Source organism: Legionella sp., from assembly GCF_965140895.1.
Classification (GTDB): Bacteria; Pseudomonadota; Gammaproteobacteria; order Legionellales; family Legionellaceae; genus Legionella.
The window spans coordinates 1-56,885 of the sequence record NZ_CBCSKT010000057.1; the positions used below are offsets into that span (position 1 = coordinate 1).

Below are 56,885 nucleotides of genomic sequence, written 5' to 3' on the forward strand. Positions count from 1 at the left end.
ACAACAGCAATTGCAATGTGCTATAAGTGTATTAAATTCTATTGCTTGAGAATAGGTGGGAATTTTTACGGGCTTACGATTCATTAATGAAATTAGATATTGCAGAGGACGACTATAAAGCGCAGAAAGCTTTTATGGAACAATTGTGCGACTTTAAAAACCAACATAGTTGCCATATTCATATTGTGATTCACCCTCGCAAAGGTGCCAACGAATCACTACCTCCTGGAAAGCTTGATAATAAGGGCACCGGTGCTATCAGTGACTTAGCGGACAATTGCTTTACTATTTGGCGTAATAAGGAAAAAGAGGGCTTGAAACAAATGCAACTGAAGGGGACAGCACTTACACAAATAGATCTTAAAAAAATTGGATCAATCTGATTGCTTATGGTGCTGTGATAAACAACACAATGGTGATTGGGAGGGTAGATTTGGATTTTGGTTTCATGCAGCCTCATTGCAGTATCTGTGTAGCGCTGAGCAAAAACCTTCACGCGTTGTAGACTACTCCAAGAATACTGCCGCTTAGTCTTTTACTGCAAATTCAGATACAGCACTTAATGGTAGAAAAAACAGAGAAGAAAATGGGAAACTGATTTAGATTCCAATTAGTTACTTTGAATTTTGTATTTATCTTTATTTCTTTTACGATTACTGATCCTTATAGCCTCTCTGCCCGCCTCAGTCTTTGGTCCTGTTGAGAGGCCTCCATGGAGCTTACACCTACCATTGACAGCTTGATTTTTAACTTTACTCCAAACGGGAGGGGCCTGGCATAGAGTGCTTTTTCTAGTTTTAGCTCCACAAATACCTCTACATTTACGAGGTAATCTAGGGGCTTTTGCCCAAAGAGAAATCTGAATATTAAAATTCTTGTCAAAGTAAATAGCTACCATACTACTCTCCGTTGTTTACCACAGCATATTATAATTCCAGACCCCATAATGTGCGCGTGTATCGTCCCGAAAAGAATATGAATGTTGCTCATCCATTAATATTCAAGATCTTATCAAATAAACGCATCAATTTTTAAATATAAAATTCTTAATCAATCAAATGTTGGCTATAATTTATACATTAAATGGATTTTTATGAGATTTTCATGGGGCATAGGCTTAAAATTTTATACAGATATGCTAATAATCAAACTTGGTTTTTACATAGCAAGTATCCTATTTCCTACAAGCTGGTACTTGTATATTGTTTTTATCAAGCAATTAAAAGTAGTGAAATAGAGCTTCAGGGTTTTAAAGACATACTAAGTAATACTTACAAGTACATAAAAAGCTTACCAAAAAATAGTTTTAACTGTGATTATTACAGTATTTATAGGTTTTTTGATCATGATGCTATCGCGGGAGTATTCTGTGTAGATCATACTCACACATGTTATCCCCTTGTATTCTACCATAATGACTACAAGCCTAATGAATCAAGAAAACTAAGAGTCATTGCATTGCAAAAGTGTGTGTTCGATATTTTAAAAAAATCTGACAGTATTTTCCAACTTATAAAAAGCTCTAATGAATGGAATGAATCTCTCCAAAACTCAATTCTTCAAATTATTCCTGAATCATAAGATCATGAATATTGGTTATGAATGAGGAGCATTGCAAGAAAAAGGACCTCTTTTTTTCTTTTCTCGAAGATAAGTATCTTTCAATGGTAATATATCATCAGCAAGGTTGGCAGATATTATTTCAGTGGATTTAATTCCTGATGTACTAATCTCTAAAATCTCTGACTTGCCTGATTTTGAATGTTTAAAACAAGTGTATAGGTCGATATCTAAAGCTTTTAATGATTCATAAGTTGACTCTGTAATGCCAGAGACCAACCATTTTTCATATTCTTGAGTATCATCGACTAATTCACAAATGTATTTTGCTTGATTAATTTCAGATATAAAAAGAACAGGCCTATCATAGTAAGCGAAAATTTCAGTTATGTTCTTGAATATATCTAAATGGTTTTCCATTATATAATCCTGAATGAAGTGTGAATGATAATATTTTTATATCGCCACAAATTAATGTGACCATTATCCCCAATAATTAAGGTTCCAAAATTTTTTCTGATAATTCCCTCTGCGTATTTACACTTTCGAAAAGCAGAGACTTTAGCGCGTAAGTCTTCAAGGCTTTTTTGAGAGTTAAAAAAAGAAACACCCCACAAGTTACAATTTGTATAATCAGTATTCCTAATAGTCTTATTATTAGGGTAAAACTGTTGTTCAGTAAGCTTACTCCCCCTAACAAACCTATATACCTGTGGCATGTCTTTTTCATAAGCTCCATATGGAGGACATTGATTGGGATAGGAGTTGAATCACTCGAAATCGCTCATATAAAATCCATTTTGTTCTTATAATGACATTATAGAAATAACTCGCCAGTTATTTCAGTTTACAGTGGTAAAATTTTTACACACTAAGCCGTAGGTACAATGTGGCTCTTGGGCACAAACTTGGTTAACCAATAACCTCCTTAGCTTCTAAATCACAAATTCTCCAATTAGATGCGTCTATTCTTGTGGGTACTTTTTCATGAGGGACTTCGTCATCTAATTTTAAGTAGGAGTCCGTGCTAACAAAATTTTTTGGGAATACCACTAAGCATAGGCTGCCAGTGAGTTTTGAAGGATACAAAATTCCTTCTATTCCTGCTTGGTGAACAATATGACCGAAGATTTGAGAATTTGCAGGAATATCGTAATTGCTGGGAAATTGCCTCCATTCGTGCGTAAGTAACGTCCCGTTGCCTCGCTGGTTCCGAATAATAAGTCCAGTGATATTTTAATAACTCATTGGTAACTTCTTTTGCTTGGCGTATATCTTTAACGGAGCCTGATTCTAGTAGATAAATTACCCCTTTGGCTTTAGAAGGGCGACTACTTCCTGTAAGTTTGGGCATACAAATTATCTCTGATTTTCTTCTATAGCCGTTTGAATAAAATTAAGCAATTTTTTGAATCGGCCAACGCGAATCATATCTCTTGGAGCCATATCGCCTAAAAGAGGATTCGGAATAGAAAACCAAAGAATTGTTTTATCTTTGTCTTTGAAAAAACCATAAACTAGGTTTAGTGCTGTAGCCCACTCTGTCAGCCGCTCTTTAAGTTCCAGTGGCATTTTTTGAGGTTCATAGCGAATGGATGAAACGGGAACATTAGTTGCCGTTGAAACATCTGTTTTTTTATAGTTTAAAAGGTCAACCACTCTTTGCCCATCAACAATCCCTTCATTAAAAACATGAAGGTAGTCTTTGTCAGGAATAGTCCTAAATAATGATGGCTGTGACATGTTCATAGCAGTACTCGTAGATGAATGCATTTGTACCTACTTAGGTATATACACGGTTTAACCATGAATATACCATGTTTTTACCTTGTTATGTAAAGTATAGCTTATATTTTTCCTAAAAATAAATTAGTGATATATTTCATCATTAGATAAAAAGTGCCAATCCAGGCCCCTTAGAGATGCGTAACAAAAGGTATATTATGTTAATTATTTTCGGAGGACTTCCGGGAACAGGGAAAACAACCATTGCTAAACAATTAGCAAAAACGGTTGGAGCTGTATACTTACGAGTCGATACAATTGAGCAGACATTAAAGCGCTCTAATGCTGTATCTAAGGATTGGTGCGGGCCGGAAGGATATTTTATTTGTTACGAACTGGCTAAGGAAAATTTGGCATTGGGACTTACGGTTGTAGCGGATACAGTGAATCCTATAGAAATAACGAGAAATGATTGGCGAGAGGTGGCACAGGCTGTTGGTGTAAAGTCATATGAGATAGAGGTAGTTTGTTTAGATAAAGCGGAGCATCGACGCAGAATTGAAGCAAGAACGACAGATATTGAAGATCACCAGCTTCCAACATGGCAAGACGTATTATATCGAGACTACCAGCCTTGGAATAATGTGGATTTGCAACTTGATACATCTGATCTTTCAGTTGAAGAGAGTGTTCAAAAGGTAATAGAATTGGTGCAATTCAAAAGATAACTACATGAACTAAGATAATCTACTTAAGAAAACCCACCAAGGCTATGCTCATTGAGTATCCTCAAACCGGTGGGTTACTTTTTTATGTCTTCAGTGAAGTCTCAATCGTCCTCATTATTTAAATCATCCATGAGCGATTGAACTGTTTTAAACGATTTTAGCTGGCCACGCCGAGCTTCTTTCATTGCATCAATAGTTTTTTGGTTTGGGATAAGTGGTTCGAAAGGTAGGGCATGCTCTTTGGCTATGCGTGTTAATAGCATGCGAAAAGCATCAGATACGGTTAATCCCATTGATGCAAGCACGGCTGAAGCCTCCTCTTTGATGTGCTCATCAATTCTTGCTCTTACCACTGCATTAGTAGTCATCATATTCTCCTATCTCTTGAGCTACATTGTAGCTCAAAATTCATATTCGTGCGTATCTATTCGCATTCTTTCGTTTGTGGTAGGATGTGCGATGTTGGGTAAGATTTTGGGTAAGCTTCGAGTCCATATTATTTTAGCTAAATATAATCAACAAGTTATATTCCGGTTCGATTCCGGCCCTGGGCACCAAATCTTCTTTCTTAAGTGTTTCGTCCAAGATGTACTCTCAAAAAAATACCTTAAAAAATTTATCACATATTTTCCGTTTATAAACTTCGTACACAATCAAACCGCGCCCCTACGCTGCGCTAATATGAGCTTGATTCAAACATCATTTTCTAAATTACTCTTGCTTTTATAGAGTTAAATGATTAACTTCCCTCTTTTTGAAACGCAGTGAGAGTAAGCATGGCTAAGAAGAATAAAATTGAAACTCAAGAAGAAGAGATGGATTTCATGTCGCTTTTTGACGAAGAGGGTTATAGCGATGATATGATGGTTGATGTAATGAGAGATACAATTAGCGCATGCAATACTCAAATGCAAATTGCAGTTGAACTTACAAAGCTTATTGTTGATGGTACTATCACTGAAAATAGAGAGGAGCAGGTTTTTTCTGTGTTTAAAAAAGCAGTTGGCGTGGTTGGTGACAGTTTCCCATTAAAAAATATTATGTCGTAGTTTGAGCAATAACGAGATATTCTTTTAAGCAGGATCCGTACGATGAGTTCCCGGTTGCAACCAACCGGGCTACGAAGGAGTACGATTAGCGCATCGCTATAGTGGTGGAGTTAGTGGCGTCTTCTTCATACCCTTTATGATTTTTAGGATCCTCGATAAAATTACGAATTTCTTGCTTCAGTGCAGCATCAGCTTCTATCGAAACAATTATTTGTCTATTCAGCGGGTTGGTGTCGTTGTTTTCTAGCCATTCTTGGATTGCATCTTTATCAAAATGATGAGCAACTTCTTTGTTTTCAACAATGGTTATAACTCGCACTGGTTCTACCATAATGCTTAAAGTAATAGGGCATAAGTAGTCTTCAGGAATTTCCTTTAATGTTTCGGCAGAAGCATAGTCTCGGGCAAGTTTTTCTGCGATTTTGTTTACCAAGGCATGCGCTTTGTGTCTTTCAGCTTGTTCTTGCTGTGCAAAAGCGATTGCACCTTCAGTTTCCTGATAATAGTGGCCAGTTGCCAGAGTTTGTTCTAAAGCGACCTCGGGACGCACATGACAGTTTATGCCTAGCTTATTTAAAATCGCCTCTGCTAGAGTAGGGAGTGCGGGTAGATTTATGTTTGAATTAACTCAGTTGGATACGGATGTCTTTAATCAGCATTTTCTCAGATTTCGCATAAAGTATTACTTTACTGAAACGAACGAGTTTCTTGCTCGTCACAAGTTGTTCGTTGTTTTTCTCGTCTGTCTATTAGCGCCTGGAGTGGAGCATATTCAAGCACTAGGTATTCCATTCTATGCACTTATTGATCCAGCAAATACTGAAGTGGTTTAAGCACATGCGCATACTAAGATCGCAGATATGTCGTTTGGTACAAAAAAGAAATTTCTGTTAAGTTCGGCCCATGGTCCAACATGGAGTTTGAGTGTGGTTCCATGCCTTCTTAGCGCGAAACACTCGGAGTTTGTACATCTTTTAATAACAATACCGGAGAAAACTCCTTTAACGTCCCACGATACAAGTCAAACGTCTTATCTGTTTTCTTTTGCTCAATAAACACAAACTCATCAGAATTAATCCAAAAAGGACTCCAGGCAAGCATGCCTTTAGGACTGATACGTGTAGCTTTTCCTGAATTAATATCAAAAGTCCAGAGCGCTGAAGGCGGTCCAGCCCAACTCGTTACAGGAGACTCTTCATCCATATCGACATCCATAATCAGCATGTTGTCATTGGGCGAAACATTAAGCCGAGAAGCACTACTCATATTTCCATTTGGGATAAGTGTATCAATCCGCCATTTTTTGATTAGCTTACCGTCTAAATCCAACCAATAAATGGAATACAAATCATGGCTAAAAAAAGAAGTTCCATTATTAGCCCAAGTAGGCATGTATTCATTTTCGGTATTTTTAACCGTATGATACCCACTGCCATCGGCATTGATTAGTCCTAAATGCCATTCATTGTTAATGAAGGTGCTGAACAGCAGCTTTTTACTGTCAGGAGACCACACTGGATTAAAGTTGTTTTGGGAAGGGATATTTTTTAACAGGATTATTTTCCCTGACTCCAATGCTAAAACCACAAGATAACGATTGGTTGAGTGATTGTTATCCACTACATTGTAGGCAATGTACTTTCCATCAGGGGATATTGCAGGCACATAACCTTTTGCAACTTTTTTCGCATTGCGGCCATCAATGTTTGCCGTCCAAATAGAGCCCATACGTTCAAAGGCAAGGATTGGTTTTGCTTGAGCAAAGCCGCAACAGATTAATGTTAGGAGGAAAAAATAAGCTTTCATAAGAGACTTCCAATTTATTCAGTAGCGAACAAAATTAAGGCAACAATGGCAAAGCCCATGCCTAATACCTGCTTTAAGGTTAAACTTTGTTTTAAGAACACCATACTCAGTATCAGCGTGATCATTGGGTACATCGATGTGACTAAAACTACCGGCATGGTTGGCCCATTGCGTAAGGCTAAAATGAAAAAGATGCAGGCAATGCCACTAGCTAAGCCATTAAGCAGTCCATAGAGTCCACCTTTAGCATGTAAATCAGGTTTAAATCCAAGGAGCATCAAGGCAATAACTCCTGAAATGAGTACTCCAATACTGGAATAGAAGGTAATTGAAAGGGGGCAAATAAAATTGGATGCTCTCGTTCCCCAATATCCCCAAGCTCCATACAGAAATAGGGCAATTATCGATGGAAAATACCATGAGCTAAGATTCATTCACTTTACCTTACTGGATTGAGTGCTTTTAGTTTGTACAGAATACCTCTTCGTTTGTTAAATTAATACTATTAAACAGAAAAATATCCGTTAACGTGCTCTAACCTGGGTATGTCATCCAGAGCTTAGCGAGGGAGCTTCTGGATGTAAGACGCACCTAGAGATATCCACAAATTCTGTGGATAAGTGTGTGAGTTAGCTGATAATGAAATAATTAATTTGCGATAGGATATTAACTATATCGCTGGGCAGTGTTTTTCTCTACAATAGGTCTTTAACCAAAATTCAAGCAATTATGTTTAAACCACTAGCCCTGTTTATAGGGTTGCGCTACACGCGTTCCCGAAAGAAAAATCATTTTGTCTCATTTATTTCTTTAAGCTCAATGCTGGGTATTGGCATCGGGGTAATGGTATTGGTTACGGTTTTGTCTGTAATGAATGGCTTTGATGAACAAATACACAATCGTTTTTTTGGTATGGCTCCGGAGATTACCGTGTCAGGCCCTAATGAACGTTTAAGTAATTGGCCGGCTATTGAGGAAAAAATTCGAGCCATTCCTGAAATTAAAGCTATTGCCCCCTATGTTGGTGGCCAGGGTTTATTAGTTCATGATGGTCAGGTTTTACCCGTTGTATTAACTGGCGTGCTTCCTTCTGTAGAAGAAAAGATCACCCATTTAAAAGATAAGTTGTTGGGTGGTAGCGTTGAAAATTTAAACCATTTTGGCATCATCTTAGGTAAGAATATAGCCGATACCATGGGCGCAATGATTGGGGATAAAGTGACTGTGATGATTCCTCAAGCTACGGTGAACCCAACGGGCATGATTCCTCGCTTTAAACGCTTTACGGTTGTTGGTGTTTTTTCCGCAGGCTCGGGCTTTAATTTCGATACCCGTTTAGCCTTCATTAATATGGGTGATGCGCAAAAGCTTTTCCAAATGGGCGATGATGTTACCGGTCTTAAGATGAAGATTGATAACGTGTATCAGGCTCCTGAGCTGTCTATACGTTTATCCCATTTACTAGGGGATGAGTATCAAGCAGGTAATTGGACCGAACAGTATGGGGCATTTTTCGAAGCAGTGAAGATGGAAAAAACCATGATGTTTCTGATCCTCATGCTGATTATTGCGGTGGCTGCATTTAATTTAGTGTCTTCCTTGGTGATGGTAGTGAATGACAAGCAAGCGGAAATTGCTATTTTAAGAACCATCGGGGCAACACCTTCAACAATACTCTGGACATTCATCGTGCAAGGGATGATGGTCGGTGTTGTGGGAACGGTCTTAGGTTTAATTGGTGGTTTGCTCTTGGCTGAGAATGCCACAACAATTGTGAATCATTTACAATCCTGGTTCAATGTGAAGGTCTTGTCATCCAGTATTTATTTTGTGGATTACCTGCCGTCTAAAATTATGTTTAGTGACATTTGGAAAGTATGTGTTATGGCGTTATTAATGAGCTTCTTGGCAACTATTTATCCTGCCTGGCGCGCTTCAAAAACCGTAATCGCTGAGGCTTTGCATTATGAATGATATTATTTTAAGCAGTAAACAACTTTATAAATCTTATAATGACGGTTCCTCAAAAGTAGAGGTACTGCGAGGAATTGATATCTCTATTGCTCGTGGTGAGCGGGTGGCGATTATTGGCCCTTCGGGTTCAGGAAAAAGCACGCTTTTGCATTTATTAGGCGGCTTGGATAAGCCAAGTAGTGGTGAGGTAGTGGTTAACGATGTGGATTGGCAGAAACTTAGTGAAAAAAAACGCTGCCAATTACGCAACAAAGGTTTAGGGTTTATTTATCAATTCCATCATTTACTACCTGAATTTACCGCACTTGAAAATGTATGTATGCCATTATTATTGGCGAATAGCTCGATTAGTGAAGCCCAAGAAAAAGCAAGTGCGATCCTTGATGCTGTAGGTCTTGGCGCCAGAAAAGAACATAAGCCGTCTCAACTTTCTGGTGGAGAACGGCAACGGGTGGCCATTGCGCGTGCCTTGGTTCATCAACCTTATTGTGTATTAGCGGATGAGCCTACCGGAAATTTGGATCAGACAACAGCGAACAGGGTTTTTGATTTGATGTTGGATTTAAATAAAAAAATGAATACCGCCCTGGTTATTGTCACGCATGATCAACAATTAGCACAACGCATGGATAGGGTGCTGGTTTTGGGTGAGGGGACTGTATCTAGTTAATATATTTTAATCGATAGGGAGTAATCAATATGGGTCTTAACGATGGAAAAGCACAAAGTGAGAAGCTGCACAATATTAAATTGAATGGAGAAAAACGGAAACGTTCTGCATCAGAGAGAGTTGACCGTGCGCAGTATGATTTGATCGATTTTGGTATTGTAATACCTGCTCCTGCCACATCATCAAAGCATGGTTTTTTATCGTATAAAAGCGTACTTCCAGCCCCAGTTAACTCATCGGATCCAGAATTTAATGACATGCGTCCTTCTTAAAACTGTAGCCCGTATTACGAATTCGTCTAATACGGGCTACTTGTTTAGAACTTAGTAGTCCGCATGCCCTGGTGTGCGCGGGAATGGAATTACATCACGAACGTTTGCTAAGCCCGTGACATAACTAACTAAGCGCTCAAAACCTAAGCCAAAGCCGGCATGAGGAACGCTGCCATAGCGGCGTAGATCTCGGTACCACTGATAGCTTTCTTTATTGAGGTTGCACTCTTCAAGACGTCGGTCAAAAATATCCAGACGGTCTTCACGCTGGCTTCCACCAATAATTTCCCCAATTCCAGGAGCTAAAACGTCCATTGCAGCAACTGTTTTGCCATCATCGTTAAGGCGCATGTAGAAGCTTTTTATTTCTTGTGGGTAGTTGGTCAAAATTACCGGTTTTTTGCAATGAACTTCAGCTAAATAGCGTTCATGCTCTGATTGTAAATCCAGACCCCAGCTGACTGGGAATTCAAATTTCTGGTCTGATTTTTCCAGAACTTTAATCGCATCGGTATAAGTCATTACTTCGAAATCAGAGTTAACGATGTGTTCAAGACGTTCTATGCATCCGGGAGCCACGAATTGATTGAAAAACTCCATATCATCAAGACGCTCATCCAATACCGCTTTGCATAAATAACGCAGCATATTTTGACTTAGGTCACAAATATCATGAAGCGTTGCGAAAGCTACTTCAGGTTCAATCATCCAAAACTCAGCTAAGTGACGGCTAGTATTAGAATTTTCAGCACGGAAGGTTGGGCCAAAGGTATATACTTTCGACATTGCTAAGCAATAGGCTTCTAAGTTCAATTGTCCTGATACGGTTAAGAAGGATTCTTTACCAAAGAAATCTTTGCTGAAATCAATTTGGCCTTGAGCATTTTTCGGCGGATTGACTAAGTCTAAAGTCGACACACGGAACATTTCCCCTGCCCCTTCACAATCGCTTGAGGTAATAATGGGCGTATGTATCCAAAAATAACCTTGCTCATGGAAAAATCGATGTACTGCTTGGGACAAGCAATGACGAATACGCGTCACAGCACTAATGGTATTGGTGCGAGGACGTAAGTGAGCTACTTCACGCAAAAACTCCAGAGTATGGCGTTTGGCTTGAATAGGATATGTATCTGGGTTTTCGACCCAGCCAACAACAGTAATATGCTCAGCTTGAATTTCAAAGGATTGGCCTTTACCTTGAGATGCAACTAATTTTCCGCGAGCGATGATGGAGCACCCCGCATTTAGTTTAGTAATTTCATCTTGATAATTTGACAGCGCATCAGTGGCTACAATTTGAATCGGTGCAAAACAGGAGCCATCATGTAAGCTAATGAAGGATAAACCTGCTTTAGAATCACGACGGGTTTTAACCCAACCTCTTACAGTAACTTGCTCATCTACGTTGATTGCACCATCTAAACATTCTTTGATGGTAAAAACTTCTGCCATTTTTTATTCCTGTAGTTGAATATAATATGCGATGATACACTAAATAAAATCGGTGAGGGAGCATTATGAAGCAAAGAGTTTTATTTGCCTTATTATTTTGTTGTTCGACTTTGGTGCAGGCTGAAGATACTGTCTTGAAACTATACAGACCTTATGGTGAAGCCACCGGTCAAGTAATGCCTATCGTAAAACAAACTTTAGCAGGGCACTGTCTGTCTCAATCACGTATTATTGTGCGTGAGGATGCCTGGCGTTGTGACGCAGGGGGAAGAACTTTTGATCCTTGTTTTGTTAAAGCAGGAACTAATCGCAAAGAGGCTTTATGCCCACAATCACCCTGGGTGGGAGATAGCGTACAAATTAATGTGTCGGTCCCTTTAAACAATGCGCAAAATGAGACACTTGATATGTCACGTACTTATCCTTGGGGAGTTGAATTATCTAACGGTGAACGCTGTTTAGCGGTTTATTCAAGCGAGGTTTATGACGAAATGCCCATTCGTTATCGCTGTACTAATGCAAATCTATTATTAGGATATTTGCAGCGTTGTAAAACGACTTGGAGTATGTTGGAAAAAACACCTCAGGGCGTGGTCACGTCGGAGTTAAAGAGGGCTTGGTTTTAAATGAGATATTGGATGTAGCCTCCAAGTTAGGTCTAAAAATAAAATATATATCAAGGCTGCTAAGCTCCGCATCGGAAGTGGCAGGAACTATGTTTTCTGGGCTTAGCAGCCAGCCTACTCTTCTTTCGGAGCTGCATCCTGAAACGCTTTTAATGTTAAGCAATGAGCCTCAATTTCACGGATTAATGGATAATTATCCAACGCAAAATTAAAACGCTTCGCATTAAAGACTTGGGGAATAAGACAAAGATCCGCCATTGATGCGCTATCACCCACACAAAATGACTGCGTACGCTCGATGGTTTGTAGCTTTGTTTCAAGCGCATCAAACCCTTTTTTTAGCCAATGGTGATACCATTCTGCAATTTGGGATTCATTGGCATTAAATTCTGTTTTCAACTGATTTAACACCCGTAAATTATTTAATGGATGCATGTCACACACAATCATTAATGCCAGTGAGCGCACGGTTGCTTTGGCAAAGGGAGCTTGGGGTAGTAATGCTGGAGTAGGGTGGATTTCATCCAAATATTCAATGATGGCTAAGGATTGATTAATTGTCTCTCCCCCTACTTTCAAACAAGGCACCAGTTCCTGCGGATTAACCTTGCGGTATTCCGGGCGATGTTGTTCTCCACCATTATTAACTAAATGAACGTCAATTTTTTCATAATTGATTCCTTTAAGATTCATCGCAATACGGACACGATAACTGGCAGTAGAACGAAAATAATCGTAAAGTTTCATCATGATTTTGGCTTACCCCTGCTTCACAGTTTGTTCAATGGCACCAAAAAGACTCTTGCCTTGTTTATCCAGCATTTCGATGCGAATCGTATCCCCAAAATGCATAAACGGAGTTTGGGCTTTACCACCTTCGATGATTTCCAACATTCTTTTTTCCGCAATACACGAAGAACCTTTACTGCGATCCAGATTCGATACGGTTCCTGAACCAACAATCGTTCCGGCAGCTAATGCTCTGGTTTTTGCCGCATGCTCGACTAATTCAGTAAATGAAAAGGTCATGTCGATACCGGCATCAGGCTGGCCAAATAGCGTGTCATTTAAGTGGCTGATGAGAGGAAGATGTACTCGTTGACCATCCCATGAATGCGCGAGTTCGTCAGGAGTAATAGCTACTGGTGAAAAGCTGCTTGAAGGTTTTGATTGGAAAAAACCAAAGCCCTTAGCAAGCTCCCCAGGGATTAAATTACGTAAAGAAACATCGTTAACTAACATCAGTAATTTAATATGTTTGCCTGCATCTTCAGCATCAATGCCCATTGGCACATCATCGGTAATCACGGCTACTTCGGCTTCAAAATCGATCCCATAGGCTTCATCAGCTGTAATGATTGGATCTCTAGGTCCAAGGAACGTATCCGAGCCACCTTGATACATCAGGGGGTTAGTCCAGAAATCCTCAGGCATTTCTGCACCGCGAGCTTTACGGACTAATTCAACATGATTCACGTAAGCGCTGCCATCAGCCCACTGATAGGCACGGGGCAGGGGAGAAGTACAATGTTGGGGCTTGAATGCGAAGGCATTGTCCAAGCGCTGTTCGTTTAATTCCTGGTATATTTTTTGCAATTCAGACTCAACTTGCTGCCAATGATCCAGGGCATATTGCATATTAGCGGCAATGTGCGGGACACGTACGGCATGGGTCAATTCCTGATTGACCACACATAACTCTCCATCTCGTGAAGAGGCTGATTTTAACGTCGCTAGTTTCATAAAAATTCCTACTGGACTTCTTTTAAAGTACCACGTTTGATTTGGTCACGTTCAATTGCTTCAAATAACGCTTGGAAGTTACCTTCACCAAACCCTTGATTGCCTTTACGTTGAATAATTTCAAAAAATACCGGGCCAAAAATATTTTCAGTAAAGATTTGCAGTAATAAACCATGTTTAGGATCGGTCTCACCATCAAGCAGAATTTTTTCCTGGTGTAGTTGTTTTACGGGTTCTTGATGCCATGGGATACGATCTTGCAGCATTTCATAGTAGGTGTCTGGAACATCAAGGAAGTGAACCCCTTGTTCTCTTAGACTATGTACCGTGTGATAAATATCATCCGTGGTTAAGGCCATATGTTGTATGCCTTCGCCATGATACTCATGGAGAAATTCTTCAATTTGCGATACATCATCTTTGGATTCATTTAGAGGAATTTTGATTTTCCCACAGGGGCTACCTAAGGCGCGGCTAAGCAAACCGGTCATTTTACCTTTGATATTAAAATAACGGATTTCTTGGAAATTAAAAATTCGCTCATAGAAATCAGCCCATTTATCCATGTTACCGCGGAAGACGTTATGAGTCAGGTGATCAATAAGTAAAAGACCATTGCCTATTGGTGCCGCTGATTTATTCGTCCAATGTTGGGCAAAAGGTTGATGCTGGTCATCAACAAAATAAATGACACTACCGCCAATTGCTTGAATTGCTGGTAAGCCATGATGGGCATGTTCACAATCTTCAAAAGCAGCTGCTCCATGCTTAATTGCATATGTAAAAGCAGCTTTAGCATCATGTACTTTAAAGCCCATCGCACAGGCTCCAGGGCCATGAGTAGCTGCATGAACGGCTGCTTGGCTGTGTGTTGTAGCATTAACTATGAATTGAATCTGCCCTTGTTGGAATAAGGCAATATCTTGGTCTTTATGGGTTGCGGTACTTTGAAAGCCCATATCGAGAAATTGTTGATGTAGGCGTTTTTTGTCTGGGCCTGAGAACTCTAAAAAAGCAAAGCCATCTAATCCACATGGGTTCTCATTTGTTTGCATTCGTTATACTCCTTTATAAATTTCCTTATTTGGCCTGGGCTTCAGTTAGCAAACTTAAGCCTATACTAAGTGCACTAAAAACAATCCATCGGCTATGGGTAGCATACTGGTAAACACCCGCTGGTCATTCTTAATCAGATCATTAAGTTTTTTGATTTCTCGGGTCTGGCCGTTGGTGTCTTGCTCATCGAGCACTTTACCATCCCAAAGCACATTATCAATAGCAATGATGCCTTTAGGCTGAATCAGTTTTAATGCCAATTCGTAGTATTGAACGTAATTGGTTTTATCTGCATCAATAAAGATAAAATCAAATTTTTGTTTCCAACCCTCGTCAATGAGTGCATGCAGTGAATCTAGAGCTGGCCCAAGGCGTAGTTCAATCTTTTGTCCTTGCTGGGCTTCTTCCCAAAAAAGATGGGCTTTTTTAGTCCACTGAGCACTAATGTCACAGGTGATTAAACGACCATTCTCAGGCAGGGCTAGAGACATAGCCAGGGCGCTATAGCCCGTGAATGTTCCTAGTTCTAATACATTTTTGGCACCTATAGTGCGTAAAAGAAACTGCATGAATTGTGCTTGCTCTGGCGCAACTTGCATGTTTGCAAGCTCCATTAAGGAAGTGTCCTTGCGCAAGCGTTCCAAGGTAGGATGCTCGCGCAATGATTTATCCAAAATGTAGTCATAAAGCTCTGGAGTCAGGCTTAATTGTTTCATTATGCTAATTTCTCTTGAGCCATTGCATCGGCAATTTCATTTGTGGGTACATTTTCTTTTGCCGAACGAGCAAAAATTTCAGTTAAATGTTCACGAATGTTATCGATTTGCTCATTGATTTGACTCTCAGGAGTATGCAGATATTTAGATGCCGCGAAAATTAATCCACCCGCATTAATTACGTAATCTACTGCTAAGAGAACGCCTTTTTCATGCAAGACTTTACCATGATACGTATGAGCAAGTTGGTTGTTTGCTGCACCAGCAACAATAGTTGTTTGCAACTGAGGAATAGTAATGTCGTTGAGTATTGCACCTAAAGCGCAGGGAGCAAATACATCACAAGAGACTTTGTGGATTTCTTCAGTAGTTACAGGCTTAGCTCCGAATTCTTTAATTGCTTTTTCTACTGCGGCAGGAGAAATATCCGCAACAGTTAGAGTAGCTCCTAATTCATGTAAATGCTGAGCCAGTAGATAACCGACATGACCTAAACCTTGAATGGCAACATGAACACCCTTAAGATTATCTTTACCTAATTTATACGCAACAGCTGCTTGGATACCACGTAAAATTCCGCGTGCAGTCGAAGGCGATGGGTCACCATCATATTTAGATAAACTTGCAATATGGTTGGTGTGTTCGCCAATAATGTCCATATCGCTTAAGAGAGTACCACTATCAAGAGCAGTGATGTAACGGCCATTTAACTCATTAACAAACTGGCCAAACTTATGCATGTAGCCAGCACGGTCAAAAGTGCCTCGTGGTTTGATAATTACTGATTTACCACCACCTAAAGGTAAATTCACGGAAGCAGCTTTATAGCTCATGCCACGAGCAAGACGCATTGCATCTTTAAGGGCTGCGGCAGTGCTAGGATATTCAATAAAACGGCAGCCACCTAAAGCGGGGCCTAATTTAGTGTTGTGTATGGCGATGATCGCTTTCATGCCTGTTTCAGGATCTACTTTAAAATGTAAATCACCAAACCCATGTGTTAGGGCGTATTCTAAGAAATCATCATCAGCGCGTGCTGAATTATCAGTGCTTATATTTTCAACAGACATCATTATCTATACTCCTGTTACGAATATTTTTTTGCAAAGTTATAGTCCTATTTAAAAATTAAATCAATGATAATTTGGTTTCTGATGAGTTGCTGGTATAAACTAATTTGAGTTCGACATGTATTTTTAATTTGGAGAAGGTTATGCGACAGGCAGTTGCTAAGGTGCTTGCTTTGATGGCAATTACTCCGTTTGCTTTCGCGGCAGATGCAGTATTTCCACCTCAGATGGTTCTCGACAAGGTTCTTTTTCAAGTTTCAGCAAAGCAATGGGTAACGACTCAATCAGCATTATTGGGTGTTAATATTAATGTTACTTTGTCCAGTGCAGATTTGGTAAAAGCTCGCTCTGATATTATGGAGCGCTTAAATAAGATTGCTGCAGGAGATTGGCATTTAACGGCCTTTGAACGTTCACAGGATAGTTCCGGTTTGGAAAAACTCTACGTTCAAGCCCAGGCACGCGTGAACCAATCGGCATTAACGGCTATTTATCAAAATGCTAAATCAGTAAGCGTTCCTGGTGCGAAATATGAGATTGGCAGTGTGGAATTTAAACCAGGCTTGGAAGAGGTTCAGGCGGTTTTGGTTAAAGTGCGTGAGCAATTATATCAACAAGTGAATGATGAGCTAGGGCGATTGAACAAGGTATATCCAACACAAAACTACAGCGTGAGCAATTTAGTTTTTGTTTCTGGTGACCGTTCGCCAGTGCAACCCTTAAGAGCTTATAAAGAAAATACCATGATGGCCGTGGGGGCTGCGGCACCTGCATCTGAAGTGTCAGTAAGTAATGAACTGACGTTGACTGCGGTAGTTGAAGCCGCTTCGAATCGGAAACCTTAGATAGGTTGAGTTAAAGCCTATATATTAAGCCGATATTTGTTATCATTAAGGCAGTTTTTGTCATCCCGTGGTAATTCGGCCTCGATTCGAACTATTGAAAAGGTGAGAACCCCTTTTTTGTAGTACCTGGCGAATCGATTTCAGGCAATGAGGCTGCTGCCTGACTACTTAAATAATGAGGAGTAAATTTCTTGGTTGTTGAACAAGTTATTGGACACCGTGGTGCATCGGCATATGCCCCAGAAAACACCCTGGCTGCATTTAATAAAGCATTAGAAATGGGCTGTCGTTTCATTGAATTTGATGTGATGTGCAGTGACGATGGTGAGCCGTTTATATTCCATGACGATAAGTTAAAAAGAACGTCTAATGGGTGTGGTGAGATCGGGAAGGTTAATGCCGATTATTTACGTTCTTTAGATGCTGGCTCTTGGTTTTCTCGAAAATACAAAGGCGAGGCGATCCCCCATTTTCAAGAAGTTTTGGAGTGGTTGGTCAGCTCCGATGTACAGGCAAATATAGAAATAAAACCTTATCCTGGAACCGATGAGCAAACCGCCATAACGGTACTTACTCATATCAATCGATACTGGCCGGAAGGGAGAGCATTGCCTTTGGTTTCCAGTTTTTCCTGGGATGCTTTAGTGATGTGTCGCAATTTAGCGCCAGAAATGCCTTTAGGACTGCTCTTTCACGAATGGGATGAGCAATGGTCGCAAAAAGCAAAACAATTAGAGTGTTTTTCCATCCATTTTAATCGGAAGATATTAACCGCTGAGCGCGTGAGAGCCGTTAAAGAGCAAGGATATGTAATATGTGCTTATACGGTGAACCGTAAACGCCAAGCACATAAACTATTCAAATGGGGGGTAGATGCTGTTTTCAGTGATTATCCAGACCTCTTAGCATGAATAAATTGATCGCTTGTTTATTGATATTCTTCTGTGTCTTATCCGTGCACGCCAAACCTGTTGAGCTGGTGCTCTGGCATGGGATGGCGGGGCAGTTGGGAGATGAGGTTAAATTGCTTGCCAATGATTTTAATAAGAGTCAAACGCAGTATGTTATTAAGCCTGTTTATAAAGGGAATTATGTCGAAACATTAACAAGTTTTGCGGCAGCATTTCGGGCGCATCAGCCGCCAGCGATCGTACAAATTTTCGAAGTGGGTACAGCAATCATGCATTCAACTCAGGGAGTGATTAAGCCGGTTGATGCCTTAATGCAAGAGCAAGGAATCAGTTTACCTAAAGAAGATTTTATTCCTTCGATTCGTGAGTTTTACAGTAAAAATGGACAGTTACAGGCGTTGCCCTTTAATCTTTCCGTACCGACATTGTACTATAATATAGATGCTTTGGCTAAAGCGGGGTATAACAGCAGTAATTTTCCCCAGACTTGGGAGGAAATGGAAATATTAGCCCAAGAGCTTAAAAAGACAGGCTATGATTGTACTTATACTACGGCTTATCCTGGCTGGGTACTTTTTGAGTCATTTTTAGCGATTCACGGTTTACCACTAACGCAAGGGAAACCCCTGACGGCAGTTTTTGATACTCCGCAATTAGTTAGCCATTTTAAACGCTTGCAGCGCTGGCATTCACAACGTTATTTTCGTTATGCCGGACGAGTAGATGACGCTACTATTTTATTTACTAGTAATGTTTGTCCCTTATTTAGCCAGTCATCTGGGGCTTATAATAGCCTTGCAGCTTTAGTGCCATTTCGTATGGGGGTGGCTACTATGCCTTTGGATACCCAAATCAGTAAGGTACGGCATGCTAATGTAGCAGGTGGCGCTGCTTTATGGGCTGTGGCTGGACAAGATAAGGTGAATTATAAGGGAATAGCCCAATTCTTTGCATTTATTGCCCTGCCGCAAAACCAACAGCGTTGGCATGAGCACACCGGTTATTTGCCATTAGGTTTGCAAGGTCAGTATGCGGGCATTGTGAAAGCCAGCAATCATCCCAATTTAGTATTGGCGCAAGCCGATTTAAACAGCGGCACACAAGAAGAGCCATTAAAGTATTTTGGCCCACAAAATCAAATTCGTAGTATTAATGATGAAGTTTTGGAGGCAATGTTTGCAGGTTTAATCAGCCCTGAAGCGGCAGTACATCAAGCATCAGTACGTGCTAATCATGTATTGTTGCGTTTTGCTCGAAATGTCTTGGTGAATGATGGGCCGAATATTTAAATAGTGGGTGTGAATGGTTTTAAAAGCAAATCAAGAAAATATGTAGTGCATAGGTATTGATGTATAGAGCACTTATGGCGCTTGTTGTATCAAACAATCTCATGCTTTACCGAGTAATTTGCGGTCAAAATGATCGCATGTTACAATAAAAATACAGTAAATAATGAACGTGCTACCATGCCCCTAATCCTCTCTATATTTGATTTTGACCAAACTTTGACTAAAGGAAATACGCCCAGTTCCGCTTACCGTCCTAATGAGCCGAATCGCTCTTACCAGGCAGGAAGAAAGATGGCGTTCCTCCAGGCAAAAAAAAATATAGAAAAGTATCTGGTTCATAATGAGGAGCAAATTAGCGCCATAGCAACGTATCACAACAACCCTGCCTATATCGCTGGTTTTGTATCCACACTACTCAGGCAAGATTTGATTTTCAATGAGACTATTGTTTTACCGGAATCTCCACCTATAGCCATAGATATTTATAAAGTGACCGGACAAGAACATCCTTTTTTAATTTCTTATATTCCAGATGTAGCGTTTTCCAAGACAGTATCCGCATTGCAAGAAACAGGTAAAAACAAGCAGTTAAGCCATTTAGAACAGGTAATTAAAGAAAAAAAAATACTACCTTCTGATAGTAAAGCGAAGGTAAATTTCTATGATGGTACAGAAAAAAATTGTTCACAGGCGATACAACACCCTTTGATTAACAACAGCTATCAGGTAGATACTCAATCGCATGATTTCAAAACTATCTCAGTAAAGCGCAAATTGAAGTTGCATTGTTCATCGTCTGTCTTGCCACCGCAGCCGCAAGAAGGATTATCATCGAGTCTATTTTTGCGAATGATGAGTAGCCCTGCCTCTAAAGTCATTGGGGGCTTGCTTCTATTAGGAGGATTAGCTGCAATAGGATTTGTTGCCTCAGGGGCAACGGGGGTTGGTTTTGGCGTGGGATTGGGCCTCATGACGGGATGCTTTTTTACACGCTACACTAAGCCCAAACAGCCGACAACAGACGCGCCAATAAGCCACAACATATTAACCAATTAGTTTGCGAAAATGAGCAACTCAGTTGCCTGGAATATAATGTGTTATTGGGCATTCACAAGTGCAGTAGGTTTTGGGTCCCGCCCTAAATTGAGCTTTGGTATGGCTCGAAGCCTTGTTGGAACTGAGATAGCGTACCCAACTTATCATTATTAACATAATTAAATTTTTTTTATAAAGAAAGAGATGAGTTAAAGCACGCTATTTTTTGGGCAAACCTAAAAGCAAAAATAAAAAAATTTATTGATGATTTTGATGGATTGGCAGAGGATATTGATGTGGGATTTAAAATCGATCATTTTAACTAACTATTATATACTTACAGTTCACTACCGCACAGGCCAGTTGTCCATAAGTGGTATTTTTTGGCCAGCATGGTTGAAAAAAATCCTTTGGGCGTTATAATAGATCAAATTAATTACTGTGAGAATATAGGCTTATGCTAAGTAGAGAACGTGCACAACAAATACAAGACATTTTAAATGGCAATGAGGCTGCTTGGCGTGAATGGAATAACACAAGGATAGCTCAGGATGAAATAACGTTTATTCAGCAAATAATCGCTCTTAAACGTCAGCAAAATCCTGATGATCCCTATACCTTAATACTCTCTGCCAGGCTCTATATGCGTAACAACGAGGTGGAACAAGCGATTAAATTGTATGAGCAGGCATGTGCTAAAGGGTCAACATTAGCGATGAATACACTTGCTTTATATTATTATGACCAACAGCAATATCAGCAGGCTGCTGATTTTCTTGGCCAGGCTATCGTAAGTGGCTCTTCATGGGCAAAGGAAATTTATTCAGATCATTCCTTCCGTTTTTCATCGTTATTTGTACAGCAGATAAAGTCCCATATAGAACAACGTGTAAACACAGCAGAACAGCAAGATGGCTACATGCTAAAATTGGTAGAATTCCTTCTTCAAAAACAATCTACGATTAAATCGCTATATTATTATAAGATGCGCTTGCACTTACAACTTAATGAAAGCACAGAAGCGACTCAGTGCTATGAAGCGCTCGTTGCAGAGGATAGCATAACAACAGATGACTTGAATGATCTTGCAACGGCTAACTTGAGTGATGAAAACATAGAAAAAGCGTGCGTCCTTTTTTATAAGGCGTACTTAAAAGGGGGAGATGAAGAAAGCTTAAAAACACTTCATCTTACTTTGCGCGATGAGGTGGATGGTAATTTTCAAATTACTGAAAAAGACAACAAGCAGCTTACTATTTTAGTATTAACACACCATGCCCAATTCAATACAGAAATGTTCGCCAAATTTTTAGAAATCCAAAAGCCTGCAATACTCACGCTTATTTTAGAAAATCAATTAACATTTAATCAGTTAGCTGAAATAACACTAAAGAAAGAGAAACTTGCCCGGAGGGAATTATTTAAGAATTATTACCAAGAATATTGGGATGATTACTTTAAAAAGCATTTGCACTACGCCGCAGCTTATCTTATTGACCTCAATGATCCCCGGCAAATAATCTTGTTTATCCAATCATTAACGCCAGAGCAGCAACAAGAACTAACGGATTTTCTGCTTCAGCAAACCCAGAAAAATCTATGGCAAGAAAGGATAATTAACACCTGCAATTACTGGGAATCAACTTTTTATTTTTTACTATATGTTTCCACGAACGTATGGCTTTGGTCATTGTATAGCCTTGTCGCTAGGTACGAGGCTATAAATGACTCACTTCACTGGCATGCGGGTATGCATGAGTTTTGGAGCAATTTGTTTACCACTTTAAGCATTATTATTTTCGTTATCCCCCATGCAGGGATTGCAGCAGCAACTAGTCTAATTTCTTTTGTTCCGGGGTTAGTTTCTGCCATAATAGGCCTTGGCTTTACGATTACAAATACGTTAACCCAACATGATTTGCATCAACGCAATGAAGAATATGGCGGGAAAGAGAAGTTAAACACATTACAAGCAAATCTGCAATTTTTCTTGCCTGCAACAAAATCCACTGCATCTCAACTGGTTGAAACGCAAGAAGAACTCGCTGATACAATGGCCTTCTTGGTATAATATTTTGGCATACTCACTTAGTGCTTATCGAAATGGCACTAAGTGAATGCGGTCGTAGGTTGGAGCTAAACGAAGTGCAATATTTTGTCCCTTAAGATATCCCATTCATTTATCAATGGGCTTGGGAAAGGAACATTTTGAGCGTTATCGTGATGCAAGTGTTGCCGCGTTGTTTCGACTTATTGATAGGTTGCAAGATTTAGTTGCTCAGTGAATAGGCGGAGCTGTTTGTTTTTCTCTCATCCATTTTATTGACCGGCGTTTGTTGCATGAATAATAAAGTTGGCGCATTTAGAACAGTTGTTACAAATATCTTCGTTCCATTGCTATTCTCATCGAGAGCAGATAGATCACGCAAATCGGTTTGAGGCTGAGAAAGTGTCTGCCATATATCTCGCATAAGTTGATCATAATCTTTAGTTGATGCCCAATTTTCTTCTTCTAGATTATTTGCGACGATGTATTTAATTGCTTCAAAATGAGATTTATTACCTCCTTTAGTTTGCAATATGTATATCATCTCCTTTATTTCTACGCGGTCTTGATACGAGGTAGCCGCTTTAATTTTTGCTGAACAATATAATTCTAGGGCTATAACCACTTGGGTGGCACTATCAGTTTCGGTAAGGTATTTTTGACTACAAGGGATCGGGCGGTATTGTGCGAAAAAATTAAAAAAAGTTCGTATTCTATTTTCTTCATCGCTCAAATCATGAAGTTGCTGAATGATGTTATTTGCATCTTGAGGAAGCAATGGTTCTTTGGGGATGGTGTAATCGGAAAAAGATCGTAGCCGTGCATCAAAAATAGTTTGGCATAAGGGGGTTGCAAGTACCTTGGTTAATACGCTGAACTTAGACAAATGCTCTTCGTTGTACACAAAACTACTAAGATCAAATAGTTGTATTGCGTGCTCTAAGCCATTTATAGCAACGCATTGTGAGAGGAAGTCAGTAATAAGCTCAACATTTACTCCGGCTTTTAGCAGTCGTGTAATCAGTTCAATATATTCAATGGGGTTGGTGGCATTGTCTAAGATACAATGAAGTGAGTGTTCATTTAATAATTCGAATTCATCAAGTTCTTGCAGGAGATTAGATAGGGCTTTTTGGGCTGAAGCGGTTAATTCAGTAAACAGGTTTGGATGTTCCTCAACGCTTTTCGGGAATTTTTTTTGCCAGTATTGTAACATGATCAATATCCATATGGTGAAAAAATAGTCACAAGGTTAACCTCTCTCCGTAAATAGTCAATAGCGGATAAAATAAAAAAATTGCCGTCATTGAGGTAGGCTGGGCTTTTAGCCAAGCTTACTTTTCTAATAAGCCCTAAGGCTTATAAAGGCTCTAAAAAACGAGCAAAGTTTGGTTTTTGATTCAGCCTATATTGATAGACCACATAAAATGCCATGACATTTTTCAAATAGTTACGTGTTTCTTGCCAAGGCAATGTTTCAATCCAAACGTCAATTTCTTTCGGCGGATGGTTTCTTAACCAATAGACCACTTGTTTGGGACCGGCATTATAGGCTGCGGCCATCAGAATAGGGTGATTATCAAATCGTTTTGCCAATTGTTTTAAATAGGCTACTCCAATGTTGATGTTTTTCTCTGATAAAAATAGTTGATCCTTATTCTGATAGGAAATTCTATCCGCTTTAGATACCACACCTGCCGTATATGGCATAACCTGCATTAACCCTCGTGCGCCCACGCTAGAGGTGGCATCTTCTCTAAATCCACTTTCCTGACGGATAATGGCATAAATAAATTCTTCAGACACCGCGTATTTTTTAGAATATTGCTTAACAGCGGTTTTATAAGCGAGTGGGAATCGCAAAATAAGTTGATTATTCAAACGATCTGTATTGCTTAGGTAAACTGATTTGCCATGCCATTGTAAATTGGTATCAATCCAATAAACTAGTGCGCTGGCTTCATCTTTTGGCAACTCGCTAATAAAATCATTTAATAGGCGAGATGCAGGTAGGGTGTTTTTACTCAGATACAGAGTTTTTACCTGCTCCAGAAATTCTTGATAGGGTTTTAATACATCCAAGTTTTGTATTGGCGTTTCATTAACAAAGCTTGGAGTTTGTTTAAGGCGTAAGCTGGCAAGGAAACCATAATATTGTCGGCTCTTTGCTAAAGGCTCATAAACAGCGCGTGCTTCAGCGGTTTTCCCTTGTTCTTCCAAAGAACGTCCTAACCAATATTGCCAGCAGGGTGCCTCTTTATTTTTAGAATTATTAATTAAGGTGTTTACTTCTTTCCAGTCATTACGTTTTAAGGCGTAACGTATTTCCCAGTCGAGCAAAGTATCGTTGTAATATTGAGGGGTGACTTTCGCAAACCACTCAGACGTGTCTTCACTATTGCGCATCGCTTTATACAACGCAACATGGGCTAGAAATTCCTGCTGTTGTGCTTGGTTTAACAGATTGGATGTTTTGTTTTGTTGCCATAATTGCAGCGCTTTATCCATATTGATGGAAACCATGCGCTTTAAACCATAAAGATAAATCGCACCGTTTAAACCACCTGGATTGAGTTTGCTAATGGCGCTTGGGCTTTGTACTACCGCATTTAAGGTTTGCATGTCTGCCGGATGCGGGGTTTTGTATTGCTTTAATAGATAACGTGCTAACTGGATATTGCGTCGGTCTAAAGCAAGCGCAATTCGTTGGCTAATTAAATTTTGATCAAATTTCTCATCACGCATTAAGAGGTCAAACAAGTTATTACAGGCAGTAGGCAGGGATTCTCCGCTAAGCCATACGGGAATTGCATCTTTTAATGCTTCTTGATGAGTCCCTAAGTTGTATTTTGCAATTTGCTCGTAACAGACAAGATTTAAATCATTCGATGGCTGATAATATTGATTATAGGTCGTCCAATCTTTCGTTCTGGCTAACTCATAAAGCCAGCGTTCACGTAATTTATTAGAAAGAGGGGTGGTTCCTTTAACAAATTCAAGAAAGATAGGGGTTGGGGGAATCGGTAGTTTCTGGCTTAACGCTACATAGGTATTAAAGCGCTCCATATATTCTGATCCAGTCAGGGCCAGGCTTGTTTGTGCGCTGATAAGTCCACATAAGAGGAGAATTATTTTTTTCATAAATTATCTTTCGTTGGAATTAAATAGTTGTTAATTGGTCACGCATGGCTGCGATCGTTTTTTGGTAGTCATCGCTGTTAAATACAGCAGAACCAGCAACAAACTGATTGGCCCCAGCACGCGCTAAGTCAGCAATGTTTTGGATGCTAACACCGCCATCAACACAGAGAGCAAGTTGGGGGTAAGATTGGCGGATTTGCGTTATTTTATTAATAATTTCTGGAATCAATTGTTGACCACCAAATCCAGGATTTACCGTCATAACCAAGACAAAATCTAACTTATGAACACACCAGGTAAGTACCTCAATCGAGGTGGCTGGATTAAGCACAAGACCTGCTTCACATCCCAAATCGTGTATCAGTTGTAAGCTGCGATCCAAATGGATGCTGGTATCATGATGAATACTGATTCGTTTGGCTCCCGCTTTAGCAAATGCTTCGATTAGGGCATCTACAGGTTCAACCATTAGGTGAACATCGATAGGCAAACCGGGGAAACGCTTGACCAATGCGCTACAGAATGCGGGACCGAATGTTAGATTGGGAACATAATGATTGTCCATGACATCAAAATGAATAAAGTCGGCTCCTGCTTGCATAACGGCATCTACTTCCTCACCAAGACGAGTTAAATCAGCAGAAAGCATAGAGGGTAGAATTTGATAAGTCATGTTGTGCTTTTTAAAATAGTGCAATGGCATATATCATATGCTGTTCTAGGAAAACATTCTATATGGATATTGAGTATAACTAGGTAAAGTCAGGTTAATCTGGACCGATTTGCTCGCGGCCACTAACCGCTTAATCGCGCAAAAATTAATCTCAATATTGAGTATTTGCTCAAGACATGGGATAATACCAAGGCATTTCTGCTCGTGTAATTTGAATATTACTGAGACCTAATCATGCTTTTTAGGAAGAATAATATGAGTCAAAATTGGCCTACCAGAGACAGAGATTTAGATACTGCACGTGTAATTATGGAAGAGTATGCCAGTGAGCGAGAGAGTGACTCATTAGGGCTTTTTGAAATTATTGTTGACACTGCCGAAAAGCGCATGAATTTTTGCTTATCCGGATGGGTTGTTAACTTAGCGAAGCATTTTTATCTATTGTATGGAGAGAGTCAGGGGGATTTCGTGACTCGGCAGGTAATTACACGCTGCATTACCCAAGGCAATACGTTACACTAAACTCAGTGTGGTTCGTTTGCAAGCAACCAACAGTACTTACTTAAGTTTCTTGTAAAGGATACTTCGACTTACCGCGGTCAAGCTGCAGTAAGTCGGTTAAACTTCTTAACTTACGATATTAATATCATCATCATTCTTTTTCTTTTGACGTTTCGTCCACAGCCAAAATGCCAGAGCCATACATATCATTAAAACAATAATTACGGATACGATAAGGATGAATACGCGCTTTGCATGTTGCTTTCTTGTTGCTTCTTCTAATAGCTTTTTAGCGTCTGCTTTAGCCTCTGGTGGTTTATAGCCTGGGGAGCAGGCTTTTCCATTCAATAATGATTTAAACAATACTTTGCGACCGCCTACCATCTGGGCGCTAATTTGCACGATGACGTCTTCTTCTGAAAAGCCACGCCGTTCGCATAAATAATATAAATCCGCGACCCAGCCTTCTTTGGTTTGCTTGAATGACGTTCTTGCCGGTTTATCTTTGTAGAAAATTTTGATCTTGACACTTTCTGGATTGATCACGTCAGGATGCTGTAGCTGAATCATCAATGAATCATGCTTGGAATTAATCATTTGCTCAAAAGGAAATGGTTTTATAAGCGCTTGATATTCATTTTTTTTGTTGATGTAAGTCCCTTCAGTCTTGAAAGTTGCTTTGTAAGTTCCTTCAGGGATATTTAGGATAAAGGTGTTTGAAAACACGCCATTTTGGTCATAGGGAACGACATAAGAGAAATTGTGTTCATCATTAGTCAATTGAAAATTCATTTTCAGGTCTTTTGCAGCCATATCGGATTTAATAGGCTCATTCTCTTCTTCAAGGTAACCGTTTAAGGTGAGTAACTCACCAATAAAATAGGTGCCGCTGCTAAAGTTTGTACCTATATTAGTCGCAGTTAGGATGAGAACTTGCTGTAATTGTGCTTCTGGACCCGATAAAGTCCACACTCCTGAAGTAGGGGATTTCATTTGCACTACTTCATAATTTGCAGTAGCTAGGATTCCATTATTTTCCTTAGCGAGCGAATATTTGCTTCCATCAGGTGCGGTTAGATACAGGCCATTAATATCTGCCTTTTTTTTGAAAATTAAAGTAAACTGACTCTGTTTATTGGGGATTAGAATCGAGCGTTTGGACGCTGTATCTGGAGAGCTAAGGCTAATTTCTTTTGGGGCTGTGGACTCGGCAGTGCCAGGAATGCTGAGTAATAAATAAAAACAAAAAGCGATGTAAATTAAGTACCAATATTTTTTCATGAGAAGTCCTTTTCTCAACTGCGATTTTTCTAATAAGAATGACAGTTAAGATACTGAAAAATACTAATAATTGTACCCTAATTATTAGAAAAAATACATCAAGAAGGAGCTCTAAGGTTTCACTGACTTATAACAAAAATAACTAGCATAAAAAAAAGGCTTGATGTATAAATCCTGATTTTAAGTGTTCATGCTCTGGTCACAGTGAAAAATGACTAATAGTTGGTAGTTGATTATGAATTTCAAATCGAGAACGGAAGCTTATTCGTATGCTATTTTATTGCTAACGCAGTTAAGCAAACGACATATAACGGGTGCTTTTGATATAACAAATGCCCCTCTTAACCTGTTCAATGCCTGCATTTGCAATCTAAAAATGGCTATGGAGGATCATGAACAAGATCTAAAAATTATCGTAGAACTTATTGATGAATTTATATCTCAAGATGATATTCTTCAGGATGAATGCGTTTTACTCAGCGAACTGAACTCTAATATTCGAAAAAGTACCTACCAACAAACGATTAAAGAAAAATTTGATAATCCATTGGCACGGCGCTGGGAGTCTGAACTGGCTATAATTTTGTTGTGCAGACCAACTGCCGCAATGATGGAGGCGGTACAAGAGGTTTCCACGCAAATTCTTCGTTTTATAGAGCAATTAAGCATACTTAAAGATAAGTTTGATTGGTCTTTTTACATTGATATATTTAGTCGAAGTTATCATGTTATCTCTTTTGGGGCTGAAGAAAATCCTACCCTTGAAGGAATAAAAAAAATATTGGAAGACAATCAGCCCGAGCAATTAGCCGAAATAATGCATATTCATTATAAATTTGCTCAAGGCATCATCCGAAAGTTTCCTATTACGGGGATAGAAAGAAAACCTGTAGGTAAAATGGCGGAAATTGTAGCCAATATTTGGCAGGGGCCTGCGGAAAAATTTTTTTCTGAGGGGTTAAGCGATCCGGTGACGGGGGCGTTAAATAGAAGTCACATTCCCGACACTCTGATGTATGGTTCTCCTCTGTATAAAGCACTAGAGAATCGCGGAAAGATGTCGAGTGCTTTTGATGAGGAAGGCACCCAGCAGTTAGGCTTATTGTGTTGGGGGCAAGAAGAATATGAAATTGGTCTGCCTACACATCATTCGATTTGGGTTGCTGACTGCAAGGCACAAGAAGCGAATCTTAAGTCCCAATATGTTCTTGATCTCATGGAGAATGATGCTGTTTATGTTGCAGGACCGTCAGGCATGACGAGTGTACTTTTAGGTCAAATGGAAATATTGGCTAATTTTCCAACTGAAAATTTAAAAAAGAATTACTTATCTGCAGTGATGGCTTATATTGTTGCTGCGGGATTTCATAGTATTCATGAGGTGATAGCTCCCGCACACTATGCATTAGGCCTGGTACCTGGTTATGAGGTTCATGTTCCACAACTGGGTAAATTAGCCCCTCCACCAAACTATAATCAATTTTTTGTCCAACAAGAATTTGCTGATCCTGACTTTGCAGCGCGTCGTGATGCTGCATGGGAGAATTATCTTCGTTATTTTAGCCAGCATTATGTGCCACGTTATTTGACTAGGCCTGTGGAGAGGGAAGGCTCTTTATCCGAATCAAGCCAATTAGGTAATGCACCAATTGATCCTGCCTTGCTAAATCATGTTGCGTTGGAAATGAACCGATACATCAATGCCCGGGGTAGTAGCAATGGCAGTTTAAGCTTTATCAGTTGGGGGTTTCGCAATAACTCGTTAACCAAAAAGAAATTGTCTTTGGCAATTGAATTTAATCGTCAAGCCGCATTGGTGAAGACAGTGCATGAGCTTGATGTATTGGTTGCTAATACCGCGAATGAAAATTTAGCTATAGAAGAGAAAATGGGTAAGACCTATGGTGTTTTAACCCAAAGTGGTTTGAATCGTAGTTTAGGTCATATTAAAACGATAATTAAAGAGCATGCTTCTCTCCATGAAGTGAAGCATGGATTATTTTAAAGTTGGAGCTATTTATGTCTCAAAAATTGTGGGGCTTTTTTAATAAGGGGGCTATGGCTGGAAAGCAGCGACTATTCAACATGTTGGAGAATGTGAATAGCGAAATAACCATTGCTGATTTCGATACCTTTCCCATGAACCACGATGATGTTGCACGATTAGAGAAAATAATCAGAGATAATACCAGGTTACAAGTTATCTCATTAGTAGATTGTAATTTGAGCTCTGAGTATCTAGAGCTGTTAGCGATGGCCGTATTAAGTAACAAGACATTACAAAAATTTCAGGTGGAATTATTTTATGATTGCAGTGAAACACTGCGCGATCTCATGACTTCGGTCGAATTGCACCTCATGAATAATATGATGTTGAAGCTGGATAGTTCAGTAGATGAACGTGCATCGAACGCTATTTCTGTGTGAAGAATAATGTAACCTGGTTGCAAGCAACCAGGTTTTCCTTAAACGACAGTCAAATCAAAATTGCAGTGTGACGCTAAAATTCTAACAAATATTTATCATAATTTTGTTTATATTCTGGTGAACCTTGGTATTGCAACAAGGCCTGATTTAACGCAGTCAATAATGCTCCTTCACTAGGATTTACCGCAATACCAAGTCCATAACCATACATATACGGTGGGCCTGCTAATTTGAAGGTATCAGAGGAATTCGCCGCCCAATAATTTGCGGTTGGGTTATCGAGTAATATAATGTCTACCTCACCTTTATTTAAACCAGTTAGTTGGTCTGATACGGTAATATAGTATTTGATTTTCGGATTTTTAACTCCCATGGTATTTAATTCTTGCTCAAATACGGTCCCAGTTTCCAAACCTATCCTTTTACTATTCAGAAACTCTAAAGTAAACGGCTCTGTTTTTACTTTAGGTGGGGTGACAAAACGCGAATAACTAAGCAGATAAGGCAGGCTGAAGTTTACAACCTTGGCTCGCTCAGGAGTAATGGTAATGGAGCTCATGGCCATATCAATTTGTTTGCTGGCTACGGCATCTAAAAGCGCATCAAAACGCATGATGTGATAGTGACAGGTGCGTCCCATTATTCTGCACAAGGCATTCATTGTGTCGATGTCAAAACCATAGATTTCGTTTTTTGAACCCCGCATCACAAAGGGCGGGTTAAAGTTTTCAGTTCCAATATTTAAGACAGGCAAATCCTCAGCAAATAATGCTGAAGAAAAGCAAATGCCTGCAAGCAAAAGGCTACGAAAGAAATTCATTTTAATTCACTGAATAATTATTGATTTTTATAGATTATAACGAGATATTAGTTTTGGGAATGAAAAATTTCATTATTAACGTGAATTCAGGATAAGAATCCAATTTATGCCAATAGATACCTCCGAGTTACGCGAATCTAAATCATGGTTTATTGAAAAGCATTTTTCGGATTTATCTCATCCGTTAAGCGATGCGGTAAAAGAACTGGTTTTGGTTAGCGATTATGCCTGCAAGCAAGTGATGTTGCTAAAGCAGCTTTTAGCCACTGATAATTGTCTTGCGCCATTAATGCGAGAGGAATATTTTCAAGTCCTAAACAATATATCTCTAACCTTGCCGCAAGCCAATTTTGCCCGAGAATTACGCCAGTTTCGGCATACTTATTTATTACGGTTATTACTGCTGGAGCTGGCAGGACTTAGTAGCACGGAACAGGTTATACGTTCCTGGTCTGATTGTGCGGATGCGCTCATCGTACATGGATTGGATTATTGCCAGCATACTCTTTCTTCGCGCTACGGTATTCCTCGAGATAAAGAGGGAAATCAAGTTGCTTTATTGACCTTGGGAATGGGGAAGCTGGGTGGGCGAGAATTAAATTATTCTTCAGATATCGATCTTATTTTTGCTTACACTGCGACTGGTGAAACCGATGGCGACGAGCCTATTGAAAATCAGCAATACTTTAATAAAGTGGCACAACAATTTAGCCAATTACTGCAAAATATAACTGCGGATGGATTTGTATTCCGCGTGGATCTAAGATTACGACCTAATGGGGATAGTGGCACTTTAGTCCCAAGTCTTGCGGCAATGGAGACTTATTATCAAGAACAAGGACGTGATTGGGAGCGCTATGCCATGGTGAAGGCACGCGTAATTTCTCCATCACTTGATGAGGCACATCCTTGGTTTGAACGTTTGATAACCCCCTTTGTTTATCGACGCTACGTTGATTTTAGCGTGATTGAATCATTGCGTAGCATGAAAGCAATGATTGAGCGAGAAGTACATCTCAATCCTCGTTTGGATGATATTAAGCGGGGGAGAGGAGGGATTCGGGAAGTCGAATTCATTATTCAAAATTTTCAGTTAATTCATGGAGGCCGTTTACCGCAATTGCAGACACAAAGCACCCTGGAGGCGCTTGCGGTATTAAAACAAGAAAGCTTATTGCATCACAGCAACGCGTTAAAGCTGGCTTATTTATTTTTACGACGACTTGAAAATATACTGCAAAGTCAAAATGATCAGCAGACCCACTCCTTACCCGAAGATCCGGTAAAACAAGCGCAAGTAACTTTAGCAATGGGTTTTGTATCTTGGAATGAACTCTTAGAGCGGCTGCATCAATATCAGCGTATTATCAGCTATGCCTTTCATGCCGTAATGGGAAAGGTTGATTATTATGAAGATGAGAAAAGGTTATTGGCGAATCAATTGTCGAGCCTTTGGCAAGGGCATGTTGAAACGGGTATGGCGATTAATTTATTAATCAGTTTGGATTTTGACAATGCGGAACATTGTTATCAAATGATCCATGCATTCCGCCATGGTCCTCGTTGTCGCCGCCTGCCTCAGGGGGCGCGCATGCGTTTGGACCGTTTTATGGTTTTGCTTTTAACCGAATTAACGCGGGTGGAACATACCGACAAGGTGTTATTGCACGTTTTGCATTTATTAGAAAATATTGTCGGTCGCAGCGCGTATCTGGCTTTATTAACTGAAAATCCGCATGTTTTAATCGAGTTACTCTTTTGGTTTGCGCATAGTCCCTTTATTACTTCCTTACTAGTAAGCCAGCCATTTTTATTAGAGGTGTTGTTAGATCAAGGACAAGAATGGCGCCCGTTAACACGTTCGCAATTGCAGGAATTGCTTTGGGAAAAATTGAAGCATTATCCGGAAATGGAAGTTAAAGAGGAGTTATTGCGTCAATTTAAGTTAACTAATTGGCTCATGGCGGCACGTGCAGAACTCTATGGCTTTTGCAGCTCGGTACGTATTGCGCGTTTTTTGACGGATGTGGCGCAAGTAATCGTGAATGAAGTTTTGAGCTTAGCCAGTGAGCAATTAAGTCTGCGTTATCCGGAAATGAAACAAATGCACTCACAATTTGCCATCATTGCTTATGGTAAATTGGGGAGTCGGGAAATGAGTTATACATCCGATTTGGATTTAGTATTTTTGCATACGGTAAAACCTGAGGATGAAGCATTAGTTACGCGTCTAACGCAGAAAATTTTGCACATGCTGACTACGCGTTTGCAATCTGGTGTTTTATATCCAGCCGATACCCGACTGCGTCCTTCAGGTTCTGCAGGCTTACTCGTGAGTCACATGGATTCTTTTGTCGAGTATCAAAAAAAACAAGCTTGGACTTGGGAGCATCAGGCTTTATTAAAAGCGCGCATCTTAACGGGTAATACCGCGATTAAACATGCTTTTTTACAATTGAAAAGGGAAGTTTTGTCTGTGCCACGGGATAAGGACATCTTGCAGAGCGAGGTCCTTGCTATGAGGGCCAGAATCGAACAGCATCAGGAGTCTTTGCCTTTGAAGCATATCCCTGGAGGCTTATTGGATTTAGAGTTTTTAGTACAGTTTTTAGTGCTTAATTCAGGTTGTCCAGAGCTTGCGTGTTCTACCCAAACGTTGGGACAGTTAAAGCGATTGCATGCGGTGAATATTTTAAATAAAGAACAGTTCATGGTCCTAAAAAAAGCATATCGCTATTATCATCATGTATTACATTTACAATTGCTACGCTCTGGAACCGACATTGATGAGGATATTCCTAAACAGGTTGCGGCTATTTATCAGCAGTATTTGTCTCATTAGGTGTAAGCTTTTGCTAGTCTTTTCTTGTAGTTCCGCCGGATCCATCAATCTGCGACAGGCCGCGTGAATTTGGCTGCAGTCGTTGGTTGTTCACTTTGACAAAGTCATAAGTTGTAACTATCTTTGGATCGAGCTTCAATATAAAGGATTAAAAATGAACGCACTCTATACGGCAACAGCTAAAACCCATGGTGGACGCAATGGGCATATAGAAACAACTGATGGTCTTTTAAAATTAGATTTAGTAATGCCAACAGAGCTAGGTGGAAAAGGCAACGGGGATAACCCCGAGCAATTATTTGCCTCAGGCTTTTCAGCCCAGCCTACGATTGTCCTTTGAGTTGACGTAATTGTCTGTTCAGAGTGTATGTCTCGAATCTTGGCGGAACGTGAGGCTAAATAAATGGTTACGAAAAAACTAACTCGCATCCCTGACTTGTGTTAAACGCTCAATCATCACATTAAATGCATCTGCTTTACTGCGATAAATATCATCATAAGACACATGAAACGTATTAAACTCATCTTCACATTCAACCTGATCTTCTAAAAGCTCAGTAATAACCTGTTTGGATAACAAATAGAAATCATTTTCGACTTCAAAACTGATAATCCATACTTCTTCGCCTATTTTTAAGTCTGTCATCATTTCCTACTTTTTTAATTGAATTCCGCGAATAAATCATAATCATCGCTGTCAGTAATGCGTACCTCAGCAAATGAACCAACTGTTACTCCTGGGGTAGGAGGTAAAATAACTAATCCATCAATTTCAGGGGCATCACTTTTACTACGTGCAATGATGTGTTCTGGCGTCATTTCATCAATCAACACCGTTTGGATGCTGCCGATTTTTTGTTCTAATTTCTTGCGGCTAATTTCCGCTTGTAATTGCATAAAGCGATGATAGCGCTCTTCCTTAATTTCTTCAGGAACCTGATCAGCTAAATCATTCGCTTTTGCACCTTCAACAGGTGAGTATTTGAAACAGCCTACGCGATCTAATTGCGCTTCTTCTAAGAAGTTAAGCAGCTCCGTAAACTCTTCTTCTGTTTCTCCTGGGAAACCAACAATAAACGTAGAGCGTAAGGTAATATCAGGACATATCTCACGCCATGCGGCGATTCGCATCAAGGTATTTTCACTGCTTGCAGGCCGTTTCATTGCTTTTAACACTCGTGAGCTTGCATGCTGTAATGGAATATCAAGATAAGGCAGAATCAAGCCATCACGCATTAATGGGATAATGTCATCAACATGAGGGTAAGGATAAACATAATGCAGGCGTACCCAAATACCTAATTCACCGAGTTGCTTGCATAAATCATAAAAACGAGTATTTATCGTTTTTCCTTGCCAGCTTACCTCTTCATAACGCGTATCCACACCATAGGCACTGGTATCCTGGGAAATTACTAAAATTTCATTAACCCCAGCTTCTTTTAATTTTTTCGCTTCAGATAAAACCTGAACTAAGGGATAGCTTTGTAATTTGCCACGCATGGTAGGGATAATGCAAAACGTACATTTTTGATTACAGCCCTCAGATATTTTTAAATAAGCAAAATGGCGGGGGGTAAGTTTAATTCCCTGAGGAGGAACTAATTGCATGAAGGGATCCGCTGGAGGAGGAAGATGTTCATGAACCGCATTCACCACTTCTTCATAAGCATGGGCACCACTAATATGTAACACATCGGGGCAAGCTTCTTTGATAATATCTGCTTTAGCACCAAGACAACCAGTTACAATAACACGGCCATTTTCTGCCATGGCTTCTTTAATTGTATCCAATGATTCTTTAACGGCACTATCAATAAACCCACAGGTATTAATAACCACCACGCCTGCATCGTCATAGCTGGATACCAGCTCATAACCTTGAGCGCGTAATTGAGTAATGATTCGTTCTGAATCTACTAATGCTTTAGGACAACCTAAGCTAACAAAACCGACTTTATGATTCATAAAACTCTAGCTGTAAAAAAAATGAACGAATTATACCCTTTCTCTATAGGAATGTCGACTATTTAAGAAATTTTACTTTAATCTTGCTCTCGCTCGGACGTATTTGTAAGAAATAAGTAAAGAAAAAAAGATTATGCCCATCAAGTGGTAAAAAATTGAGTATCATTAAGTAAGAAATTTTCGCTTAGGAGAAATTATGGGTAATCGAAAACAAGATTTGGCGCGTTTGATTGAATTAAAAAAAATTACCGATGCGTTGACTGAAGAGCAGGAAAAAGAACTTAAGCGGTTGAAGTTCAGACGCATCAAGGATGCTGAATTACCTGTTTCCGAGCTAGAAGCTAAATTACACGAGCTTGATGCAGCGACAGTCTCGGTTAGCAGCGAAAATATCGAAGAGCTTATTGCCGACTTCAACGAAGCATATGCTGGTGACGAACACTATGAAGCGCCTAAGGTCGAGGAAGATAATTCAGTTAACTTTAAATTTGGTTCACAAGAAGCATGCGCTAAATTTTTCTTGAAGCAAGCTGAAAAAGGACAGGCTTTTGTTCTGTTTGATCCCGCAACGAAAATGGTCACTGCCTATTCAAAGGGTGATGGAAAATTATACCATGCGGCTGATGACAACGAAGTGAAACCAGGTGATGTACTCCGTGTATCGGATAAAAAGAATGAAGATTTTGAAATCCCTGGTTTACCACCAAGACAGGGTACACCCTAAATTTTAGTCTGCTCTTCCGTTCCTCCTTTTCTGCCACTCTGAATGTATATATCAGGGTGGCCATGCTTTATGTCTATTCTAAAACCAGGAGACAAATTTTGCTCTTGATTCACCTTCTTAATATTTTATTCATTCAAGTGTATTAAAATAGGGCGAACTTTTTTTGTAAGGAAAGGATATGCCCACTCATAATCTTGATACACCGGTTGTGTTATTTAATCATCATGAATATGGTCAACGACTATTATTTAAGAACGGTATTACTAATCCTCGCGATGTCATTGGAAAAAATGGCGTTACGTTTCATGGTAATTTTTCTTCGTTGTTTTATAAAACAATTAAATTTCAAGCTCAAGTAGCTAGTGAATCAGGAAAATACGAGCTTCGAGAGTTTTGTATTAACCGCAATAGCTTCATTAAATACCTTGGTGAAGATGCTCATAAAAAGTTACAGGATCAAACAGATAATCATTACTCTAATTGAAACCACCATAAAGGCAATGTTGAAAAAGCGGACGTCAACGCTTACAGATGAATTTGATCTGGCGCTATCTCAACTGGATGGGTATGCACCGCTTATAATTCGACGATATAAGTCTGAAATTAAGGCAATAACTGACGCATTGAATAAAGAAAAGAATCAAGTGATCATTGCAGGTTATCCACCATTCCTTAAAGATCTTACCGCATATGCGCAAGAGAAAGGTCATAACTTTGATGAGTTTTCCGTAATGGGTATTGTCGGCGGGCAAGCTATATCTGAAGCCATGCGCGATCAATTAATACAGCATGGTTTTAATCACATTTATTCTTCTTATGGTGCCTCAGATTTAGATATTAATTTAGGTGTTGAAACGGAATACGAAATATCAGTACGTAAGGCAATTGAAACCAATCCTGGCCTTGCTCGCGAGCTTTATGGCGAGAACAAAGGTTTGCCGAATGAGGATCAATGCGAAGAATATGCTCATTCTTTGCTAAATAAACTGGTAAATCTAAACCAGGATTTTCGTTATCAGGTAGAAAAGTTAGATGAAGGCACGGCATTACCATTAGTGCGTTTCTTTAAGCGTCACCAAAGCCCTATTAGTGAAGCCGGCGGTCATCGTAAGCAAGTTCTAATTTTCCAATAGAACGTTAATTTACCAGCGGATTATCAATTCCCAGATGCTGAACAATGCTGTGGATATGCCCTTTCAAAATCAGGAAGTGTATTGCAAGCACAAGTTAGGGGTTTGGGACTCGCTGCTTGCAACTAATCTAAAGATATTCCATTATTCCGGCTCTTGAACTACCTGATTAAGCTTCGTTAAAAACTCATCCGCAGATACTTCACCAACCACAAGTAACTCATCATGTTGCATGCCTTTGGCATCAAAAAATACAAAGGTTGGAGGCGCGATTACATTAAAATAATTCAATATGGTTTTATCTCTAGCACTATTCTTGGTGACATCCACTTTCAGAACCACAAATTGTTCCAAGGCTGTTTGTACTTGTGAATCTTGAAAGGTTGTAGCATCCATAACTTTACATGCAGTGCACCAATCCGCATAAAAATCCAACATCACCGGTTTGCCGCGAGCTGCGATAATCTTCTGTTTTATTTGATTTAAGGAAAGTTCTTCGTGAGTTTCCATTTTAGATGGCATCACGCTTGCTGCTTGTGAGACGGTTAACGGTTGCAGGGGATTAGTTGCTCCCATACTGGTCCCAATTAAAATCAGGATGCCATAAACTAATAAAATAATTCCCACACTTTGACTGAATTTTTCTTGATTGCTTGAGGAATGAGCCAATGCCCCACAATAAATACCAGAAAAAATAAGTAAACTTGCCCACAGTGCCATGCTTACTACTGCTGGAGCAATACGTGAGATCAACAAAATGGCAACAGCGATGAATAGAACGCCAAAAAAGGCTTTAATCGTATTCATCCAGCTTCCTGTTTCTGGTAGCCATTTTCCTGCAGAAGTACCAATTAGAAGTAAGGGGGTTCCCATACCAAGTCCTAAAACCAGTAGGGTGAAGCAACCTAAAAGAACATTTTTGGTTTGGGCTATATAGGTTAATACGCCGATTAAAGGGGCAGTAACACAAGGAGACAAGATTAGCGTAGATAAACAGCCCATGATTGCGGCACCTAGATAATGACCACCACGTTGGCTACGACTGGTGCTGCCAATTTTTGTTTGCCAGGAATTAGGTAATTTAAATTCATAAAAACCAAACATGGATAAGGCAAGCAGCATAAAAATGATGCTCAAGAAACCAATAGACCATGGTGATTGCATGCTGATTTGCAGATTCGAGCCTAACAGGGCAACAATTGCGCCGACAATGGCATAAGTAACCGACATGCTAAGTACATAGCTTAATGAGAGAAAGAACGCTTTGCGTGTCGTAATTTCCTTTCCATGACCAATGATAATCCCTGATAAAACAGGAACCATAGGTAAAATACACGGGGTAAACGATAACAGTAATCCCAAGCCATAGAAGGTGAGTAAGATCATTGCCCAGTTCTGGTTCTCAAAGATTTTGCTAAGTTCACCTTTGGGTGGGACAGGGTTTGTTGCAGGCCGATTTTCTGTCTCGGCTAAGCTTACTTTGCTCAACTCCAGCTTATCATTAATAACGAGCAGAATTTTTTGCTCTTCCGGTGGATAACAAAAGCCATCATCAGAACATCCTTGATAACTTAATTGCAGGGATGTTTTTCCAGGTTTATTGCCTAAAATGGCAATTGGAATTGAAACTTTATCTCGGTAAACAGTGTATTTTTGCCCGCGTTTATCTATTTTTTCCAGCGTGGGAGGAAGACGTAGGGGGCCTAATTGCATGATGTTATTTTGCTCAGGCTCCAATTTAATGCTATTAGAATACAAGAAATGCTGCGGTTTGATCTTGAAATCGACTGTAAAAGTGTTGAGATCAACGAGGTCTACATTGACCTGAAATACTTGAACAGGAGGAAGAGGGGCCGTATATCCCATAATGGTAGTAAAACAGCATATAAAAAAGAGCAACCATTTTTTCATTTGAGACCTTGATAACAGCAATGCAATTTACTTGATTGTAGTTCGAATAAAGATAAAACGTAACTCTTAAATGTTATTTCTAGATGCGAAGTACTCACTGTACTCTCTTTTTTTATCAAAGTCTCGACGTGCTGCGACACATCGAGAAAGGAGAAGTTCAAAACGAAGCACAATCAGGGGCTGCTAAATTTCCCTCCGTTAAGCCAATTCACTACTTTTAATTAACACCACACCCAGCTGCCTTAACTCAACCCGAATACGCTTAAATGCATCCTCATTTAAAGGATGAGTAGCATCCTCAATTAAATAACTTGTAAATCCTTCATGCATTGCGTCTTTGATACTATAGTAAACACAGATATCCGCACATAAACCACAAAAATAAAGTTCAGATGCTCCTTTCGCTCGTAGATATGCTGTTAAACCCGTGCTTTTTTTATGATCATTCTCATAAAAACTACTGTAACTGTCTATTTCTGGATCCATCCCTTTACGAAAAATAGCCGCGACGCGTGTTGTTTCCAATTGCGGAAAAAAACCAGCGCCTGCGGTTCCTTGCACACAATGATCAGGCCAAAGAGTTTGTTCAACGCCATGGAGTTGAATTTTTTCAAATGGTTTTTTACCAGGATGGCGGGAGGCAAAACTTTTATGGTTTTGTGGATGCCAATCTTGAGTAGCCACAATTAAATCAAAATGATCCATTACTTGGTTAATTATGGGGACAATCACATCGCCTTGGGGTACTGCTAGTGCACCTCCAGGCATGAAATCATTTTGAACGTCTAGAATGATTAATGTTTTCATTTTTCTCATTGCTCATATTTTTGAATCAGCTCGTCGCGTTTGGCGTTCAACTCATTACTTAGGATTATTTGATATGTTTTAGGATGCTCAATGCACTTGTACTCATCCGGTAATTGCGACAGACGTAGGCTCGAGTATTCCTTAATTTGCTGTAAGGATTTTGTGGGCATTAATCGTTTACCCTGAGCCATCACTTTATGCAGCAAAGGTTCTTTGCGGTAATTTTTCAGGGGAGAATATAAAATATCTAATGGTTGTTCCTCTGCTAGTGCAATAACATCAGTACCTAAAAAGAGATGTTCATCAGTCATGACCCGATAAACCTGCTTTTTATAGGGAATGGTTATTTTTTCCGCATTTTCTGAAAGTTTAATACGTGGTTGTTGATTTACTTCAACTAATTTATACACGCCATCTAAAGCAGCATCCGGCATACCAACAATTAAATTTGAACCCACACCAAACCCATCAATGGGTGCCTTTTGGGCGCGTAGGGCTTTGATGCTGTGCTCGTTTAATTGATCCGACGCAACAATTTTGACATAGGACATTCCTGCTTCATCCAGCATATGGCGTGCTTTATGAGCTAAATAATTCAAATCACCACTGTCTAAGCGTATTGCCTGCAAACGCTGTCCTCGCTGCTCCATTTCTTTACCTATTTGAATGGCATTAGGAACGCCACTTTCTAAAGTATTATAGGTATCAACCAGCAGGGTAGATTGCTCAGGCCAAACGTCAACGAAAGCACTAAACGCTGCAAGTTCACTATCGTAGCTTTGAATAAACGAATGAGCCATCGTGCCCGAGACAGGGATTTGATAATCACGACCGGCACGCACATTGCTGGTGGCATCAAAACCACCAATAATCGCTGCTCGACTGGCATAATAACCACCAGGTCCTTGGGCACGACGTAAACCAAAATCAATTAAAGAGCTGTCGCCTGCAACCTGCCTTATTCGGCTTGCCTTCGTCGCAATAAGTGTCTGAAAATTTAATATATTTAACAGAATGGTTTCGATTAGTTGGGCCTCAATAATATTCGCCGCAACGCGAACAATAGGTGCGGTAGGAAAGACTAAGTCTCCTTCAGCAACGGCATAAATAGTTCCTGTAAATTGAAAGTTTTTCAGATAATTCAAAAACGCGGGATGGGCGCCATTTTTTTCCAAAAATTCAATGTCTGCCGCATCAAAACGAAGATTTTCTAAAATGCTTAAGAGATCTGCTAAACCAGCAAAAACGGCATAGCCAGAACCAAAGGGTAGCTTACGGAAAAAATAATCAAAAATAGCTTGCTGCTTGTGTCCTTGCAAAAAATAAACTTGAGCCATAGTCAATTGGTAGAGGTCGGTATAACTTCCCGTAAAATCAAACATTTAACTTATACGTCCTGTGGCTAAAAATTATTATGCTGTGGATTATAAAAGAGACTTTGCAGGAAATAATAGCGAAAAATGCTAATTCATAAAAAACATTTTAAATTTTTTTTATTTTGCCCCTTGAAAGTATATTCCCTGCCCCCATATATGTAGTCAGCGTCATTACTGTTTAATTAAATTCAGGAGATATATGTTATGAAAATTCGTCCTTTACACGATCGCGTAGTAGTTCGTCGTATGGAAGAAGAGCGTACCACAGCAGGTGGTATTGTTATTCCAGATAGCGCTACTGAGAAACCAATACGTGGCGAAATCATTGCTGTCGGCGCTGGAAAATCCTTAGAAAACGGTGACGTACGTGCATTAGCTGTAAACGTTGGTGACATCGTATTATTCGGAAAATATTCTGGTACTGAAATTAAATTGGATGGTATCGAGTATGTAGTGATGCGCGAAGACGACATCATGGGTGTAATCGAGAAGTAATTGAATTGATTCATTAGGAGATAAAAGAATGGCTAAAGAATTACGTTTTGGAGACGATGCGCGTTTACAAATGCTTGCTGGTGTTAATGCATTAGCTGATGCAGTTCAAGTGACAATGGGTCCACGTGGTCGTAACGTTGTATTAGAAAAATCTTATGGTGCACCTACTGTAACTAAAGACGGTGTATCTGTAGCTAAAGAAATTGAATTTGAACATCGCTTCATGAACATGGGCGCGCAAATGGTTAAAGAAGTTGCTTCTAAAACTTCTGATACTGCTGGTGACGGTACTACTACTGCTACTGTATTAGCTCGTTCTATTCTTGTTGAAGGTAACAAAGCAGTTGCTGCTGGCATGAACCCAATGGATCTGAAACGCGGTATTGATAAAGCAGTTCTAGCAGTTACCAAGAAATTACAATCTATGTCTAAGCCATGCAAAGACAACAAAGCAATCGCTCAAGTTGGTACTATTTCTGCTAACTCTGACGAAGCAATTGGTTCGATTATTGCTAGTGCGATGGAAAAAGTTGGTAAAGAAGGTGTTATTACTGTTGAAGACGGTAATGGATTAGAGAATGAATTATCAGTTGTTGAAGGTATGCAATTTGATCGTGGATACATTTCTCCGTACTTCATCAACAACCAACAAAACATGAGCTGCGAATTAGAGCACCCATTCATTCTGTTAGTTGACAAGAAAATCTCTAGTATCCGCGATATGTTATCTGTATTGGAAGGCGTTGCAAAATCTGGCCGTCCATTATTGATTATCGCTGAAGATGTTGAAGGTGAAGCTTTAGCTACTTTAGTTGTTAACAACATGCGTGGTATTGTTAAAGTATGTGCTGTTAAGGCTCCTGGTTTCGGTGATCGTCGTAAAGCAATGTTACAAGACATCGCAACTTTAACTCATGGTCAAGTTATCACTGAAGAAATTGGCAAGAGCTTAGAAGCTGCTACTTTAGAAGACTTAGGAACTGCTAAGCGCATCGTAGTAACTAAAGAAAACTGCACGATTATTGATGGTGAAGGTAAAGCTGCTGAAATTAAAGCACGTATTACTCAAATCCGCGCGCAAATAGAAGAAACTTCTTCTGATTACGATCGTGAAAAATTACAAGAGCGTGTTGCTAAATTATCTGGCGGTGTTGCAGTAATTAAAGTTGGTGCTGCTACTGAAGTTGAGATGAAAGAGAAGAAAGCTCGTGTTGAAGATGCTTTACACGCTACTCGTGCCGCAGTTGAAGAGGGTATCGTAGCTGGTGGTGGTGTTGCTTTAATCCGTGCTCAAAAAGCTTTAGATGCATTGAAAGGCGATAACGACGATCAAACTATGGGTATCAACATCCTACGCCGTGCAATCGAGTCTCCACTACGTCAAATCGTTACTAACGCTGGTTATGAAGCTTCTGTTGTTGTAAACAAAGTATCTGAAAACAAAGATAACTACGGTTTCAACGCAGCTACTGGCGAGTACGGTGACATGGTTGACATGGGTATCCTGGATCCAACTAAAGTAACTCGTATGGCACTACAAAATGCTGCTTCTGTAGCTAGCTTAATGTTAACCACTGAGTGCATGGTTGCTGACCTACCTAAGAAAGATGAACCTGCTGATATGAGCGGCATGGGTGGAATGGGCGGTATGGGAGGCATGGGCGGCATGATGTAAGCTGTCTTACCCAAGACCCCAAAAACCCGCCTGATGGCGGGTTTTTTTCTAATCCCAGATCCCATAAAAGTATAAACCCAACTCGTGCGACAGAATCAAACATAAGCCTATTTGTTTTTAATTAACTCTTCAACTACCCCAGGTTTCATCACGATGATACTGATGCGACGGTTAACTGCATTTAATGGGTCTTTTTTATTGAGTGGAACTGTTGATGAAAAGCCTGTAACAGACATTACTTTATTTTCATCCATACCCGATTTAACCAAAGCACGGCGTGCGGCATTCGCTCTTTGTGTTGATAATTCCCAGTTCGTATATTCCAGCTCATCAGGATTGTGATAGGGGTGTGAATCAGTATATCCTTGAATGGTTACCTTATTCGGAACCCCATTGAGTAGTTTTGAAATTTTCAGGAAAACCTGTTCAAAAGCAGGGTTTAATTTTTCTGAACCTACATCAAACATAGGATGTTTTTGATCGTCAATTAGCTGAATACGTAATCCATCATGTACGATTTCCATTAACATACGATCTTTTAATCCGCTGAGTGCGGGATCAGTTTGAATACTCTGGTTAATTTGCGATTTTAGCTCTTCAAGTTTTTGCGTTTCATTTTGAGATGATTGAATAACCTGAGTACTTTGTTCCTGTTTTGCCAGTTTAGCTGCGGCTTTGTCCGTAGTGGAAACCGAACCATTAGTGTCTTCAACTTTTGGTCCACCACCTTTAATACGAACTTGCTGGTTACCCACGTTTTCACCGCCAAAAAAAGATACGCGTAAGGGTTGTTTGAAGTATTCAGAAATACCATCTTTTTGAGCCTTATTTAATGAGGCAATAAGCCACATCAATAAGAAAAACGCCATCATTGCTGTTACAAAATCCGCATAGGCAATTTTCCAAGATCCCCCATGATGACTATGTGCATGTTTTTTTACTTTCTTAATAATAATCGGAGTAGTTTTTTTAGTCTTACTACTATTATTATTATTGTTGTTGTTGTTGTTGTTGTTGTTGTTGTTGTTGTTGTTGTTTGCTTCACTCATAATTTTTCTCTAGCTTGCCGTACTTGCTGCGGCAGAATCAGTTTGTTTTACATTCTTAATTTCATCGCTTAATTGCGAGAAGGATGGTCTTTGGGCTGAGAATAGAACCTTACGACCAAACTCAACAGCAATTAATGGCGGATTATTGTGCAAACTTGCTAAAATTGTCGCTTTAATTGATTGCAACATAAGCTGCGTTTGGTTGGCTCTTTGTTCCATTGCGGTGGCGATAGGGCCAATAAATCCGTAACCTAACAAAATGCCTAAGAAAGTCCCTACAAGCGCATGAGCAATTAGAACGCCTAATTCAGCTGGAGGTAGGCTAATTGACTCCATCGTATGTACAACCCCTAGAACTGCCGCCACGATACCAAAAGCAGGCATTGCATCAGCTATTTTAGTAATGGTATTTGCTGGAATTAACTCTTCGGCATGATGTGATTCAATTTCCATATCCATCAGGGCTTCTAATTGGAAAGGCTGCAAGTTTGACGTAATGATTAAGCGGAAATAATCACAAATAAATTCAATGATGTGATGTTCATTCATTAAGGCTGGATAATTGGTGAAAATAGGGCTGCTCTCTGGTTCCTCAATATCTGATTCAACAGACATCATTCCTTGCTGGCGCGCCTTATTCAAAAGGTTATATAATAATCCTAATAAACTGATGTAGGTTGCTTTAGATGTTTTTTCACTGCGAAATATTTTAGGCAGGGCCTTAGCTAGTGCTTTGAGGACGCTCATGCTATTACCTACAATGAGTGAACCTAAAGCAGCTCCTCCAATGATCAGTAATTCCAGGGGTTGGAATACGGCGGCCAGATGTCCGCCGCCTAATGCAAATCCACCAAAAACACAAACTAAGACCACAACATAACCTAATAAAATTAACATTTTTATTCTATCTCCACATCACAGCCTTAACTTAAGTTTGGCTTTATCATTTTTATTTTTGCTTATTGGGCGAGGTAATCATGCACCACTCGTCCATACGGCAAGGTTAAATCAGTTAATAGATGAACAGCTTTTACAATCCGGCGTACGGGAAGACTTGCTACAGGTGCTAGAGCATGATGCGCTAACTCTAATTGTGCAGGTCCTTGCCATGCTCCTTTTACGACAACATCAGACAACATAATTTCGACCAGCTCGCAAATTTGCGTGCCACCATTCACATGCGGAATGATTTTTAATAAATAAATAGGAGTATTTAGCGCATTGGCTACTTTTTTTAGATCCAGGGCTTCATATTTATACCCCATGGTTGCCGTTGCAACGCGGCAGGGGCCATAATCAAGGGTCCCTAAAAAAGTATCACTTACGACTTCTAATTTGGGTTGAGCAAGCTTTTTAGGATAACCCCAGATTTCACGTCCCGCAGCGATTGGTGCTAAATCATCTAAATACATGGCGTGAGTATAGCTACCCATTTTGCCTTTATAGCGCACCGGAATTACTTGTCCTGATTCAGTATAATCACCAAATCCGGTTGAGTCTGGCATGCGAATAAATTCAAATTGCACCAAAGGCTCTACTACTTCTAAAGGCTCAGGAACTATTTCACGAAGTAAATCCATATCTGTTTCATAGGTTACAGTCAAAAACTCCCTATTAATAAAGCGATATGGGCCACGTGGGTACGCGGAGCTTGTAAGTGGCATAGCAAATGCTTTTTCTTTAACATCAGATTCTTTCATTTTCGGCCTCACTTAAATAGTTGTATGGGGATACAGCTATACCTTGGTTATTCCATGAACCATCCATGGCTAACAACCAGAGATTGGCCTGTCAAAGCATTCGTATCAAATGAGGCAAAGAATAATGCTGTTTGCGCCACGTCATCTATAGTGGTGAACTCACCATCGACAGTATCCTTTAACATGACTTTTTTAATGACGTCTTCTTCACTAATTCCTAATTCTTTAGCTTGTTCAGGGATTTGCTTTTCAACTAAAGGAGTGCGCACAAAACCAGGACAAATCACATTGGCTCTTACATTATGAGCCGCCCCTTCTTTAGCGACCACTTTACATAGGCCAAGTAAGCCATGTTTTGCGGTAACGTAAGGTGCTTTGAGTACGGAGGCTTCTTTGGAATGCACCGAACCCATGTAAATGATGCTACCGCCATTGCCTGCTGCATACATATGTCGGAGTGCTGCACGGGTCGTTAAAAAAGCACCATCTAAGTGGATAGATAATAATTTTTTCCAATCGGAGTAGGGAAGTTCATCAATCGAGTTAATAATTTGAATTCCAGCATTACTTACTAGAATATCAACACTGCCAAAGTGTTCGACTACGGCATCAACTCCTTTATTTACTTCATTTTCATCGGTGACATTCATGGCAACGGCCATAGCTTGTCCACCTTGGGATTTGATTTCTTCTGCGGCAAGGTTAGCTTGATCTAAATTAAGATCTGCAATAGCAATTTTTGCTCCTTCTTTTGCGTAAACTAACGCAATTTCCTTGCCTATACCACTGGCAGCACCCGTGATTATTGCAACCTTATTTTTTAAGCGCATGATTACAATCCTTGTAGTGTTTTCCGGTTAATCTCAAAAATTATTGAGAACAATCAAAAAATTAATCTTTTAGAGTATAGCAACGTAAATTTGATATTGCTGTATTTCCCTATATTTTTTTTCGGAAACGAGGTAAACCTGGAGTTAGGATCCAGGTTTTTAATAGTTGTAATTTAATGGATTAATAATAATAACCATGACGATAATAATGGCGGTTATAGTGGTTATAATAGGCGCGTCTGTCTTGATCTCGTCCAATAGCATTTCCTACTAAGGCACCAGCACCGGCTCCAATCACAGTTCCTACGGCGCTACCACCAGTTACTGCGTAACCTAAACCTGCGCCCGCAGCCCCCCCGACACCTGTGCCTATTTCAGTATTGGTACAACCTCCCAACATCAAGCTAGCTAGGCTAATTACACATAATGATGAGATGATTTTATTCATAGTAGACTCCCTTTTTTTATTTAGGTATTTTTTCTAAAGCGATGTTTCACTTTGGAATAAACAACCAACACGATATTCTTCATTATCAATATTAGTACAAAAATGACATTACGTGTCAAATAATTAATCATTATTGGTTTGTAATTAGCAGTTTTATCGTTGGGATTTTACTCTGACATAGGTTTTCCAGTAGTATTAGCTAATTAAAATAATAATAAGAAGAAGAGGACGCTATGTTCAGAGGAAGTATAGTGGCTTTAGTTACGCCAATGCAGGATGATCAAGTTGATGTACCTAGATTGCGCGAATTAGTAGAGTTCCATATTGCAATGGGAAGTCATGGTATTGTTGCCGCAGGCTCTACTGGCGAGGCAGGAACTTTATCGTATGAGGAAAAACTCTTAGTTATCAAAACAGTTATAGAGCAAGCTAAAGAGCGCATACCGGTAATTGCGGGCACAGCGATGAACGCAACGCGCGATTGCATCAAGTTGACTCAAGAAGCGATGGAGTGTGGTGCGCATGCTGCATTAATTATGACTCCTTCCTATATAAAACCAACTCAAGAAGGTTTATATCAACATTATTCTGCTATTGCTCAATCGGTAGCTATGCCGATTATTCTTTATAATGTTCCTGGACGTACCGCATGTGATTTATTACCAGAAACCGTTGCACGTCTTGCTAAGATTTCCAATATTATAGGTATTAAAGAGGCAACAGGCCAAATGACGCGTTTGCAGCAAATTCTGCGTCTTTCTGAGGGCCGTATCGATGTTTATAGTGGGGATGATGCTACTGCCGCTTCATGGATGTTAGCTGGAGCCAAAGGGAATATTTCAGTAACCGCTAACGTGGCGGCTAAGTTAATGGCAAAAATGTGTGACAGTGCCTTAGATGGTGATCATGCAGTTTGTTTACGCATGCATGAGCAGCTCATGCCATTGAATGATTTATTGTTTATTGAAACGAATCCTATTCCTGTTAAATGGGCCTTGTATAAAATGGGGTTAATTGCTAATGAAATTAGAATGCCTCTAATTCCATTGTCTGCAGAGCACCATGCTGCATTAGAACAGGTAATGATGCGTTTAGAATTGATTTAATTGGGGAATGTTGTGAAAAAGTTGAGTTTTATTGTTTGTAGTTTATTGGTACTTACTGCCTGTTCTGGACGTTATTCAAGTAATGGCGAAAGTCTATACTTAAAAAATAGGAATGGTGTTAATTTAGTAGTACCACCCCCATTAACAAAAGGAAATATTAGTGACTTTTATAATTTACCTCCACAAAATCAGGATGCAAAAGTTAGTATTGCGCCACCGAGGTAATAAGGGGTTATCATGACATCTGAGTCGGATGAATTACTCATAATACAAGAATTATCCAAGCGTATTGTTGATACGCAACGCAAGCTCCGGATTCTTGACAGTATTAAATGGGATGAAGGGATAAAAAAGGAGTTTTTTAAACACAAAGGACAGCAACTTCCCGCGGTGGATAAGGAATATTATGAAAAGAAACCACTGCCTTTCAATGTTCATGATAAACAAGAAGAGTTTCGTTTGATTCTACGAGACGCCCAAAATCAATTGGGACAGTACTCGACTGTGACGCGTTTGATTCGGCGTCAATGTGAAGAGTACAGTAGGGCATCTCAAATGCTTGCTGCACGAGGTACGCCTGCCTTTAGTGAGCTAGCCATGGAGCTTTATGGAAGCCCTAATGACGTGTTTTACGCAGGTGGCCCGCGCATGTCGCAAATGGGTACTTTGCTATTTGATGTGTTATCTGATTTAAACGTGCAATTGCAATCAGATGCAGATGTTAAGCATTATACTCCGCAACAAGCTCAGGAAATTTTGCAGGCTCGACTGGGTGCGTTTTTTGATAAGCATCCAGGGCGGGTAACCGTGATGGTAAGCGATGACATGGTTGCTGATGCGTCTGCTGGTGCGGATAGCATTAAACTGAGCCAGCAAGCCATGTTTAGCGAGCGTGATTTGCGTTATTTAGAGGTTCATGAGGGTTGGGTACATGTTGGTACTACCTTGAATGGTTCTATGCAACCGAATTGCTTTTTCCTCTCTAAGGGGTCTCCTTCCAGTAGTGTTATTCAGGAAGGGCTTGCAGTGATTACGGAGATTGTCACTTTTTCTTCCTATCCTGGACGTATGTTAAAAATCACGAACCGTGTTATTGCGCTGGATAAAGTGACTCAGGGGGCGAATTTCGTTGATATATATCGTTATTTTCTTGAGTGTGGTTTAACTCCTGACGACAGCTACAATCAAACCGTGCGAATTTTCCGCGGTAGCACGCCAACCGGTGGTCCTTTTACTAAAGATTTGTCTTATGCTAAAGGGTTTATTCTCATTTATAACTACATTCGCTTTGCAATAAGCCAGAAGCATGTGGATTCTATTCCATTACTTTTTACCGGCAAATTAGTTTTAGATGATCTGCCTTTATTGCGAGAATTAAAAGAACGCGACATTTTAACCAGCCCAGTTTATTTACCCCCACCGTTTAGAGATTTAGCCGCATTAAGTGCATGGATGAGTTTTTCATTGTATTTAAATCAATTCGATTTAAATGAAATACAAAAAAATTTCCGCTTTTTGCTAACCTAGCACCGGATAAGAAAAAACAAAGATACAAGCCCGTATTAGACACAGTAGTAATACGGGCATATCGATTAGGGTTGGAAACTGTTTTGACTATCCTGCACCGCATCAAGAGCTTTACTCTCTATCTTAGCAAAAAATCGATGATTAGCTGTAGCCGCATTACTAATCATTCCAGATTGTACCGCTGTAGTAGTCGCTAAATGAGGATGCTCATCTATTAACTCTTTACCATGCTTCATAATGAAACTATCTTGCGAGCGTTCGATTTCCGCCAAAAAAGACTTCGCCTTTTGCTGATCTTCTGGTCTTTTAGATTCAGCTAAAAACTTACAGGCCGCAAGCATGGCATTAGTACATCCTAGCTCCGCTGACTTGATAATCATATTTTTATGCTGAGATGACTTTTCAGGAAAAACATGAGCTAAATGATAAAGCGCCAAAGGATTCTTTTTAGCTAACTCTTGCATGTATGGCAAGTATTTAACTACTTTTTGCTTCAAATAAGGATCTTCAGGTGATTGCTGTAATTGGCTAACCAATGCAGCAAAATCACCACTTGAAACGTATTTATTTGCCATAATCATAACCTATCCACAAAATAACATAGAGCTAGAATAGGTGACTCAAATTAAGGCAATGTTAAGTTAAGACTACTTTACACTTTTTTTACGAATTATGCCTTTTTATCGTTAACTTTGTTAAATTTCGAGTCACAAAATACCCAGCCTAAGTGAAAGAGCATGTGCGAAATAATGGAGCAAACTAATCCATATTGCCAAAATACATAACCAAATATAACTGACTGTGAGGCGCTAAGTAGAGTATAGGAATACATAAATTTTCGGCTCGAACTACATCCTGCCGCTAGATAGGCTGGAATTTGTCCTGCGGAGAAAATTAAGGCACTGACTATAATCGAGATCCAGATTATTAAGTTCGTGGTATGTTGCATAAAAATAATAGCGAAAAAAACTGCTAAATTCATGAGTCCCCAACGACCAATAATCTCCTCAACTACACCACCATAAAGAACGCAGCCATCAAGTCCAAGCGCTATTCGCAAATTACGCATTATTTGCAGGCTTTTCTCATCGATTAGGCGTTTGGCTAATCGATGGTAAAGGGCCAAAAAAACGACCAAGCTTAAAAGCGCATAGCCAACAGCAGGTAAAAATATGGGAAAGAGAATACCTATGCCAGCTTTACCATGTAACATGTCATCAAGGTATGCCGCACGTAAACCGGTATTTTGCGAAAGAATCGCCCCAGCAAGACATAAAATAAAGACTAGAACTAAGGTTTGCACAATGGCAAAACGGCCAATACGTTTTTTTAATTCCTCGGAATTTTCAGGTAGTAAAAAATAAATCAGGCGTTTAATGGCAATAAGTACGCCTGGGATTGAAAGACAAAACAAAACCGTAACTAGGGGCCAATCGATTATCATTTTTTATCCTTAAAAAGCTATTTCTATATCTATTGTTTTAGCAAAACCGTATAAAAGAATCCATCCATACCCTGTTCTCCGGGTAATATTTGTTGTCCATGGCCTGTTGCATGTCCCCAGTGCCAGTCTCCACGGCTCGCTTTGCAGTCCTGAGTTTTAGAAACAAAATTAGCTACTTGCTGTTCATTTTCAACGGCCATTATGGAACAGGTTGCATAAACCAGCAAGCCACCTTGCGCGAGCAGAGGCCATAATGCATGCAACATGTTTTGTTGGGTTATACTGACCGCGGTAATTTCTTCTGCGGTTCGTAACAATTTGATGTCTGAATGACGACGGATCACCCCAGTCGCAGAGCAGGGAGCATCTAATAATATACGATCGAACAATTGACCATCCCACCACGCTGTTGGTGTTGACGCATCGCCTTGCAACAAGGTTGCATTTAGCTTAAGACGATTTAAATTTTCTTTTACTCGTTCCAATCGCTTCGCATCAACATCCAAAGCAACACAAACCGCTAAATTGGGTTCTGTCTCAAGAATATGGCAGGTTTTTCCTCCAGGAGCACAGCAGGCATCGAGCACTCGCAGCCCTGGTTTTAAAGACAATAATGATGCAGCTAATTGTGCTGCACCATCTTGCACTGAAATACTGCCTTCGGCAAAGCCTGGCAGTTGGCGTACATCACAAGGATCATTAAGTGTAATACCTTCCGTTGCGACAGCGTGCGCTTGTGCTCCAATGCCAGCCTTCTCCAATGCATGCAGGTATTCCTCACGCGAGTTTTTTTGCACATTAATACGTAAGGTCATCGGCGGATGCATGTCATTGGCTTGAGCAATTTCTTGCCAATGTTCAGGCCAATCCGTTTTAAGACGCTTTAACAGCCATTCGGGTTGGCCATAAAGGAATAAAGGATCCTTTTTAAGTTTTTCCAATAGCTCTTGTTGTTGGCGACAGAAATTACGTAATACCGCATTGACTAAACCTTTAGCCCAGGGCTTCTTTATTTTTTCTAACAAGGCTACGGTCTCTTTAACTACGGCATAATCGGGTTGGTTCATGTAATGCAGTTGATACAGACCAATTAACAAGGCAACCCAGATCTCGATTTCTTTCGGTTTTTTCGCCACTAAGCAATTGGCTATGGCTTGCAAGCGATAATAATGACGGCAGAAACCAAAACAGATTTCTTTTGTCATTGGAGATACTTCTGCAGCAGAGGGCATAAGTTGTGATAAAGAAGACTTATCAACCAAGAGCGTAGTTAAAATTTTTAAAGCGTGCAGTCGTTCGTTTTTATTCATGAATAATGATTCACAGACTTAGATGAATTAATAAGCTCCTCTGAGTTTAATACTCAGAGGAAAAGACTAAACCGACGTGTAACGGTGATTTAGAGGAATTTAAGCAATCAGCAACCGTAATTACTTTACCGCCGGGTAGTTGTATTTTCTCAACAAGCAATCCTTGATGGGCTGTGGCAACCAGCATGCCTTTTTTATCAAGGCGTACCACGGTTCCAGGAGCTTGGCTTAAATCCATATCAACAATTTGGGCTTGATGAATGCGTAATACCGCTTCATTTAAAAGGGTATATGCAACAGGCCAGGGATTAAAGGCGCGGATTTGGCAATCAATTTCTTTTGCACTGCGCTGCCAAATAATCAAGGCATCTTCTTTGTTAATTTTTCCTGCATAGGTCGCTAAAGAACCATCCTGTTCTTCAGGTTTCACCGTATTATTGGCTAACTCTTCTATCGTTTGCAGTAAAGGCTGTGCAGAAATCACAGCTAATTTATCATGCAATGTGGTTGCAGTATCCGTATCAGTGATTGGACAACTCACTTTACGCAGCATATCTCCAGTGTCCATTCCTACATCCATTTGCATAATGGTTACTCCTGATTCAGAGTCACCATGCAAAATAGCATGTTGAATTGGAGATGCTCCACGCCAGTAGGGCAGTAATGAAGCATGCACGTTAACGCAACCTAAGCGTGGAATTTCCAATACGGCTTTCGGCAGAATCAAACCATAGGCAATAACAATCAATAAATCTGGTTTCAATGCGGCTAATTCGGCAATGGCTTCCGGGTTTTTAAAATTAAGTGGTTGATAAACAGGTATATTGCGTGCTAAAGCCCATTCTTTCACAGCGGATGCCTGCAATTTACGACCACGGCCCGCAGGACGGTCCGGTTGGGTGTAAATTGCCTGGATCTCGTGTGTTGATTGAGCTAATGCGTCAAGACAAGGCAAACCAAAAGCTGGGGTCCCAGCGAAAACAATCTTTAAACTCATGATTTACGCGCATTGTGGCGTTTGAATTTATCTAATTTTTTTCGTGCCATCGCTTTTTTCAGCGGAGACAAGAGGTCGATAAATAACTTACCATTCATGTGATCAATTTCATGCTGCAAGCATTCCGCCAGCAAGCCATCCGCTTGGATTTCAAAAGACTGACCGTGGCGGTCTAGCGCGCTAACAGTGACTTTTTCTGCACGAATCACGGTATCATAAGCACCAGGAACAGACAGGCATCCTTCATCAAATTTCTTTTCGCCTTCAGAGGCGATGATTTCTGGATTGATAATAACGATTTGATTCTTTTTATCACCTTCCACATCGATTACAGACAGGCGTAGACCCATACCAATTTGTACGGCAGCCAGTCCTACTCCACGTGCATCATACATTGTATCAAACATGTCATCGATGAGCGTTTGTAATTTGTCATCAAAGGTGATGACAGGTTTTGAGGCCTCTCTCAAACAAGGATCGGGCAAATAACGGATTTTGTGAATAGCCATTGTTAATCTGGTTCTCTGCGTAAAATTTGTGATATTATCCTTGATCTAGCGTAATGCTGCAAGATCCAACAATGTACAAAGGACTGACTTCAATGAATAACTTACCCTATTTTCTTGCTTTAAACCGTATGGATAAAGTAGGTCCGCGTACTGTAGCTAAATTGTGCAAACGCTGGCCAGATTTGCACCAAATGTTCCAACTCTCTGCTTTAGAGCTTGAACAGGCAGATTTACCGCCCTTGTTAGCCCAAAAAATTTCCAGTTTTGATATGGAGCGGATCCAAGCAGATTTGCATTGGCTCAATGCAGAGGAAGATCATCATTTATTAACTTGGGATTCACCAGATTATCCCGCTTTACTAAAAGAAATTTCTGACCCGCCTATGGTCTTATATGCCAAAGGACAATTATCCGCCTTTTTACAACCACAATTAGCCATCATTGGTAGTCGTAATCCATCGGTATCTGGAATTGATAATTCCTATGCTTTTGCCAAAGCAATCGCAGCCCAAGGAGTGACTATTGTAAGTGGTTTGGCTTTAGGTATTGATGCTCAGGCTCATTCCGGATGTTTGGATGCTGGAGGCCAAACAATTGCGGTAATGGGGACAGGAATTGATTGTATTTACCCCCATCGGCATACAAAACTTGCAGAACAAATCACCAAAAATGGCTTGATTTTAAGTGAATTTCCATTAAAAAGCCCGCCAACCTCTGGACATTTTCCGCGCAGAAATCGTATAATAAGTGGATTGTCATTGTGCATATTGGTTATTGAGGCTGCAATTCGGAGTGGATCTTTGATTACTGCGCGCATGGCGTTAGAGCAAAATAGGGACGTTTTGGCAATACCTGGATCCATACATAATCCATTGGCTCGTGGTTGTCATCATTTGCTGCAACAGGGTGCAAAATTGGTTACTTCAGTTACAGATGTTTTTGATGAGCTCAGAATAGAGCCACAATACATTATTGATAAACCTGTTTTTCCTCTTGCCAGTGAGAATGAAAACCTAGTAAAGTTCATTGGCTTTGAAATGACGACTGTAGATCAGATCATTGTGCGTAGTGGATACACCGTTGAGCAAGTGATGTCCGAACTTGCAGAATTAGAATTAAAAGGGGCTGTTGGTGCAGTACCCGGAGGCTATATGAGGTGTGAGTATGAAAGATAACTTATTTGAAATGTTGCTAAATCTATTTGAAACAAGTTTAACGCAGCTGCAAAAAAGTCAAAAGTCCGCAGATGCTGAAGCAGCAGAACAAATGAATGAAGAAGACACTGCTGATGAGCAAGTAGTTCATGTTCGACCACAGCAACAAACGTCAACTCGAGTATTTACTTATGATGAACAAATGAAGTTGACTAAAGCAAGTTATCAATTTTTGATGCGCATGAAATTATGGGGTGTGATTAATGCAGAATCATTTGAAACCATTATGAATCAATTTCAGTTTTCTGATTCACGCATTGTGACTCTGGAAGAAACTAAATGGACTATTAAAAATGTACTCTCTGAAAATTTAAATGAAGAAGAATTAACCTTCCTTGATTTAGTACTTTATCAAACAGAAGAAGAATTAACATTGCATTAGTTCTAATCATCAGCTATAACA

The 56,885-nt window shown here is 39.9% G+C and carries 61 protein-coding genes and 1 pseudogene; 28 read left to right on the forward strand and 34 right to left on the reverse strand.

Going from position 1 to position 56,885, the window contains the following annotated elements; translation table 11 throughout:
- The first annotated feature begins 86 nt into the window (after positions 1-86).
- Complete coding sequence (locus ACQY7T_RS07035) at positions 87-383, forward strand: hypothetical protein (RefSeq protein WP_428412242.1); 297 nt, start codon at positions 87-89, stop codon at positions 381-383.
- A 227-nt stretch (positions 384-610) separates the two neighbouring features.
- On the opposite strand, the gene ACQY7T_RS07040 is transcribed toward ACQY7T_RS07035, so the two are convergent.
- The 4 genes from ACQY7T_RS07040 to ACQY7T_RS07055 form a co-directional block, all read right to left on the reverse strand.
- Complete coding sequence (locus ACQY7T_RS07040; RefSeq protein ID WP_428412243.1) at positions 611-898, reverse strand: HGGxSTG domain-containing protein; 288 nt, start codon at positions 896-898, stop codon at positions 611-613.
- 698 nt (positions 899-1,596) lie between these two features.
- Positions 1,597-1,980, reverse strand: a complete 384-nt coding sequence (locus ACQY7T_RS07045) for a hypothetical protein (RefSeq protein WP_428412244.1) — start codon at positions 1,978-1,980, stop codon at positions 1,597-1,599.
- Positions 1,981-2,472: 492 nt separating this feature from the next.
- Positions 2,473-2,793, reverse strand: coding sequence for an RES family NAD+ phosphorylase (locus ACQY7T_RS07050; protein ID WP_428412340.1), 321 nt, complete (start codon positions 2,791-2,793; stop codon positions 2,473-2,475).
- 126 nt (positions 2,794-2,919) lie between these two features.
- On the reverse strand, positions 2,920-3,333 hold the full coding sequence (locus tag ACQY7T_RS07055) for a hypothetical protein (protein ID WP_428412246.1): 414 nt from the start codon (positions 3,331-3,333) through the stop codon (positions 2,920-2,922).
- Between the two features lie 170 nt (positions 3,334-3,503).
- Between ACQY7T_RS07055 and ACQY7T_RS07060 the strand changes: the two genes are divergently transcribed.
- On the forward strand, positions 3,504-4,013 hold the full coding sequence (locus tag ACQY7T_RS07060) for an AAA family ATPase (RefSeq protein WP_428412248.1): 510 nt from the start codon (positions 3,504-3,506) through the stop codon (positions 4,011-4,013).
- Between the two features lie 101 nt (positions 4,014-4,114).
- On the opposite strand, the gene ACQY7T_RS07065 is transcribed toward ACQY7T_RS07060, so the two are convergent.
- Positions 4,115-4,384, reverse strand: a complete 270-nt coding sequence (locus ACQY7T_RS07065) for a type II toxin-antitoxin system RelB/DinJ family antitoxin (protein WP_428412250.1) — start codon at positions 4,382-4,384, stop codon at positions 4,115-4,117.
- Between the two features lie 405 nt (positions 4,385-4,789).
- On the opposite strand from ACQY7T_RS07065, the gene ACQY7T_RS07070 reads away from it, so the two are divergent.
- Positions 4,790-5,062, forward strand: coding sequence for a hypothetical protein (locus ACQY7T_RS07070; RefSeq protein WP_428412252.1), 273 nt, complete (start codon positions 4,790-4,792; stop codon positions 5,060-5,062).
- Positions 5,063-5,147: 85 nt separating this feature from the next.
- Here ACQY7T_RS07070 and ACQY7T_RS07075 read toward each other — a convergent pair whose 3' ends face one another.
- Positions 5,148-5,612 carry a T3SS effector NleG family protein gene (locus ACQY7T_RS07075; RefSeq protein WP_428412254.1) on the reverse strand — a complete coding sequence of 155 codons (465 nt, stop codon included), beginning with the start codon at positions 5,610-5,612 and terminating at the stop codon, positions 5,148-5,150.
- A gap of 64 nt (positions 5,613-5,676) precedes the next feature.
- On the opposite strand from ACQY7T_RS07075, the gene ACQY7T_RS07080 reads away from it, so the two are divergent.
- On the forward strand, positions 5,677-5,895 hold the full coding sequence (locus ACQY7T_RS07080) for a hypothetical protein (RefSeq protein WP_428412256.1): 219 nt from the start codon (positions 5,677-5,679) through the stop codon (positions 5,893-5,895).
- Between the two features lie 109 nt (positions 5,896-6,004).
- On the opposite strand, the gene ACQY7T_RS07085 is transcribed toward ACQY7T_RS07080, so the two are convergent.
- The gene (locus ACQY7T_RS07085) at positions 6,005-6,868 is read right to left on the reverse strand and encodes a TolB family protein (protein ID WP_428412258.1); all 864 of its coding nucleotides are present in this window, start codon (positions 6,866-6,868) and stop codon (positions 6,005-6,007) included.
- 14 nt (positions 6,869-6,882) lie between these two features.
- Positions 6,883-7,302, reverse strand: a complete 420-nt coding sequence (locus ACQY7T_RS07090) for an EamA family transporter (protein ID WP_428412260.1) — start codon at positions 7,300-7,302, stop codon at positions 6,883-6,885.
- 295 nt (positions 7,303-7,597) lie between these two features.
- On the opposite strand from ACQY7T_RS07090, the gene ACQY7T_RS07095 reads away from it, so the two are divergent.
- Genes ACQY7T_RS07095 through ACQY7T_RS07105 form a run of 3 tightly spaced genes read left to right on the forward strand, consistent with a single transcriptional unit; the run spans position 7,598 to position 9,784 of the window.
- A complete protein-coding gene (locus tag ACQY7T_RS07095) occupies positions 7,598-8,842 on the forward strand; it encodes a lipoprotein-releasing ABC transporter permease subunit (RefSeq protein WP_428412262.1) in 1,245 nt (414 codons plus the stop codon).
- Positions 8,835-9,512, forward strand: coding sequence for a lipoprotein-releasing ABC transporter ATP-binding protein LolD (lolD, locus tag ACQY7T_RS07100; RefSeq protein WP_428412264.1), 678 nt, complete (start codon positions 8,835-8,837; stop codon positions 9,510-9,512). The genes ACQY7T_RS07095 and lolD overlap by 8 nt, the downstream gene beginning before the upstream one ends.
- Before the next feature lie 29 nt (positions 9,513-9,541).
- Complete coding sequence (locus ACQY7T_RS07105; RefSeq protein WP_428412266.1) at positions 9,542-9,784, forward strand: hypothetical protein; 243 nt, start codon at positions 9,542-9,544, stop codon at positions 9,782-9,784.
- A 51-nt stretch (positions 9,785-9,835) separates the two neighbouring features.
- On the opposite strand, the gene asnS is transcribed toward ACQY7T_RS07105, so the two are convergent.
- On the reverse strand, positions 9,836-11,239 hold the full coding sequence (gene asnS, locus ACQY7T_RS07110) for an asparagine--tRNA ligase (protein ID WP_428412268.1): 1,404 nt from the start codon (positions 11,237-11,239) through the stop codon (positions 9,836-9,838).
- 65 nt (positions 11,240-11,304) lie between these two features.
- Between asnS and ACQY7T_RS07115 the strand changes: the two genes are divergently transcribed.
- Complete coding sequence (locus ACQY7T_RS07115; RefSeq protein ID WP_428412270.1) at positions 11,305-11,865, forward strand: hypothetical protein; 561 nt, start codon at positions 11,305-11,307, stop codon at positions 11,863-11,865.
- Between the two features lie 114 nt (positions 11,866-11,979).
- Here ACQY7T_RS07115 and maiA read toward each other — a convergent pair whose 3' ends face one another.
- The 5 genes from maiA to ACQY7T_RS07140 are packed head-to-tail and all read right to left on the reverse strand — an operon-like array spanning position 11,980 to position 16,453.
- Positions 11,980-12,612 (reverse strand): maleylacetoacetate isomerase, encoded by a 633-nt coding sequence (maiA, locus tag ACQY7T_RS07120; protein WP_428412341.1) that lies wholly within the window; start codon positions 12,610-12,612, stop codon positions 11,980-11,982.
- 12 nt (positions 12,613-12,624) lie between these two features.
- On the reverse strand, positions 12,625-13,608 hold the full coding sequence (locus ACQY7T_RS07125; protein ID WP_428412272.1) for a fumarylacetoacetate hydrolase family protein: 984 nt from the start codon (positions 13,606-13,608) through the stop codon (positions 12,625-12,627).
- 8 nt (positions 13,609-13,616) lie between these two features.
- A complete protein-coding gene (gene hppD, locus ACQY7T_RS07130) occupies positions 13,617-14,663 on the reverse strand; it encodes a 4-hydroxyphenylpyruvate dioxygenase (protein WP_428412274.1) in 1,047 nt (348 codons plus the stop codon).
- A 60-nt stretch (positions 14,664-14,723) separates the two neighbouring features.
- A complete protein-coding gene (locus ACQY7T_RS07135) occupies positions 14,724-15,380 on the reverse strand; it encodes an O-methyltransferase (protein ID WP_428412276.1) in 657 nt (218 codons plus the stop codon).
- Positions 15,380-16,453: a Leu/Phe/Val dehydrogenase gene (locus ACQY7T_RS07140; protein WP_428412278.1), complete on the reverse strand. Its 1,074-nt coding sequence runs from the start codon at positions 16,451-16,453 to the stop codon at positions 15,380-15,382. The genes ACQY7T_RS07135 and ACQY7T_RS07140 overlap by 1 nt, the downstream gene beginning before the upstream one ends.
- Positions 16,454-16,593: 140 nt before the next feature.
- Here ACQY7T_RS07140 and ACQY7T_RS07145 point away from each other — a divergent pair, with 140 nt between their 5' ends.
- The 5 genes from ACQY7T_RS07145 (at position 16,594) to ACQY7T_RS07165 (ending at position 22,601) form a co-directional block, all read left to right on the forward strand.
- A complete protein-coding gene (locus ACQY7T_RS07145) occupies positions 16,594-17,295 on the forward strand; it encodes a hypothetical protein (protein WP_428412280.1) in 702 nt (233 codons plus the stop codon).
- A gap of 191 nt (positions 17,296-17,486) precedes the next feature.
- Positions 17,487-18,206: a glycerophosphodiester phosphodiesterase gene (ugpQ, locus tag ACQY7T_RS07150; protein ID WP_428412282.1), complete on the forward strand. Its 720-nt coding sequence runs from the start codon at positions 17,487-17,489 to the stop codon at positions 18,204-18,206.
- Positions 18,203-19,495 (forward strand): extracellular solute-binding protein, encoded by a 1,293-nt coding sequence (locus ACQY7T_RS07155; RefSeq protein WP_428412284.1) that lies wholly within the window; start codon positions 18,203-18,205, stop codon positions 19,493-19,495. Before ugpQ ends, ACQY7T_RS07155 begins: the two co-directional genes overlap by 4 nt.
- A gap of 129 nt (positions 19,496-19,624) precedes the next feature.
- Positions 19,625-20,551, forward strand: a complete 927-nt coding sequence (locus ACQY7T_RS07160; protein WP_428412286.1) for a hypothetical protein — start codon at positions 19,625-19,627, stop codon at positions 20,549-20,551.
- Between the two features lie 436 nt (positions 20,552-20,987).
- Positions 20,988-22,601, forward strand: a complete 1,614-nt coding sequence (locus ACQY7T_RS07165) for a hypothetical protein (RefSeq protein WP_428412288.1) — start codon at positions 20,988-20,990, stop codon at positions 22,599-22,601.
- A gap of 199 nt (positions 22,602-22,800) precedes the next feature.
- Here ACQY7T_RS07165 and ACQY7T_RS07170 read toward each other — a convergent pair whose 3' ends face one another.
- The 3 genes from ACQY7T_RS07170 to rpe form a co-directional block, all read right to left on the reverse strand.
- Positions 22,801-23,793, reverse strand: a complete 993-nt coding sequence (locus ACQY7T_RS07170) for a hypothetical protein (protein WP_428412290.1) — start codon at positions 23,791-23,793, stop codon at positions 22,801-22,803.
- A 143-nt stretch (positions 23,794-23,936) separates the two neighbouring features.
- Positions 23,937-25,718: a transglycosylase SLT domain-containing protein gene (locus ACQY7T_RS07175; protein WP_428412292.1), complete on the reverse strand. Its 1,782-nt coding sequence runs from the start codon at positions 25,716-25,718 to the stop codon at positions 23,937-23,939.
- Between the two features lie 19 nt (positions 25,719-25,737).
- Positions 25,738-26,391, reverse strand: a complete 654-nt coding sequence (gene rpe, locus ACQY7T_RS07180) for a ribulose-phosphate 3-epimerase (RefSeq protein WP_428412294.1) — start codon at positions 26,389-26,391, stop codon at positions 25,738-25,740.
- A gap of 255 nt (positions 26,392-26,646) precedes the next feature.
- Here rpe and ACQY7T_RS07185 point away from each other — a divergent pair, with 255 nt between their 5' ends.
- Positions 26,647-26,913: a hypothetical protein gene (locus ACQY7T_RS07185; RefSeq protein WP_428412296.1), complete on the forward strand. Its 267-nt coding sequence runs from the start codon at positions 26,647-26,649 to the stop codon at positions 26,911-26,913.
- 105 nt (positions 26,914-27,018) lie between these two features.
- On the opposite strand, the gene ACQY7T_RS07190 is transcribed toward ACQY7T_RS07185, so the two are convergent.
- The gene (locus ACQY7T_RS07190; RefSeq protein WP_428412297.1) at positions 27,019-28,173 is read right to left on the reverse strand and encodes a hypothetical protein; all 1,155 of its coding nucleotides are present in this window, start codon (positions 28,171-28,173) and stop codon (positions 27,019-27,021) included.
- Positions 28,174-28,408: 235 nt separating this feature from the next.
- Between ACQY7T_RS07190 and ACQY7T_RS07195 the strand changes: the two genes are divergently transcribed.
- Positions 28,409-30,178, forward strand: a complete 1,770-nt coding sequence (locus ACQY7T_RS07195) for a hypothetical protein (protein ID WP_428412299.1) — start codon at positions 28,409-28,411, stop codon at positions 30,176-30,178.
- A gap of 14 nt (positions 30,179-30,192) precedes the next feature.
- On the forward strand, positions 30,193-30,600 hold the full coding sequence (locus ACQY7T_RS07200) for a hypothetical protein (RefSeq protein ID WP_428412301.1): 408 nt from the start codon (positions 30,193-30,195) through the stop codon (positions 30,598-30,600).
- Positions 30,601-30,673: 73 nt separating this feature from the next.
- On the opposite strand, the gene ACQY7T_RS07205 is transcribed toward ACQY7T_RS07200, so the two are convergent.
- Positions 30,674-31,420 (reverse strand): transporter substrate-binding domain-containing protein, encoded by a 747-nt coding sequence (locus ACQY7T_RS07205; protein ID WP_428412303.1) that lies wholly within the window; start codon positions 31,418-31,420, stop codon positions 30,674-30,676.
- 106 nt (positions 31,421-31,526) lie between these two features.
- Between ACQY7T_RS07205 and glnE the strand changes: the two genes are divergently transcribed.
- Together glnE and ACQY7T_RS07215 are read left to right on the forward strand one after the other, a co-directional pair.
- Positions 31,527-34,262 carry a bifunctional [glutamate--ammonia ligase]-adenylyl-L-tyrosine phosphorylase/[glutamate--ammonia-ligase] adenylyltransferase gene (glnE, locus tag ACQY7T_RS07210; protein ID WP_428412305.1) on the forward strand — a complete coding sequence of 912 codons (2,736 nt, stop codon included), beginning with the start codon at positions 31,527-31,529 and terminating at the stop codon, positions 34,260-34,262.
- Between the two features lie 154 nt (positions 34,263-34,416).
- Positions 34,417-34,581 (forward strand): annotated as a pseudogene (locus tag ACQY7T_RS07215) (organic hydroperoxide resistance protein); the annotation flags it as partial.
- A 99-nt stretch (positions 34,582-34,680) separates the two neighbouring features.
- On the opposite strand, the gene ACQY7T_RS07220 reads toward ACQY7T_RS07215, so the two are convergent.
- Both ACQY7T_RS07220 and rimO read right to left on the reverse strand, forming a co-directional pair.
- Positions 34,681-34,911, reverse strand: coding sequence for a hypothetical protein (locus ACQY7T_RS07220; protein ID WP_428412307.1), 231 nt, complete (start codon positions 34,909-34,911; stop codon positions 34,681-34,683).
- A gap of 11 nt (positions 34,912-34,922) precedes the next feature.
- Positions 34,923-36,230: a 30S ribosomal protein S12 methylthiotransferase RimO gene (rimO, locus tag ACQY7T_RS07225; protein ID WP_428412309.1), complete on the reverse strand. Its 1,308-nt coding sequence runs from the start codon at positions 36,228-36,230 to the stop codon at positions 34,923-34,925.
- Positions 36,231-36,426: 196 nt separating this feature from the next.
- Here rimO and ACQY7T_RS07230 point away from each other — a divergent pair, with 196 nt between their 5' ends.
- From ACQY7T_RS07230 to ACQY7T_RS07240, 3 genes are all read left to right on the forward strand, one after another.
- Positions 36,427-36,954: a hypothetical protein gene (locus ACQY7T_RS07230; RefSeq protein WP_428412311.1), complete on the forward strand. Its 528-nt coding sequence runs from the start codon at positions 36,427-36,429 to the stop codon at positions 36,952-36,954.
- 178 nt (positions 36,955-37,132) lie between these two features.
- A complete protein-coding gene (locus ACQY7T_RS07235; RefSeq protein ID WP_428412312.1) occupies positions 37,133-37,438 on the forward strand; it encodes a hypothetical protein in 306 nt (101 codons plus the stop codon).
- 16 nt (positions 37,439-37,454) lie between these two features.
- A complete protein-coding gene (locus ACQY7T_RS07240; protein ID WP_428412314.1) occupies positions 37,455-38,087 on the forward strand; it encodes a hypothetical protein in 633 nt (210 codons plus the stop codon).
- A gap of 141 nt (positions 38,088-38,228) precedes the next feature.
- Here ACQY7T_RS07240 and dsbD read toward each other — a convergent pair whose 3' ends face one another.
- From dsbD to ACQY7T_RS07255, 3 genes are all read right to left on the reverse strand, one after another.
- Positions 38,229-39,995 (reverse strand): protein-disulfide reductase DsbD, encoded by a 1,767-nt coding sequence (gene dsbD, locus ACQY7T_RS07245; protein WP_428412315.1) that lies wholly within the window; start codon positions 39,993-39,995, stop codon positions 38,229-38,231.
- 198 nt (positions 39,996-40,193) lie between these two features.
- The gene (gene pncA / locus ACQY7T_RS07250) at positions 40,194-40,802 is read right to left on the reverse strand and encodes a bifunctional nicotinamidase/pyrazinamidase (RefSeq protein WP_428412317.1); all 609 of its coding nucleotides are present in this window, start codon (positions 40,800-40,802) and stop codon (positions 40,194-40,196) included.
- A 5-nt stretch (positions 40,803-40,807) separates the two neighbouring features.
- On the reverse strand, positions 40,808-42,184 hold the full coding sequence (locus tag ACQY7T_RS07255) for a nicotinate phosphoribosyltransferase (RefSeq protein WP_428412318.1): 1,377 nt from the start codon (positions 42,182-42,184) through the stop codon (positions 40,808-40,810).
- Between the two features lie 198 nt (positions 42,185-42,382).
- Here ACQY7T_RS07255 and groES point away from each other — a divergent pair, with 198 nt between their 5' ends.
- On the forward strand, positions 42,383-42,673 hold the full coding sequence (groES, locus tag ACQY7T_RS07260; protein ID WP_428412319.1) for a co-chaperone GroES: 291 nt from the start codon (positions 42,383-42,385) through the stop codon (positions 42,671-42,673).
- A gap of 28 nt (positions 42,674-42,701) precedes the next feature.
- Positions 42,702-44,348: a chaperonin GroEL gene (groL, locus tag ACQY7T_RS07265; protein WP_428412320.1), complete on the forward strand. Its 1,647-nt coding sequence runs from the start codon at positions 42,702-42,704 to the stop codon at positions 44,346-44,348.
- A gap of 107 nt (positions 44,349-44,455) precedes the next feature.
- Here the strand turns inward: groL and motB are convergent, their stop codons facing one another.
- The 5 genes from motB to ACQY7T_RS07290 form a co-directional block, all read right to left on the reverse strand.
- On the reverse strand, positions 44,456-45,397 hold the full coding sequence (motB, locus tag ACQY7T_RS07270) for a flagellar motor protein MotB (protein ID WP_428412321.1): 942 nt from the start codon (positions 45,395-45,397) through the stop codon (positions 44,456-44,458).
- 9 nt (positions 45,398-45,406) lie between these two features.
- Positions 45,407-46,294, reverse strand: coding sequence for a flagellar motor stator protein MotA (gene motA, locus ACQY7T_RS07275; protein WP_428412323.1), 888 nt, complete (start codon positions 46,292-46,294; stop codon positions 45,407-45,409).
- 62 nt (positions 46,295-46,356) lie between these two features.
- Positions 46,357-47,097, reverse strand: coding sequence for an acetoacetate decarboxylase (locus ACQY7T_RS07280; RefSeq protein WP_428412324.1), 741 nt, complete (start codon positions 47,095-47,097; stop codon positions 46,357-46,359).
- A gap of 47 nt (positions 47,098-47,144) precedes the next feature.
- Positions 47,145-47,927 carry a 3-hydroxybutyrate dehydrogenase gene (locus ACQY7T_RS07285; protein WP_428412325.1) on the reverse strand — a complete coding sequence of 261 codons (783 nt, stop codon included), beginning with the start codon at positions 47,925-47,927 and terminating at the stop codon, positions 47,145-47,147.
- Positions 47,928-48,108: 181 nt separating this feature from the next.
- Positions 48,109-48,375, reverse strand: a complete 267-nt coding sequence (locus ACQY7T_RS07290; RefSeq protein WP_428412327.1) for a glycine zipper domain-containing protein — start codon at positions 48,373-48,375, stop codon at positions 48,109-48,111.
- 233 nt (positions 48,376-48,608) lie between these two features.
- On the opposite strand from ACQY7T_RS07290, the gene dapA reads away from it, so the two are divergent.
- The 3 genes from dapA to ACQY7T_RS07305 are packed head-to-tail and all read left to right on the forward strand — an operon-like array spanning position 48,609 to position 51,008.
- Positions 48,609-49,481 (forward strand): 4-hydroxy-tetrahydrodipicolinate synthase, encoded by an 873-nt coding sequence (dapA, locus tag ACQY7T_RS07295; RefSeq protein WP_428412328.1) that lies wholly within the window; start codon positions 48,609-48,611, stop codon positions 49,479-49,481.
- A gap of 12 nt (positions 49,482-49,493) precedes the next feature.
- Entirely contained in the window at positions 49,494-49,706 is a 213-nt protein-coding gene (locus tag ACQY7T_RS07300) for a hypothetical protein (protein ID WP_428412329.1), read from the forward strand.
- A 9-nt stretch (positions 49,707-49,715) separates the two neighbouring features.
- On the forward strand, positions 49,716-51,008 hold the full coding sequence (locus tag ACQY7T_RS07305) for a flavohemoglobin expression-modulating QEGLA motif protein (RefSeq protein WP_428412342.1): 1,293 nt from the start codon (positions 49,716-49,718) through the stop codon (positions 51,006-51,008).
- A gap of 65 nt (positions 51,009-51,073) precedes the next feature.
- Here ACQY7T_RS07305 and ACQY7T_RS07310 read toward each other — a convergent pair whose 3' ends face one another.
- From ACQY7T_RS07310 to def, 5 genes are all read right to left on the reverse strand, one after another.
- Positions 51,074-51,583, reverse strand: a complete 510-nt coding sequence (locus ACQY7T_RS07310; protein WP_428412330.1) for a hypothetical protein — start codon at positions 51,581-51,583, stop codon at positions 51,074-51,076.
- Between the two features lie 95 nt (positions 51,584-51,678).
- Positions 51,679-52,452: a CPBP family intramembrane glutamate endopeptidase gene (locus ACQY7T_RS07315; protein ID WP_428412331.1), complete on the reverse strand. Its 774-nt coding sequence runs from the start codon at positions 52,450-52,452 to the stop codon at positions 51,679-51,681.
- Between the two features lie 29 nt (positions 52,453-52,481).
- A complete protein-coding gene (rsmB, locus tag ACQY7T_RS07320) occupies positions 52,482-53,762 on the reverse strand; it encodes a 16S rRNA (cytosine(967)-C(5))-methyltransferase RsmB (RefSeq protein WP_428412332.1) in 1,281 nt (426 codons plus the stop codon).
- Positions 53,763-53,808: 46 nt separating this feature from the next.
- Positions 53,809-54,759 carry a methionyl-tRNA formyltransferase gene (gene fmt, locus ACQY7T_RS07325; RefSeq protein WP_428412333.1) on the reverse strand — a complete coding sequence of 317 codons (951 nt, stop codon included), beginning with the start codon at positions 54,757-54,759 and terminating at the stop codon, positions 53,809-53,811.
- The gene (gene def, locus ACQY7T_RS07330) at positions 54,756-55,268 is read right to left on the reverse strand and encodes a peptide deformylase (protein ID WP_428412334.1); all 513 of its coding nucleotides are present in this window, start codon (positions 55,266-55,268) and stop codon (positions 54,756-54,758) included. The genes fmt and def overlap by 4 nt, the downstream gene beginning before the upstream one ends.
- 92 nt (positions 55,269-55,360) lie before the next feature.
- Here def and dprA point away from each other — a divergent pair, with 92 nt between their 5' ends.
- The gene (gene dprA / locus ACQY7T_RS07335; protein WP_428412335.1) at positions 55,361-56,443 is read left to right on the forward strand and encodes a DNA-processing protein DprA; all 1,083 of its coding nucleotides are present in this window, start codon (positions 55,361-55,363) and stop codon (positions 56,441-56,443) included.
- Positions 56,433-56,864 carry a DUF494 family protein gene (locus ACQY7T_RS07340; RefSeq protein ID WP_428412336.1) on the forward strand — a complete coding sequence of 144 codons (432 nt, stop codon included), beginning with the start codon at positions 56,433-56,435 and terminating at the stop codon, positions 56,862-56,864. The genes dprA and ACQY7T_RS07340 overlap by 11 nt, the downstream gene beginning before the upstream one ends.
- Positions 56,865-56,885: the final 21 nt, after the last annotated feature.

Coding starts and splice junctions, on each gene's coding strand:
- ACQY7T_RS07160 (WP_428412286.1), top strand. CDS start 19,625: ATGATCGCATGTTACAATAAAAATACAGTAAATAATGAACGTGCTACC.
- ACQY7T_RS07205 (WP_428412303.1), bottom strand. CDS start 31,420: ATGAATTTCTTTCGTAGCCTTTTGCTTGCAGGCATTTGCTTTTCTTCA.
- pncA (WP_428412317.1), bottom strand. CDS start 40,802: ATGAAAACATTAATCATTCTAGACGTTCAAAATGATTTCATGCCTGGA.
- ACQY7T_RS07155 (WP_428412284.1), top strand. CDS start 18,203: ATGAATAAATTGATCGCTTGTTTATTGATATTCTTCTGTGTCTTATCC.
- ACQY7T_RS07080 (WP_428412256.1), top strand. CDS start 5,677: ATGTTTGAATTAACTCAGTTGGATACGGATGTCTTTAATCAGCATTTT.
- ACQY7T_RS07070 (WP_428412252.1), top strand. CDS start 4,790: ATGGCTAAGAAGAATAAAATTGAAACTCAAGAAGAAGAGATGGATTTC.
- rimO (WP_428412309.1), bottom strand. CDS start 36,230: ATGAATCATAAAGTCGGTTTTGTTAGCTTAGGTTGTCCTAAAGCATTA.
- maiA (WP_428412341.1), bottom strand. CDS start 12,612: ATGAAACTTTACGATTATTTTCGTTCTACTGCCAGTTATCGTGTCCGT.
- ACQY7T_RS07060 (WP_428412248.1), top strand. CDS start 3,504: ATGTTAATTATTTTCGGAGGACTTCCGGGAACAGGGAAAACAACCATT.
- ACQY7T_RS07280 (WP_428412324.1), bottom strand. CDS start 47,097: ATGAAAGAATCTGATGTTAAAGAAAAAGCATTTGCTATGCCACTTACA.
- ACQY7T_RS07230 (WP_428412311.1), top strand. CDS start 36,427: ATGGGTAATCGAAAACAAGATTTGGCGCGTTTGATTGAATTAAAAAAA.
- ACQY7T_RS07220 (WP_428412307.1), bottom strand. CDS start 34,911: ATGATGACAGACTTAAAAATAGGCGAAGAAGTATGGATTATCAGTTTT.
- ACQY7T_RS07285 (WP_428412325.1), bottom strand. CDS start 47,927: ATGCGCTTAAAAAATAAGGTTGCAATAATCACGGGTGCTGCCAGTGGT.
- ACQY7T_RS07125 (WP_428412272.1), bottom strand. CDS start 13,608: ATGAAACTAGCGACGTTAAAATCAGCCTCTTCACGAGATGGAGAGTTA.
- ACQY7T_RS07185 (WP_428412296.1), top strand. CDS start 26,647: ATGAGTCAAAATTGGCCTACCAGAGACAGAGATTTAGATACTGCACGT.
- dapA (WP_428412328.1), top strand. CDS start 48,609: ATGTTCAGAGGAAGTATAGTGGCTTTAGTTACGCCAATGCAGGATGAT.
- rsmB (WP_428412332.1), bottom strand. CDS start 53,762: ATGAATAAAAACGAACGACTGCACGCTTTAAAAATTTTAACTACGCTC.
- ACQY7T_RS07095 (WP_428412262.1), top strand. CDS start 7,598: ATGTTTAAACCACTAGCCCTGTTTATAGGGTTGCGCTACACGCGTTCC.
- ACQY7T_RS07035 (WP_428412242.1), top strand. CDS start 87: ATGAAATTAGATATTGCAGAGGACGACTATAAAGCGCAGAAAGCTTTT.
- groL (WP_428412320.1), top strand. CDS start 42,702: ATGGCTAAAGAATTACGTTTTGGAGACGATGCGCGTTTACAAATGCTT.
- ACQY7T_RS07045 (WP_428412244.1), bottom strand. CDS start 1,980: ATGGAAAACCATTTAGATATATTCAAGAACATAACTGAAATTTTCGCT.
- ACQY7T_RS07115 (WP_428412270.1), top strand. CDS start 11,305: ATGAAGCAAAGAGTTTTATTTGCCTTATTATTTTGTTGTTCGACTTTG.
- asnS (WP_428412268.1), bottom strand. CDS start 11,239: ATGGCAGAAGTTTTTACCATCAAAGAATGTTTAGATGGTGCAATCAAC.
- ACQY7T_RS07340 (WP_428412336.1), top strand. CDS start 56,433: ATGAAAGATAACTTATTTGAAATGTTGCTAAATCTATTTGAAACAAGT.
- motB (WP_428412321.1), bottom strand. CDS start 45,397: ATGAGTGAAGCAAACAACAACAACAACAACAACAACAACAACAACAAC.
- glnE (WP_428412305.1), top strand. CDS start 31,527: ATGCCAATAGATACCTCCGAGTTACGCGAATCTAAATCATGGTTTATT.
- lolD (WP_428412264.1), top strand. CDS start 8,835: ATGAATGATATTATTTTAAGCAGTAAACAACTTTATAAATCTTATAAT.
- ACQY7T_RS07190 (WP_428412297.1), bottom strand. CDS start 28,173: ATGAAAAAATATTGGTACTTAATTTACATCGCTTTTTGTTTTTATTTA.
- ACQY7T_RS07290 (WP_428412327.1), bottom strand. CDS start 48,375: ATGAATAAAATCATCTCATCATTATGTGTAATTAGCCTAGCTAGCTTG.
- motA (WP_428412323.1), bottom strand. CDS start 46,294: ATGTTAATTTTATTAGGTTATGTTGTGGTCTTAGTTTGTGTTTTTGGT.
- ACQY7T_RS07195 (WP_428412299.1), top strand. CDS start 28,409: ATGAATTTCAAATCGAGAACGGAAGCTTATTCGTATGCTATTTTATTG.
- ACQY7T_RS07315 (WP_428412331.1), bottom strand. CDS start 52,452: ATGATAATCGATTGGCCCCTAGTTACGGTTTTGTTTTGTCTTTCAATC.
- groES (WP_428412319.1), top strand. CDS start 42,383: ATGAAAATTCGTCCTTTACACGATCGCGTAGTAGTTCGTCGTATGGAA.
- dsbD (WP_428412315.1), bottom strand. CDS start 39,995: ATGAAAAAATGGTTGCTCTTTTTTATATGCTGTTTTACTACCATTATG.
- ACQY7T_RS07145 (WP_428412280.1), top strand. CDS start 16,594: ATGCGACAGGCAGTTGCTAAGGTGCTTGCTTTGATGGCAATTACTCCG.
- ACQY7T_RS07090 (WP_428412260.1), bottom strand. CDS start 7,302: ATGAATCTTAGCTCATGGTATTTTCCATCGATAATTGCCCTATTTCTG.
- ACQY7T_RS07165 (WP_428412288.1), top strand. CDS start 20,988: ATGCTAAGTAGAGAACGTGCACAACAAATACAAGACATTTTAAATGGC.
- dprA (WP_428412335.1), top strand. CDS start 55,361: ATGAATAACTTACCCTATTTTCTTGCTTTAAACCGTATGGATAAAGTA.
- def (WP_428412334.1), bottom strand. CDS start 55,268: ATGGCTATTCACAAAATCCGTTATTTGCCCGATCCTTGTTTGAGAGAG.
- ACQY7T_RS07175 (WP_428412292.1), bottom strand. CDS start 25,718: ATGAAAAAAATAATTCTCCTCTTATGTGGACTTATCAGCGCACAAACA.
- ACQY7T_RS07310 (WP_428412330.1), bottom strand. CDS start 51,583: ATGGCAAATAAATACGTTTCAAGTGGTGATTTTGCTGCATTGGTTAGC.
- ACQY7T_RS07255 (WP_428412318.1), bottom strand. CDS start 42,184: ATGTTTGATTTTACGGGAAGTTATACCGACCTCTACCAATTGACTATG.
- ACQY7T_RS07200 (WP_428412301.1), top strand. CDS start 30,193: ATGTCTCAAAAATTGTGGGGCTTTTTTAATAAGGGGGCTATGGCTGGA.
- ACQY7T_RS07240 (WP_428412314.1), top strand. CDS start 37,455: ATGTTGAAAAAGCGGACGTCAACGCTTACAGATGAATTTGATCTGGCG.
- hppD (WP_428412274.1), bottom strand. CDS start 14,663: ATGCAAACAAATGAGAACCCATGTGGATTAGATGGCTTTGCTTTTTTA.
- ACQY7T_RS07140 (WP_428412278.1), bottom strand. CDS start 16,453: ATGATGTCTGTTGAAAATATAAGCACTGATAATTCAGCACGCGCTGAT.
- ACQY7T_RS07170 (WP_428412290.1), bottom strand. CDS start 23,793: ATGTTACAATACTGGCAAAAAAAATTCCCGAAAAGCGTTGAGGAACAT.
- ACQY7T_RS07105 (WP_428412266.1), top strand. CDS start 9,542: ATGGGTCTTAACGATGGAAAAGCACAAAGTGAGAAGCTGCACAATATT.
- rpe (WP_428412294.1), bottom strand. CDS start 26,391: ATGACTTATCAAATTCTACCCTCTATGCTTTCTGCTGATTTAACTCGT.
- ACQY7T_RS07055 (WP_428412246.1), bottom strand. CDS start 3,333: ATGCATTCATCTACGAGTACTGCTATGAACATGTCACAGCCATCATTA.
- ACQY7T_RS07085 (WP_428412258.1), bottom strand. CDS start 6,868: ATGAAAGCTTATTTTTTCCTCCTAACATTAATCTGTTGCGGCTTTGCT.
- ACQY7T_RS07135 (WP_428412276.1), bottom strand. CDS start 15,380: ATGAAACAATTAAGCCTGACTCCAGAGCTTTATGACTACATTTTGGAT.
- ACQY7T_RS07065 (WP_428412250.1), bottom strand. CDS start 4,384: ATGATGACTACTAATGCAGTGGTAAGAGCAAGAATTGATGAGCACATC.
- ACQY7T_RS07040 (WP_428412243.1), bottom strand. CDS start 898: ATGGTAGCTATTTACTTTGACAAGAATTTTAATATTCAGATTTCTCTT.
- fmt (WP_428412333.1), bottom strand. CDS start 54,759: ATGAGTTTAAAGATTGTTTTCGCTGGGACCCCAGCTTTTGGTTTGCCT.
- ACQY7T_RS07235 (WP_428412312.1), top strand. CDS start 37,133: ATGCCCACTCATAATCTTGATACACCGGTTGTGTTATTTAATCATCAT.